This is a genomic window from Paramagnetospirillum sp., from assembly GCF_058402745.1.
Genome location: NZ_JBZVFI010000003.1, coordinates 112,454 through 167,669, shown reverse-complemented (window position 1 = coordinate 167,669; position 55,216 = coordinate 112,454). Strand labels below are relative to the sequence as shown.

The 55,216-nt window shown below is 67.0% G+C and carries 51 protein-coding genes and 1 tRNA gene (1 of these 52 only partly in view); 26 read left to right on the top strand and 26 right to left on the bottom strand.

The window, feature by feature from the left end; translation table 11 throughout:
- Positions 1-49: 49 nt before the first annotated feature.
- The gene (locus tag ACV4UZ_RS01685; protein ID WP_491599217.1) at positions 50-637 is read right to left on the bottom strand and encodes a GNAT family N-acetyltransferase; all 588 of its coding nucleotides are present in this window, start codon (positions 635-637) and stop codon (positions 50-52) included.
- Positions 634-1,524 carry an N-formylglutamate amidohydrolase gene (locus tag ACV4UZ_RS01680; protein WP_491599216.1) on the bottom strand — a complete coding sequence of 297 codons (891 nt, stop codon included), beginning with the start codon at positions 1,522-1,524 and terminating at the stop codon, positions 634-636. The genes ACV4UZ_RS01685 and ACV4UZ_RS01680 overlap by 4 nt, the downstream gene beginning before the upstream one ends.
- 184 nt (positions 1,525-1,708) lie before the next feature.
- Here ACV4UZ_RS01680 and ACV4UZ_RS01675 point away from each other — a divergent pair.
- From ACV4UZ_RS01675 to ACV4UZ_RS01660, 4 genes are all read left to right on the top strand, one after another.
- Positions 1,709-1,783: transfer RNA gene (locus tag ACV4UZ_RS01675), tRNA-Val, on the top strand.
- A gap of 151 nt (positions 1,784-1,934) precedes the next feature.
- Positions 1,935-3,617, top strand: coding sequence for a methyl-accepting chemotaxis protein (locus ACV4UZ_RS01670; RefSeq protein ID WP_491599215.1), 1,683 nt, complete (start codon positions 1,935-1,937; stop codon positions 3,615-3,617).
- A 78-nt stretch (positions 3,618-3,695) separates the two neighbouring features.
- The gene (locus ACV4UZ_RS01665; protein ID WP_491599214.1) at positions 3,696-4,181 is read left to right on the top strand and encodes a hypothetical protein; all 486 of its coding nucleotides are present in this window, start codon (positions 3,696-3,698) and stop codon (positions 4,179-4,181) included.
- Positions 4,182-4,261: 80 nt separating this feature from the next.
- Entirely contained in the window at positions 4,262-4,492 is a 231-nt protein-coding gene (locus ACV4UZ_RS01660; protein WP_491599213.1) for a TraR/DksA C4-type zinc finger protein, read from the top strand.
- A 55-nt stretch (positions 4,493-4,547) separates the two neighbouring features.
- On the opposite strand, the gene ACV4UZ_RS01655 is transcribed toward ACV4UZ_RS01660, so the two are convergent.
- The 4 genes from ACV4UZ_RS01655 to ACV4UZ_RS01640 form a co-directional block, all read right to left on the bottom strand.
- Positions 4,548-4,721, bottom strand: coding sequence for a hypothetical protein (locus ACV4UZ_RS01655; RefSeq protein WP_491599212.1), 174 nt, complete (start codon positions 4,719-4,721; stop codon positions 4,548-4,550).
- A 217-nt stretch (positions 4,722-4,938) separates the two neighbouring features.
- Positions 4,939-6,213 carry an NAD(P)/FAD-dependent oxidoreductase gene (locus tag ACV4UZ_RS01650; RefSeq protein ID WP_491599211.1) on the bottom strand — a complete coding sequence of 425 codons (1,275 nt, stop codon included), beginning with the start codon at positions 6,211-6,213 and terminating at the stop codon, positions 4,939-4,941.
- The gene (locus ACV4UZ_RS01645) at positions 6,210-6,503 is read right to left on the bottom strand and encodes a c-type cytochrome (protein ID WP_491599210.1); all 294 of its coding nucleotides are present in this window, start codon (positions 6,501-6,503) and stop codon (positions 6,210-6,212) included. The genes ACV4UZ_RS01650 and ACV4UZ_RS01645 overlap by 4 nt, the downstream gene beginning before the upstream one ends.
- 107 nt (positions 6,504-6,610) lie before the next feature.
- The gene (locus ACV4UZ_RS01640; RefSeq protein ID WP_491599209.1) at positions 6,611-6,979 is read right to left on the bottom strand and encodes a rhodanese-like domain-containing protein; all 369 of its coding nucleotides are present in this window, start codon (positions 6,977-6,979) and stop codon (positions 6,611-6,613) included.
- A gap of 202 nt (positions 6,980-7,181) precedes the next feature.
- On the opposite strand from ACV4UZ_RS01640, the gene coxB reads away from it, so the two are divergent.
- The 4 genes from coxB to ACV4UZ_RS01620 are packed head-to-tail and all read left to right on the top strand — an operon-like array spanning position 7,182 to position 10,988.
- Positions 7,182-8,024 (top strand): cytochrome c oxidase subunit II, encoded by an 843-nt coding sequence (gene coxB, locus ACV4UZ_RS01635; RefSeq protein ID WP_491599208.1) that lies wholly within the window; start codon positions 7,182-7,184, stop codon positions 8,022-8,024.
- Entirely contained in the window at positions 8,021-9,619 is a 1,599-nt protein-coding gene (ctaD, locus tag ACV4UZ_RS01630) for a cytochrome c oxidase subunit I (RefSeq protein WP_491599207.1), read from the top strand. Before coxB ends, ctaD begins: the two co-directional genes overlap by 4 nt.
- A gap of 5 nt (positions 9,620-9,624) precedes the next feature.
- Positions 9,625-10,176 (top strand): cytochrome c oxidase assembly protein, encoded by a 552-nt coding sequence (locus ACV4UZ_RS01625; protein ID WP_491599206.1) that lies wholly within the window; start codon positions 9,625-9,627, stop codon positions 10,174-10,176.
- A complete protein-coding gene (locus tag ACV4UZ_RS01620) occupies positions 10,173-10,988 on the top strand; it encodes a cytochrome c oxidase subunit 3 (protein WP_491599205.1) in 816 nt (271 codons plus the stop codon). Before ACV4UZ_RS01625 ends, ACV4UZ_RS01620 begins: the two co-directional genes overlap by 4 nt.
- 108 nt (positions 10,989-11,096) lie before the next feature.
- Here ACV4UZ_RS01620 and ACV4UZ_RS01615 read toward each other — a convergent pair whose 3' ends face one another.
- The 4 genes from ACV4UZ_RS01615 to ACV4UZ_RS01600 all read right to left on the bottom strand — a co-directional run bounded on the left by ACV4UZ_RS01615 (position 11,097) and on the right by ACV4UZ_RS01600 (position 16,029).
- On the bottom strand, positions 11,097-12,290 hold the full coding sequence (locus ACV4UZ_RS01615) for an EAL domain-containing response regulator (RefSeq protein WP_491599204.1): 1,194 nt from the start codon (positions 12,288-12,290) through the stop codon (positions 11,097-11,099).
- Positions 12,287-14,881 carry a PAS domain S-box protein gene (locus ACV4UZ_RS01610; RefSeq protein WP_491599203.1) on the bottom strand — a complete coding sequence of 865 codons (2,595 nt, stop codon included), beginning with the start codon at positions 14,879-14,881 and terminating at the stop codon, positions 12,287-12,289. Before ACV4UZ_RS01610 ends, ACV4UZ_RS01615 begins: the two co-directional genes overlap by 4 nt.
- Before the next feature lie 108 nt (positions 14,882-14,989).
- Entirely contained in the window at positions 14,990-15,229 is a 240-nt protein-coding gene (locus ACV4UZ_RS01605; protein ID WP_491599202.1) for a hypothetical protein, read from the bottom strand.
- Positions 15,229-16,029 (bottom strand): tRNA1(Val) (adenine(37)-N6)-methyltransferase, encoded by an 801-nt coding sequence (locus tag ACV4UZ_RS01600; protein ID WP_491599201.1) that lies wholly within the window; start codon positions 16,027-16,029, stop codon positions 15,229-15,231. The genes ACV4UZ_RS01605 and ACV4UZ_RS01600 overlap by 1 nt, the downstream gene beginning before the upstream one ends.
- 95 nt (positions 16,030-16,124) lie before the next feature.
- On the opposite strand from ACV4UZ_RS01600, the gene ACV4UZ_RS01595 reads away from it, so the two are divergent.
- Positions 16,125-17,144 (top strand): polyprenyl synthetase family protein, encoded by a 1,020-nt coding sequence (locus ACV4UZ_RS01595; protein ID WP_491599200.1) that lies wholly within the window; start codon positions 16,125-16,127, stop codon positions 17,142-17,144.
- A 5-nt stretch (positions 17,145-17,149) separates the two neighbouring features.
- On the opposite strand, the gene ACV4UZ_RS01590 is transcribed toward ACV4UZ_RS01595, so the two are convergent.
- Complete coding sequence (locus ACV4UZ_RS01590) at positions 17,150-18,673, bottom strand: hypothetical protein (protein ID WP_491599199.1); 1,524 nt, start codon at positions 18,671-18,673, stop codon at positions 17,150-17,152.
- Positions 18,674-18,905: 232 nt separating this feature from the next.
- Positions 18,906-19,886 carry an NAD-dependent epimerase/dehydratase family protein gene (locus ACV4UZ_RS01585; RefSeq protein ID WP_491599198.1) on the bottom strand — a complete coding sequence of 327 codons (981 nt, stop codon included), beginning with the start codon at positions 19,884-19,886 and terminating at the stop codon, positions 18,906-18,908.
- A 202-nt stretch (positions 19,887-20,088) separates the two neighbouring features.
- Between ACV4UZ_RS01585 and ACV4UZ_RS01580 the strand changes: the two genes are divergently transcribed.
- Entirely contained in the window at positions 20,089-23,532 is a 3,444-nt protein-coding gene (locus ACV4UZ_RS01580) for an indolepyruvate ferredoxin oxidoreductase family protein (protein WP_491599197.1), read from the top strand.
- A gap of 38 nt (positions 23,533-23,570) precedes the next feature.
- Positions 23,571-27,173, top strand: coding sequence for a tetratricopeptide repeat protein (locus ACV4UZ_RS01575; RefSeq protein WP_491599196.1), 3,603 nt, complete (start codon positions 23,571-23,573; stop codon positions 27,171-27,173).
- Here the strand turns inward: ACV4UZ_RS01575 and ACV4UZ_RS01570 are convergent.
- The 3 genes from ACV4UZ_RS01570 to ACV4UZ_RS01560 all read right to left on the bottom strand — a co-directional run bounded on the left by ACV4UZ_RS01570 (position 27,168) and on the right by ACV4UZ_RS01560 (position 32,052).
- The gene (locus ACV4UZ_RS01570) at positions 27,168-28,697 is read right to left on the bottom strand and encodes a SpoVR family protein (RefSeq protein ID WP_491599195.1); all 1,530 of its coding nucleotides are present in this window, start codon (positions 28,695-28,697) and stop codon (positions 27,168-27,170) included. The genes ACV4UZ_RS01575 and ACV4UZ_RS01570 overlap by 6 nt on opposite strands.
- On the bottom strand, positions 28,694-30,010 hold the full coding sequence (locus ACV4UZ_RS01565) for a YeaH/YhbH family protein (protein ID WP_491599194.1): 1,317 nt from the start codon (positions 30,008-30,010) through the stop codon (positions 28,694-28,696). The genes ACV4UZ_RS01570 and ACV4UZ_RS01565 overlap by 4 nt, the downstream gene beginning before the upstream one ends.
- A 95-nt stretch (positions 30,011-30,105) precedes the next feature.
- Entirely contained in the window at positions 30,106-32,052 is a 1,947-nt protein-coding gene (locus ACV4UZ_RS01560) for a PrkA family serine protein kinase (protein ID WP_491599193.1), read from the bottom strand.
- Positions 32,053-32,408: 356 nt separating this feature from the next.
- On the opposite strand from ACV4UZ_RS01560, the gene ACV4UZ_RS01555 reads away from it, so the two are divergent.
- Positions 32,409-33,719: a hemolysin family protein gene (locus ACV4UZ_RS01555; protein WP_491599532.1), complete on the top strand. Its 1,311-nt coding sequence runs from the start codon at positions 32,409-32,411 to the stop codon at positions 33,717-33,719.
- 98 nt (positions 33,720-33,817) lie between these two features.
- Here ACV4UZ_RS01555 and ACV4UZ_RS01550 read toward each other — a convergent pair whose 3' ends face one another.
- Positions 33,818-34,525 carry an SDR family oxidoreductase gene (locus ACV4UZ_RS01550; protein WP_491599192.1) on the bottom strand — a complete coding sequence of 236 codons (708 nt, stop codon included), beginning with the start codon at positions 34,523-34,525 and terminating at the stop codon, positions 33,818-33,820.
- Positions 34,526-34,676: 151 nt separating this feature from the next.
- Between ACV4UZ_RS01550 and ACV4UZ_RS01545 the strand changes: the two genes are divergently transcribed.
- Positions 34,677-35,657: a GNAT family N-acetyltransferase gene (locus ACV4UZ_RS01545; RefSeq protein ID WP_491599191.1), complete on the top strand. Its 981-nt coding sequence runs from the start codon at positions 34,677-34,679 to the stop codon at positions 35,655-35,657.
- 171 nt (positions 35,658-35,828) lie between these two features.
- Here the strand turns inward: ACV4UZ_RS01545 and ACV4UZ_RS01540 are convergent, their stop codons facing one another.
- The gene (locus ACV4UZ_RS01540) at positions 35,829-37,745 is read right to left on the bottom strand and encodes a propionyl-CoA synthetase (RefSeq protein WP_491599190.1); all 1,917 of its coding nucleotides are present in this window, start codon (positions 37,743-37,745) and stop codon (positions 35,829-35,831) included.
- 306 nt (positions 37,746-38,051) lie between these two features.
- A complete protein-coding gene (locus ACV4UZ_RS01535) occupies positions 38,052-38,225 on the bottom strand; it encodes a YdcH family protein (protein ID WP_491599189.1) in 174 nt (57 codons plus the stop codon).
- Positions 38,226-38,364: 139 nt separating this feature from the next.
- Between ACV4UZ_RS01535 and ACV4UZ_RS01530 the strand changes: the two genes are divergently transcribed.
- Positions 38,365-38,940 carry a UbiX family flavin prenyltransferase gene (locus ACV4UZ_RS01530; RefSeq protein WP_491599188.1) on the top strand — a complete coding sequence of 192 codons (576 nt, stop codon included), beginning with the start codon at positions 38,365-38,367 and terminating at the stop codon, positions 38,938-38,940.
- 106 nt (positions 38,941-39,046) lie between these two features.
- On the opposite strand, the gene ACV4UZ_RS01525 is transcribed toward ACV4UZ_RS01530, so the two are convergent.
- Positions 39,047-40,132 (bottom strand): ATP-dependent 6-phosphofructokinase, encoded by a 1,086-nt coding sequence (locus tag ACV4UZ_RS01525; RefSeq protein WP_491599187.1) that lies wholly within the window; start codon positions 40,130-40,132, stop codon positions 39,047-39,049.
- A gap of 91 nt (positions 40,133-40,223) precedes the next feature.
- Here ACV4UZ_RS01525 and ACV4UZ_RS01520 point away from each other — a divergent pair, with 91 nt between their 5' ends.
- The 4 genes from ACV4UZ_RS01520 to ACV4UZ_RS01505 all read left to right on the top strand — a co-directional run bounded on the left by ACV4UZ_RS01520 (position 40,224) and on the right by ACV4UZ_RS01505 (position 42,018).
- A complete protein-coding gene (locus tag ACV4UZ_RS01520) occupies positions 40,224-40,430 on the top strand; it encodes a YdcH family protein (protein WP_491599186.1) in 207 nt (68 codons plus the stop codon).
- Positions 40,431-40,439: 9 nt separating this feature from the next.
- On the top strand, positions 40,440-40,940 hold the full coding sequence (gene folK, locus ACV4UZ_RS01515; RefSeq protein ID WP_491599185.1) for a 2-amino-4-hydroxy-6-hydroxymethyldihydropteridine diphosphokinase: 501 nt from the start codon (positions 40,440-40,442) through the stop codon (positions 40,938-40,940).
- Between the two features lie 60 nt (positions 40,941-41,000).
- Positions 41,001-41,543: a hypothetical protein gene (locus ACV4UZ_RS01510; protein ID WP_491599184.1), complete on the top strand. Its 543-nt coding sequence runs from the start codon at positions 41,001-41,003 to the stop codon at positions 41,541-41,543.
- Positions 41,544-41,613: 70 nt separating this feature from the next.
- The gene (locus ACV4UZ_RS01505; RefSeq protein WP_491599183.1) at positions 41,614-42,018 is read left to right on the top strand and encodes a dihydroneopterin aldolase; all 405 of its coding nucleotides are present in this window, start codon (positions 41,614-41,616) and stop codon (positions 42,016-42,018) included.
- A 95-nt stretch (positions 42,019-42,113) separates the two neighbouring features.
- Here ACV4UZ_RS01505 and ACV4UZ_RS01500 read toward each other — a convergent pair whose 3' ends face one another.
- The 4 genes from ACV4UZ_RS01500 to ACV4UZ_RS01485 all read right to left on the bottom strand — a co-directional run bounded on the left by ACV4UZ_RS01500 (position 42,114) and on the right by ACV4UZ_RS01485 (position 45,603).
- Positions 42,114-42,377, bottom strand: a complete 264-nt coding sequence (locus ACV4UZ_RS01500) for a hypothetical protein (RefSeq protein WP_491599182.1) — start codon at positions 42,375-42,377, stop codon at positions 42,114-42,116.
- 4 nt (positions 42,378-42,381) lie between these two features.
- Entirely contained in the window at positions 42,382-42,759 is a 378-nt protein-coding gene (locus ACV4UZ_RS01495; RefSeq protein ID WP_491599181.1) for a cyclophilin-like fold protein, read from the bottom strand.
- Between the two features lie 222 nt (positions 42,760-42,981).
- Entirely contained in the window at positions 42,982-44,178 is a 1,197-nt protein-coding gene (locus ACV4UZ_RS01490) for an acetate/propionate family kinase (protein WP_491599180.1), read from the bottom strand.
- Positions 44,179-44,193: 15 nt separating this feature from the next.
- Positions 44,194-45,603, bottom strand: a complete 1,410-nt coding sequence (locus tag ACV4UZ_RS01485) for a bifunctional enoyl-CoA hydratase/phosphate acetyltransferase (RefSeq protein WP_491599179.1) — start codon at positions 45,601-45,603, stop codon at positions 44,194-44,196.
- Positions 45,604-45,820: 217 nt separating this feature from the next.
- On the opposite strand from ACV4UZ_RS01485, the gene ACV4UZ_RS01480 reads away from it, so the two are divergent.
- The 3 genes from ACV4UZ_RS01480 to ACV4UZ_RS01470 all read left to right on the top strand — a co-directional run bounded on the left by ACV4UZ_RS01480 (position 45,821) and on the right by ACV4UZ_RS01470 (position 50,271).
- Entirely contained in the window at positions 45,821-48,532 is a 2,712-nt protein-coding gene (locus ACV4UZ_RS01480; protein WP_491599178.1) for a bifunctional acetate--CoA ligase family protein/GNAT family N-acetyltransferase, read from the top strand.
- A 265-nt stretch (positions 48,533-48,797) separates the two neighbouring features.
- Positions 48,798-49,592: a motility protein A gene (locus tag ACV4UZ_RS01475; protein ID WP_491599176.1), complete on the top strand. Its 795-nt coding sequence runs from the start codon at positions 48,798-48,800 to the stop codon at positions 49,590-49,592.
- 16 nt (positions 49,593-49,608) lie between these two features.
- Positions 49,609-50,271 carry an OmpA/MotB family protein gene (locus ACV4UZ_RS01470; RefSeq protein WP_491599175.1) on the top strand — a complete coding sequence of 221 codons (663 nt, stop codon included), beginning with the start codon at positions 49,609-49,611 and terminating at the stop codon, positions 50,269-50,271.
- Between the two features lie 167 nt (positions 50,272-50,438).
- Here ACV4UZ_RS01470 and ACV4UZ_RS01465 read toward each other — a convergent pair whose 3' ends face one another.
- The gene (locus ACV4UZ_RS01465) at positions 50,439-50,639 is read right to left on the bottom strand and encodes a DUF6898 family protein (protein WP_491599174.1); all 201 of its coding nucleotides are present in this window, start codon (positions 50,637-50,639) and stop codon (positions 50,439-50,441) included.
- A gap of 14 nt (positions 50,640-50,653) precedes the next feature.
- Positions 50,654-51,712 (bottom strand): enoyl-CoA hydratase/isomerase family protein, encoded by a 1,059-nt coding sequence (locus ACV4UZ_RS01460; RefSeq protein ID WP_491599173.1) that lies wholly within the window; start codon positions 51,710-51,712, stop codon positions 50,654-50,656.
- A 115-nt stretch (positions 51,713-51,827) separates the two neighbouring features.
- Between ACV4UZ_RS01460 and ACV4UZ_RS01455 the strand changes: the two genes are divergently transcribed.
- From ACV4UZ_RS01455 to ACV4UZ_RS01435, 5 genes are all read left to right on the top strand, one after another.
- On the top strand, positions 51,828-52,649 hold the full coding sequence (locus tag ACV4UZ_RS01455) for an enoyl-CoA hydratase/isomerase family protein (RefSeq protein WP_491599177.1): 822 nt from the start codon (positions 51,828-51,830) through the stop codon (positions 52,647-52,649).
- Positions 52,550-52,885 (top strand): enoyl-CoA hydratase/isomerase family protein, encoded by a 336-nt coding sequence (locus ACV4UZ_RS01450; RefSeq protein ID WP_491599531.1) that lies wholly within the window; start codon positions 52,550-52,552, stop codon positions 52,883-52,885. The genes ACV4UZ_RS01455 and ACV4UZ_RS01450 overlap by 100 nt, the downstream gene beginning before the upstream one ends.
- Positions 52,886-52,899: 14 nt before the next feature.
- Complete coding sequence (locus ACV4UZ_RS01445; RefSeq protein ID WP_491599174.1) at positions 52,900-53,100, top strand: DUF6898 family protein; 201 nt, start codon at positions 52,900-52,902, stop codon at positions 53,098-53,100.
- Positions 53,101-53,439: 339 nt separating this feature from the next.
- A complete protein-coding gene (locus ACV4UZ_RS01440; RefSeq protein WP_491599176.1) occupies positions 53,440-54,234 on the top strand; it encodes a motility protein A in 795 nt (264 codons plus the stop codon).
- Between the two features lie 16 nt (positions 54,235-54,250).
- On the top strand, positions 54,251-54,913 hold the full coding sequence (locus tag ACV4UZ_RS01435) for an OmpA/MotB family protein (protein ID WP_491599175.1): 663 nt from the start codon (positions 54,251-54,253) through the stop codon (positions 54,911-54,913).
- Between the two features lie 167 nt (positions 54,914-55,080).
- Here ACV4UZ_RS01435 and ACV4UZ_RS01430 read toward each other — a convergent pair whose 3' ends face one another.
- Positions 55,081-55,216 carry the 3' portion of a DUF6898 family protein gene (locus ACV4UZ_RS01430; RefSeq protein ID WP_491599174.1) on the bottom strand. Its footprint extends 65 nt past the window's final position, so only the last 136 of its 201 coding nucleotides appear in the window; the start codon falls outside the window, past its right edge; it ends in the stop codon at positions 55,081-55,083.

Genomic DNA, 55,216 nt, shown 5'->3' with positions numbered 1-55,216 from the left:
GCCGCTGGTGCAAACCAGCGGCTTTTTTTTCGTGGTCCGGTTCCGGGGATCAGGGCAGGTCGGATCCGCCCAGCAGCGGCGGCGCCTTGGCGCCATCGGGCAGCGGCCGGTCGTCGCCACCCAGCGTCCGGTGCATGATCACCACGTCCACCCAGCGGCCGAACTTCAGCCCGACGCCGCGCAGCACCCCTTCCTGGCCGAAGCCCAGGGCCCGGTGGACGGCGATGGAGCCCTGGTTGGCGGAATCGCCGATCACCGCGATCATCTGGCGGTAGCCCAAGGCGGCGCAGCGGTCGATCAGGGCGGCCAGCAGCACCCGGCCGATGCCGCGCCGCACCACGAAGGGCGCCACGTAGATGGAATCCTCCACCGTGTAGCGATAGGCCGAGCGCTGGCGGAACGGCCCGGCATAGGTGTAGCCCAGCACCTCGCCCTCCTCCACCGCCACCAGGAACGGCAGGCCGCGCGCCGCCACGGCGGCACGGCGCGCCTTCATCTCCTCGACGGACGGCACCTCCTCCTCGAACGAGGCGGCGGTGCGCGAAACGTAGAAGGCGTAGATGGCCTGCACCGCCGCCATGTCGTCGTCGGTGGCGTCGCGGATCTCGACGGAAAGCGGCGTGCCGGGTCCCCTCATGGGCGGCCGAACTCCCGCGCCGCCGCCGCCAGGGCGGCCGCCACCCTCTGGATATCGGCCCGCACCGCCTCGAAATCGGGTCCGTGGCAATGGCGGCCCTCGTCCATGTAGAGCGCCCGGTTGATCTCGATCTGCAGCGCGTGGCTGCCCTGGCGCGGCTGGCCGTAATGACGGGTGGTGAAGCCGCCGGCATAGGGCGCGTTGCGCACCACGCGATAGCCCAGCTGGGTGAAGGTATCCTCGGCCACCTGGGTGAACAGCGGGGAACAGGCGGCGGCGAAGCAATCGCCCAGCACCACGTCCACCCGGCTGAGGCCCGAATCCCGGTCCATGGGGCCGCCCACCGAGGGCATGGAATGGCAGTCCACCAGCAGCGACCAGCCGAAGGCGGCGCGGGTGGCGTCCACCAGGCCCCGCAGCCTCTGGTGATAGGGACGGTAGCAGCGGGCGATGCGGCTTTCGGCCTCGGCCACCGGCAGGCGCCCGGCATAGATCTCGGCACCGCTGGCCACCACCCGGGCGATGGTCCCCAGCCCGGCCAGGACGCGGGGGCTGCGGGTGTTGGCGTGCTCGGGCAGGGCGTCCGAGAACATGGCCGGGTCCAACTCGTAGGGCTCGCGGTTGGGGTCGCAATAGGCGCGGGGAAACAGCGCCGTGATCAGCGGCGCCCCAAGCTCCACCACGCCGGCGTAAAGCTCGTCCACGAAGCTGTCCTCGGAGCGGCGCAGCATGCGGGCGTCCAGCCGCGACTGCGCCACGAACTCGGCCGGGTAGTCGCGCCCGGAATGGGGCGAGGCGAAGACCAGCGGCACCAATTGCCGGGGCGGCTCGACCACCCTCAACACGGCGGTATCGTCGTTTGTCATCTCAGCGGGCATGGCTTCCATGGTCTGCCCGTCCTTCTTAGCAAATCCCCCGGCCCGTGTCATACCCCGCTCCAGGAAATCGGCGAGATTCCACTCCGTTCATTTTCCATTGTGCAGGCATTCCGGAAGGGCTTGCAATGGCCGAAGAACGACGCTAAAAGAACGTCCCTCGGCCGGACCCAACCAGCGGGACGGACCAAGACAAGGGCGGTTAGCTCAGCGGGAGAGCACTACGTTGACATCGTAGGGGTCACTGGTTCAATCCCAGTACCGCCCACCATCGAAGGCCCCAGGGAAACCTGGGGCCTTCGTCCGTTCTGGGCGCCGCCATCTCTAACCATGGGTAGAATTACCTAGCTGATGATCATGGAATGCCCATGACCTTGGGTGTAGCATAGGCACTCTGTCATAACCATTTTGGGAGGAGCAAAATGGTTACTCATTGGCGGGTTGCCGCGAAGATGCGGCTGGTGGTCGGGCTGATGAGCCTGATCGCCGTGGTGATCGGCGTGGTCGGCATCACCGGCATGGACGCCATGGATCGGCAGAACGACGAAATTCAGAAGGCCGCCGCGCGCGCCGTCATCGGCGAGCGCACCAACGCCCTGATCCTGTCCATCGTGATGGATTCCCGGGGAATCTACATGTCCACCTCCGCCGCCGACGTGGAGAAATTCGCCAAGCCCATGCTCGAGGGCATCGCGCAGTTCGAGAAGCGGATCGAGGAATGGGGCCGGATGGTCCCCGCCGACCAGCAGCAGGAATTCGATCAGGTCCGGGCCGCCGCCCGGCAATTCGCCGAGTTCCGGCGCGAGACCGTCCGCCTGGGGCAGGTCGAGGGTGGCCCCGCCGCCCGCGTCTACGGCGACAACGACGCCAACCGCAAGTCCCGGCAGGCGCTCAACAAGGCGGTCCAGGCCTTCGCCGACCGCAACAACCAGGACATCGTCACCACCGCCCAGCGCATGGACGAGGTGCGCAAGACCCGCGAGACCCTGGCCATGGTCATCACCGTCGCCGGCGTGCTGGTGGTGGGAATCCTGGCCTCCCTGATCGGCAGCCGCACCATCGCCGCCCCCATCCGCGCCATGGCCCAGGCCATGGACGACCTGCGCAACCGCCACTACGACCGCCCCATTCCGGGCGTCGGAACCGACAATGAAATCGGCGAGATGGCGGCCTCGGTGGCCGTCTTCCGCGACGCCATGATGGAAAGCGACCGTCTGGCCGCCCAGCGCGATGCCGAGCATGCGGCGCGGGAGAAACGGGCCCGGACCATGGACGACCTGATTCAGGGCTTCGACCGGACGGTGTCGGGCAATCTCGAGGTGGTGTCGGGGGCGGCGACGGAACTGAACGCCACCGCCCAGACCATGCGCCATACCGCCGACGAGACGGACGACAAGGCTTCGGCCGTGGCCGCCGCCGCCGAACAGGCCTCGGCCGCCGTCCAGACGGTGGCCACCGCGGCCGAGGAACTGGCCGCCTCCATCTCGGAAATCTCGCGCCAGGTGGCCCAGTCCAGCGACGTGGCCCGCGCCGCCTCGGACGAGGCGTCCCAGACCAACACCATCGTCCAGGGTCTGGCGGAAAGCTCGGCGCGCATCGGCGACGTGGTCAGCCTGATCAACGACATCGCCAGCCAGACCAACCTGCTGGCGCTCAACGCCACCATCGAGGCCGCCCGGGCCGGCGAGGCGGGAAAAGGCTTCGCCGTGGTGGCGGGCGAGGTCAAGGCCCTGGCCACCCAGACCGGCAAGGCCACCGACGAGATCTCGCAACAGATCGGCGCCGTGCAGACCGCCACCCAGGCGGCGGTCACCGCCATCGCCAGCATCGTCGGACGGATCAGCGAGATCAACCAGATCGCCGCCGCCATTTCCGCCGCCGTGGAGGAACAGTCCGCCGCCACCGCCGAGATCGCCCGCAACGTCGATCAGGCGGCCAAGGGCACGCAGGAGGTCACCGCCAACGTGGGCGGCGTCTCCAGTGCCGCCGGCGAGACGGGCGCGGCAGCCGGCGAGGTGCTCTCCGCCGCCCAGTCGCTCGCCCGGCAATCGGAGGAACTGAAGGCAGTGATCGGCACCTTCCTGCAGGGAATCCGAGCGCTGTAGCCCGTTCGTCAACCTTGCCTTAAGCAATCCGTGACATGATGTGATTCTCATTATCACCGCAGAAAGCGGGGACATGTCATGGCCACCACGTCGGCGCCCCACTCCAAGCCGTTCATTCACGCCCCCGCCCCGCGCAAGCCGGCGGGAAAGTCGGGTGGCGTCCTGACGAAGCCGCTGGCCCTGGCCGGCATCATCCTGGTGGTGGCCGCCCTGGGAACGGCGGCAATGCTGCTGCAGCCCAGGTTCAAGGGCGGCGGCACGACGGCGACGCCGGAGGCCTTCGCCGATCAGATGGAAGCGGCCGCCCGCGCCGGCGGCGGGACGGTCCCCCACGTGTTCGGCGGCACCATCCGCACCGAGCGCAACGGCAGCATGCTGGCCCTGGTGGCCGACAACGTGCCGCCCTCGGTCTGCGTCTCGGTGGGCTGGAAGCTGGTGCGCAAGGGCATCCTGTCCATCAACGGCACCATGCCGCTCCGCGTCTCGGCCGCCAAGCTGGCGGATCTGTGCAATCAGGAAGACGGCGGCGCCGTGCTCACCTGGATTCCCAAGGCGGCGGATTAGGCATCCATCATAGATATTGATTCATCCCTGACCTCCTGCCACCATATGGCGGGTTGGGCAACTCTTATGGAGTGTGGGGAATGGACGATATCGATCTGGCGGCCGAGCGCACCGACATGCTGAACGCCGCCGCCATTCAGGCGGTTCTCGGGCGGACGGAAGCGGTGCTGTCCACCGGCATCTGCCGCGCCTGCAACGAGGAGATCGAGCCCGAGCGCCTTGCCGCCAATCCCTACGCCAAGCATTGCCGCGATTGCGCCGACGAGGCCGAGACCCGCGCCCGCCTGGCCCGGCGCTGCGGGCCGCGCTGATCCGGCCCACGGAAATAGGCCCGCCCCATCTTTCGAGGGGGCGGGCCGGTATGGATCACAGGACCTGAAGGGCGCCACCGCCTTCCTTCTCGATCTCCCACAGGTATCCGAGGGAATCGAGAGCCCTCTCCCGCGACATCAGGGAGTGGACCTCGGGCGCGGCGATGATCGCCCAGACCCGGTCCCGGATTGCCGCCAGTTTCTCGCGGCGCGCGGCCTTCTGGCCCATGGTCGGTCCTCCTTCACTGGAAGCGACATCATGGACAGAATATCCAGCTTATCCTTAACGGAACGTATCATGGCGGCCGTCATTTGAACCGACTTGTCATCCTGACAACCGCGGGGAGGAAGGATCTTTCAGCCTGAAACGGTTACCGCCATGGCGTGAAAGATCCCTCGCCAAGGCTCGGGATGACAGGAAGAGTCAGTTCTATGGGCGGACGGTATCACGCCCCCCAGGCATCGGCGCAGATGCCGGCGTACCAGCCGGCGGCGTATTCGGCCTCGGCCTTGCGGGTGTGGGCATCGGCGCCCGGCGGGCTGACGCCGCCCGCCCCCGCCACCCCCACCCGGCGCCCGCCCGCCACCTCGTAGACTCCCGCCACCGAGATGGCGTAATCGGGCGACAGCAGCGAGTAGCAGACGTTGATGGCCTTGGGGGAATTGAATTCCTGCCCGGCCAGGGAGGCCGCCACCGCCGCCGCCGCGATCTTGGCCTGGTTGTTGGCCGAGGAGGCGGATTTGGGCATCTCCCAGGCCATGCAGGCATCGCCGATCACATGAATGCCCGCTATCCGGCGGGATTCGAAGGTGGCCGGGTCAACCGGACAGAAGCCGCCGGCATCGGCCAGCCCCGCCGCGATGGCGACGGCTCCCGCCTCCTGGGGGGGAATGATGTTGGCCAAGGCGGGGGTGAAGCGGTCGAAATCGGTCTCCACCCAGCCCTCGGCGGCGTTGACCCGCACCACCCGGCCGTTGGCCGCCCCCGACACCCATTCGACCATGTCGCCGTAAAGGGCCTTCCAGCCCTCCTGGAACAGCGCCTGCTTCGAGAACGAATCCTTGGCGTCGAGGATCAGCACCTTGCAGCCCTTGCGGTGCCGCGACAGGTGCCAGGCGATCAGACCGGCCCGCTCGTAGGGGCCGGGCGGACAACGGAAGGGGTTGCCCGGACTGGCGATGACCACCACGCCGCCATCCTCCACCGCCTCGAGCCGGCGACGCAGCAGGGCGGTCTGCGCACCGGCCTTCCAGGCATGCGGCATGAGGGAGGACGCCGCCTCGCCGTAGCCCTCGATCTCGTTCCAGCGCAAGGCGATGCCCGGCGAGACGATGAGGCGGTCGCAGGCCAGCCGTCCGCCCCCCGCCAGGCGCAGCGAGCGCCCCTCCGCCTCGATGGCGACAACCGAATCGTGGACGACCTCGATGCCGAACCGCGAACGTAGTTGATCGTAGCCATGCTCCAGCCGCGACGGCGGCGCCAGCCCGCCGATCACCCCGTTGGAGCCCGGACAGGTCACGTGGACAGGATCGGGCTCGATCAGCGTGACGCGCAGGCCAGGAGCCGCGCGGCGCAGGGCGCGGGCCGCCGTCGCTCCCCCGAACCCGCCGCCGATGATCGCCACCCTGGCCGCGCCCTCGCCCTTGGCCAGGGCGGGCGCCGCCAGCAGCGCGGCGGAACCGCCCGCCAGCACGGAACGCCGGGACAGGAAAAGGCTCATGGCCCGCCCCTCCCGCCCAGTTCCCCGGCGATGGCGCCCAATTCCCCGCGCGTGTACCCCTTGGCGATGCGGTCCATGATGGTGGCGGCGCGGCTTCCGTCACGGAAGGCCAGCAGCGCGCGCAGCAAGTCCCCGGCCGAGCGCCCGGCCAGGGAGGGAATGGTGGAATGGGCTTCGGGGGAATGACAGGCGGCGCAGGTATCGGCCATCACCGGGGCGACACCGTCGGCCCGCGCATGCGGCGCGGCGGTGATCGCCATCAGGGCCATGGATACGGCAAGACTGCGCACGGCGCCCCCTCCTGGAGGCGCATTCTAGTGCCCTGCCCCCGAAATTCATATCATGGATTTCGGGGACAAGCAGGCCACTACATCATTGAATTGTGAGGTGATTCCTGTCAGCGTCCGGGAACGGTGGGACCGCCGGCGGCCTTCCAGCCGAGAATGCCGCCCTGCATGCGATGGATCTCGCCATCCCAGCCGGCGGCCAGCAATTTCCCGGTGGCGGTGCCGCAGCGCACGCCGCTGCGGCAATGGATCACCAGGCGCTTGCCCTCCTCCGGCCGGGGCATGCGGGCCGGGTCGAAGCTGGACAGCGGCAGGTTGATCGAGCCGGCGATGGCCTCGGCGGCATATTCGTCAGGCTCGCGCACATCCACCAGGACGATGGAGCCCGCCTCCCACCAAAGGCGGATCTGCGACGGATCCACCACGTGGACCTTGTCGCTGGCGGGAGAAGAGGAAAGACCGAAAAGCCGCGAAAGCATGCCGCACACCCCAGTTTCATCAGATATCGCGAATGTAAGTTTTTCCCCGGCGCTTTCAAGCCAATTCCACCTTTTTTGTCGGGGGGTCTTGGAAATGGGATGCGGCACCCCCACTAATTAGAATGACTTTCAGGCGCAGTATTTCATCCGCGAGTGGGAATATTTTCTGCGGATGATACGACGGCAGGGAGGGACATTCGACATGAACAGGTCCATTCAGGCCCTATTGGCGGCGGCCGTTTTCATCGGTTCCATACCGGTGGCCATGGCCGGGGAGCCGCAACCCTGGGCCCTTTCGTTCCAGCACGCGGTCACCCCCACCATGGAACGCATCGCCTCGCTGGCCACCTTCATCAACGGCGTAATCGTCGGCATCACCCTTCTGGTCTCGGGGCTGCTGCTCTATGCCTGCACCCGCTTCCGGGCCGACCGCAATCCCAAGCCGGCCACCTGGTCGCACAACACGCCGCTGGAGATCGTCTGGACCGCCATACCGGCGGTGATCCTCCTGCTGATCGCCATTCCGTCGTTCCGGCTGCTCTACTTCATGGACAAGGTCCAGGACGCCGACATGACGCTGAAGATCGTCGGCCACCAGTGGTACTGGACCTACGAATATCCGGACCACGACTTCAAGTTCGACAGCAACATGGTGCAGACCGAGGACCTGAAGCCCGGCCAGCCCCGGCTGCTGACCGCCGACAACACCATGGTGGTGCCGGTGGGCGTGCCCATCCGGCTGCAGATGACCGCCGACGACGTCATCCATTCCTGGTCGGTCCCCGCTTTCGGGGTCAAGACCGACACGATTCCCGGCCGCCTCAACGAGACCTGGGTCCAGGTGGACAAGCCCGGCGAGTATCACGGCCAGTGCTCGCAGCTGTGCGGGGTCAACCACGGCTTCATGCCCATCCACGTTCGTGCCGTGCCCAAGGAGGAGTTCCTCGCCTGGGTCGCCGAGGCCAAGACCAAGTTCGCCCGTATCGACGGCACCCGTCCCGAGACGACCGTCGCGCTTGCCGAAACCGGGGGGAAACGTCCATGAGCACCGCCGCCACACACGACCATGGCCACGCCCAGCCTCACGGCTGGCGCCGCTGGCTCTATTCCACCAACCACAAGGACATCGGCACGCTGTACCTGATCTTCTCGGTGATCGCCGGGCTGATCGGCGGCGCCATGAGCGTGGTCATCCGCATGCAGCTGGCCCAGCCCGGCGGAACACTGTTCGGCGGCGACTGGCACATGTACAACGTGTTCGTCACCGCCCACGCGCTGACCATGGTGTTCTTCACGGTGATGCCCGCCCTGATCGGCGGCTTCGGCAACTGGTTCGTGCCGCTGATGATCGGCGCGCCGGACATGGCCTTCCCCAGGCTGAACAACATCAGCTTCTGGCTGCTGCCCCCCGCCTTCATCATGATGCTGCTGTCCATGTACGAAGGGGCGGGCGCCGGCACCGGCTGGACGCTGTATCCGCCGCTTTCGACCACCTATCACCCCGACGCGTCGGTGGACTTCGCCATCCTGGGCCTGCATCTGGCGGGCATCAGCTCGGTGCTGGGCGCCATCAACTTCATCTGCACCATCCTCAACATGCGCGCGCCCGGCATGACCATGCACCGCATGCCGCTGTTCGTCTGGGCCATGCTGGTGACGGCCTTCCTGCTGCTCTTGTCCATTCCGGTGCTGGCCGGCGCGCTGACCATGCTGCTCACCGACCGCAATTTCGGCACCACCTTCTTCGCGCCGGCCGGCGGCGGCGATCCCCTGCTCTACCAGCATCTGTTCTGGTTCTTCGGGCACCCCGAAGTCTACATCATGATCCTGCCGGCCTTCGGCATCATCAGCCACATCATCTCCACCTTCTCGAAGAAGCCGGTGTTCGGCTATCTCGGCATGGCCTACGCCATGGTGGCCATCGGCTTCGTCGGCTTCGTGGTGTGGGCGCATCACATGTTCACCACCGGCCTCAACGTCGACACCAGGGCCTACTTCACCGCCGCCACCCTGGTGATCGCGGTGCCCACCGGCATCAAGGTGTTCAGCTGGATCGCCACCATGTGGGGCGGCTCCATCACCTTCCGCGTGCCCATGATGTGGGCGGTGGGTTTCGTCTTCCTGTTCACCATGGGCGGCGTCACCGGCGTGGTGCTGGCCAACAATCCCGTCGACGTGACCCTGCACGACACCTACTACGTGGTGGCCCATTTCCACTACGTGCTGAGCCTGGGCGCGGTGTTCGCCATCTTCGCCGGCTTCTACTACTGGATCGGCAAGATGAGCGGCCGCCAGTATCCCGAGACCCTGGGCAAGATCCACTTCTGGCTGACCTTCGTGGGCGTCAACATCGCCTTCTTCCCGCAGCATTTCCTGGGCGCCCAGGGCATGCCGCGCCGCATTCCCGATTACCCCGACGCCTTCGCCGGGTGGAATTACGTGTCGTCCATCGGCGCCTACATCGCCTTTGCCGGCACGCTGTTCTTCCTGGTGGTGGTGTGGCGGACCTTCACCGCCGGCAAGGCGGTGGCCGCCAATCCCTGGGGATCGGGCGCCACCACGCTCGAATGGTCGGTCAGCTCGCCGCCGCCGCTGCACAGCTTCGACGAGCTGCCCCACATCGGCACTCCGGCGGAGTAAGGGACATGACCCGCGAACGCCGGACCAAGGCGACCCTGGCGGGGCTGGTGGTGATCATCGCCGCCATGGTCGGGCTGGTGATCGGCAGCGTGCCGCTCTACCGGGCGTTCTGCCAGTTCGCCGGCATCGGCGGCCCGCCCCGGCAGGTGGCGGCGGAGTCCTCCGCCCCCGCCGGGAAGATGGTGACGGTGCGGTTCGACGCCTCGGTGGCCAAGGGCCTGCAATGGCGCTTCGCCCCCCAGCAGCGCGAGATGAAGGTGCGGCTGGGCGAGGACAATCTGGCGGTGTTCACCGCCACCAACCTGTCGGACCACCCCATCACCGGCAACGCGGTGTTCAACGCCACGCCCGACAAGATCGGCAAGTACGTGGCCAAGGTCCAGTGCTTCTGCTTCACCGAGCAGACCCTGGAGCCCGGCCAGAGCGTGGACATGGTGGTCAGCTTCGTGCTCGACCCGGCCATGGAAACCGACGTCCACACCAGCGAGGTCGGCACGGTCACCCTGTCCTACACCTTCTTCAATGCCAACGTTTCTGACGAAAGAGGACGGTCATGAGCCACGCCCACGCCACTCCCCGCGCTTCGTCGCCCCCCCATCCCTTCCATCTGGTCGATCCCAGCCCCTGGCCGCTGGTGGGGTCCATCTCGGCCCTGGTGCTGGTTTACGGCGCCGTGGACTGGTTCCGCGACCATGGCCGCACCACGGTGATGCTGATCGGCCTCGCCATGGTGGCCTTCACCATGTTCGGCTGGTGGCGGGACATCTTCCGCGAGGCCCGCTCCGGCACCGCCCATTCCGAGGAGGTCTGCCACGGCCTGCGCATGGGCATGAGCCTGTTCATCGCCTCGGAGGTGATGTTCTTCGTCGCCTTCTTCTGGGCCTACTTCCACTCGGCGCTGGGCCTGACCCCCGGGCTGACCCAATGGCCGCCCGCCGGCATCCAGACCCTGGATACCTGGCACATTCCCTTCGTCAACACCCTGATCCTGATGAGTTCGGGCGTGACGCTGACCAAGGCCCATCACGCCCTGCGCCACGAGGACCGGGGCGCCACCAAGGCGTGGCTGGCGGTGACCATCGCCCTGGGGGTCCTGTTTCTGTCGCTGCAGGTCTACGAATACGGCCAGGCCATGTTCGCCTTCACCGACGGCATCTATCCGTCGGTGTTCTACATGGCCACCGGCTTCCACGGCTTCCACGTCTTCGTCGGCGTGTGCTTCCTCGCCGTCTGCCTGCACCGGGTGCGGGTGGGCGACTTCACTCCCGCCCGGCATGTGGGCTTCGAGGCGGCGGCGTGGTACTGGCACTTCGTGGACGTGGTCTGGGTGTTCCTGTTCATCTGGGTCTACTGGTGGGGCAACGGCTGAGGTTATATGTGTCCCTCAATCGCCGGGCGCGCGCCCTCAGCGCGCTTGGCTCCCGCGCCACAAGGCGCGCGGCCTCTTGGGCCTATGGGTCGTGATGCGCCAGGCTCATCACGACCCGGGCCAAATGAACGATCCGGCGGCGCAGGGCCGTCCCAGCAGATAGCCCTGCACCTCCTCGCAGCCGAGCTTTTCCACCAGATCCATCTGCTCCTCGGTCTCGATGCCCTCGGCCACCACCTTGAGGCCGAGGCGATGCCCCAGCTGGACCGAGCTTTCGACGATGGCCCTGGCCCCCTCCTCGGTCAGGGCCTTGGCGATGAAGGACTGGTCGACCTTGAGCTCGGTGAAGGGGCCTTGCTGCAGCTGCTTCAGCGAGGAGTAGCCGGTGCCGAAATCATCGATGGACAGGCCGAAGCGGCGCATGCGCAGCCGGGTCAGGATGTCCAGCTGGGCGGTGAAATCCCCGGCGAGCGCGGTTTCGGTGATCTCGATGGTGATCGAGTCCGGCGGAACGTCGTAATCGCGGGCGATGTCCACCAGGGCGTCGGGCAGGTCGAGATTGTGCAGCATGTGGGGCGACAGGTTGAGCGCCACCCGGGGCGACAGCCCGGCCTTGCGCCAGTCGCGGCAATGGGCCAGGGCCTGGCGCACCACGGAATCGGTCAGCCGGTCGATCAGCCCCTCGCGTTCGGCCAGCCCGATGAAGCGGTCCGGCCCCACCAGGCCGTGATCGGGATGAATCCAGCGGGCCAGCACCTCCGCCCCCAGGACCTTCCGCGTCCTGGCGCAGAATTTGGCCTGGAACCAGGGGACCACCTGCCCGTCGTCGAGAGCGCAGCCCAGGGCGTCGTTGTCGGGGCGATAGCGATCCGGGGCCCGCTCCACCGCGCGGGGACGGCAAGGAGCCCGGGCAGCGGCCAGAATGTCGTAGACCGCCGACAGCTCGCCCACTCCGAAGGGCTTGTGCAGGGCGCCCGCCACCTTGAGGCCGCGCGATTCCGCCAGCCGCCGCGCCGCCTCGATCACATCGGCGTCGTAGCCGCTCATCAGCACCAGATGGGCGCCGGAATTGTTGTCGGCCAGGAAGCGGATGATCTCGACGCCGTCCATCCCCGGCATGGCGAGGTCGAGGAAGATGCCGCGCAGATCCACCGAGTAGCGGCAGGCGAAATCCTCGAAATTGTCGCACCAGGTGGTCTTGAAGCCCAGGTCGGCCCCGACATCGGCGACGAACTCGCACATGTCGCGCTCGTCGTCGAGAATGAGCACCGGCGGCGGCGCAAGGGCGGAATCAGCGGTCATCTCTTCCTCTCCCGGTCGTCGAGGACCTTGCGCACGGCCCTGGCGATGTCTGCCTTGCCATAGGGCTTGGGCAGAATCTCGGCGTGGTCGTTCCTGTGTTCGATGGCATAGCCGGTAAAGCCCGAGGTGAGCAGCACGGCGCAGCCGTGGCCCATCTCGCGGGTCTTGCGCTCCAGGGTGTAGCCGTCCAGGCCGTGCGGCATCACCACGTCGGTGAACAGCAGATCGATGCCGGGATCGTCTCGCAGCAGGGCCAGCGCCTCGGCGCCATCGGTGCCGAGGGTGACGCGGTAGCCCAGTTCCGAGAGGAACGCGCCGGCGATTTCGGCCAGATGGGGTTCGTCGTCCACCACCAGCACGTGCTCGGAGCCGGTGGGCAACGGGGCGGCCGAGGGTTCGGCCCCCGCCTCGGCCGGGTCGCCGGACGATGCCTTCGGAAGGTACAGACGGAAGGTGGTGCCGCTCCCCGGCTCGGAATAGACCCGGATATGGCCGCCCGAGCGCTTGGCGAAGCCATAGGCCATGGCCAGGCCCAGGCCGGTCCCCTTGCCGCGTTCCTTGGTGGTGAAGAACGGCTCGAAGATGCGGTCGAGGATTTCCTTGGGGATTCCCGTGCCGGTGTCGCTCACCGATACCACCACGTAGCGCCCCGGCGTCATGTTGGGATCGGCGCGGCGGAACTCCGCGTCGATCTCCATATTGGCGGTCTCGATGATCAGCGTGCCGCCGTCGGGCATGGCGTCGCGGGCGTTGAGGCAGAGATTGAGCAGGCAATCCTCGAACTCGCTGCGGTTGATGTCGGCGGCCCAGGCTTCGGACGCCAGCCGGGTGCGCACCTCGATCATCCTGGTCAGCGAGCGCTGGACCATCTCCTGCATGCCGGAAATGGCCTCGTTGACGTCCGTCAGGCTCTTGCCCTGGGCCTTGGGGTCCTGGCGGGAGAAGGACAGCAGCCGCCGGGTGAGGTCGGCGCCGCGCCGGGCGCTGCGCAGAGCCGTCGCCACCCGCTTCATGCCGGTCTCGTTGCCCTGGACGGTGCGCTCCAGCAATTCCAGGTTGCCGGTGATGATGCCGAGCAGATTGTTGAAGTCGTGGGCGATGCCGCCGGTCAGCTGGCCGACCGCCTCCATCTTCTGCGAGCGGCGCAGCGCCGCCTCGGTCTGCTTCTGCTCGCTGATGTCGCGGATGAAGGCGGTGAACAGGCCATGGTCGGGCAGATGGGTGATGGTCAGTTCCAGCGGAATCTCGTGGCCATCGGCATGCAGGCCGTTCATTTCCAGGCGCTTGCCGAGAATGCCCGGCGCCTGCCCCGCCGCCACCCGCTCCAGCCCCCGCCGGTGCGCCTCGCGATGGGCTTCGGGAATGATCAGGTCGGCGATCTCCACCCCCAGGGCGTCGGCGGCCCGCCGGCCGAAGATGCGTTCGGCGGCCGGGTTGAACTCCACCACCATCCCCGTGCGGTCGATGGTGATGATGGCGTCCAGCGCCGCGTCGAGGATGCTGCTCTTGATCTGCTCGCTGGCCTCCAGGGCGCGGCGGGTGGCGGTGACGTCGCTGATGTCGCGGAAGGTGACCACGGCGCCGATCAGATCCCCGTCCTTGACGATGGCGGTCGAGCCGTAATGCACCGGAAAGCTCGATCCGTCCCGGCGCCAGAACCATTCGCCCTCGATGGCGCAATCCTCGCCGGTGGACAGGGTATGGGCCAGGGGGCATTCGCTGCTGGGATATTCACCTCCGTCGGGACGGGTGTGATGGATCAGCGGATGCAGGCTCCGGCCCAGCATCTCCCACGGGGCATATCCCAGCATGGTTGATGCCGCCGGGTTGACGAAGGTGACCGCTCCCGCCCGATCCAGGCCGATGATGCCCTCGCCCATGGAGTCCAGGATCAGATGGTTGTGCTCAACCGCCGCCTGATGGGCGTCGAATTCCTCGCGCAGGCGCCGCGCCATGGGCCGGAACACCCCGAACCACGACAGGATCAGCACGGCGATGACCAGGGACAGGCCGATGGTGAAGCCCTGGCGCAGCCGCGCCACGTTCTGGCGGCTCTCGTCCTGGTATTGCACCACCAGGCGCTCCAGCCCGGGCAGCAGGGAAAGACGCGACTTGTCGGCCAGCGCCTTCAATCGGGGCGAGGCCTGCCCCACCTCCACCCCGTCCGCACCGGCCAGGCGCCGCACATCGGCGACGAAGGCCGCCACCTCGGCATCCAGCGACGGCGTCCCGCCGAAATAGAGCCGCTCCATCTCGGCGGTCATGCCGCGCGCCTTGCCCTCGCCCAGCAGGCGGGCATGGCCCGCCCCCATCTCCGACCCCGCCTGGGCCAGCAGGTCGGCGAACATGGAGCGCTCGTCGGACGTCGAGGCCGCCGCCATCTGGTAGGCGAGAGCCACCGAACGCTGCGACAGCATGCGCTGGCGCCCCGCCACGTTGATCAGGGCTCCGTCCTCGGACAGATGGGAGATCACCCAGTCCTGCGACTGGTAGCCCGCCAGGGTCAACAGCAGCAACGCACCGATCACCGCGGCCTGGCGACGGTAGAGGCCTATCAGCAGAGCCTGCGCGCGATACCGCTTCTCCGGCACCCCATATCCTCCCCGATGGAGCGGCAAGGCCCCGTCGAGATGCCGGACCACCACTCCACACTATTCCAAATGGGATATTGAGGATGCCGGATTATAATTCAATAAGTATTAGTACGGGCAGTCTGACCGGCCGCATGACCGGGCCGTCCGCCCCGGCTGCCAGGTGCCGCAGACCCGGCACTCCACCATGGTTTCCGCCTCGGCGGCGGTGTCTCGCCCGGGAGAGCGGGGCGGAGCGACCCTGTCGGCCTGATCACGGCGGCGCAACTCGGCCTGCCGGCTGAGATAGCGGAACCCGAACCAGATGAAGGCGATGACCGCGACGGTGAGCAGGATCTTTCCGAACATCAGGTTTTATCCTCCACCCCACCCAAGGGGTCAAGGGCCTGCCCGCCGCGCAGGATGGCCTGGGCCGCGGGGGTGAACGCCCCGTCCCCGCCATGAAGCACGAGGCCGGGCAGCAGCCGCAGCGGCGAACGCACCCCCTTGCGGGCCGCGACGACCACCCGTCCGGCGGCCCGCTCCGCCTTGGGCCACAGGGGCAGGACGGTGATGTCGCCCACCCCCCTGCCCCGCAAGGCCGCCAGGATGTCGCCCAGGCGCTCGGCCCGGTGGATGAGGGTGAGCCGCCCCTTGGGCCGCAGCAGCTTGACCGCCGCCTTGATCCAGCCGGCGAGGTCCAGCCCGCCTTCCTGATGGGCCATGGCGCGCGAGGCATTGGCGGCCGGCGTGCCGCTGCCGCACTCGAAGAATGGCGGATTGCTCAGGACGTGGTCGTAGCCACCCAGCCCGGCCGGCGGCGCCGCCGCGTCGCCGCGATGGGGAATGAAGCGACCCTCCATGCCGTTGAGGACCGCGTTGCGCTCCGCCAGTCCGGCCAGATCCTCCTGCACTTCCAGTCCGTCCACCCTGGCCTCGGGGCAGCGGACCAGCAGGCACAGAGCCGCCGCGCCGACGCCGCAGCCCAGATCGAGAACCCGTTCCCCCGGCCGCGCCGGCACCGCCGCCGCCAGCATCACCGGATCGATGGCGGCGCGGTAGCCATCGCGGGGCTGAATCAGGCGCAGACGGCCGTCCAGCAGGCGGTCCTCGGTCGGCGTCTCGATGGATTCCATGGCGTCGGGGCTCTTGATCGGGGTGAAAGACATACGCAAAAGGCGATGTAAGCTTGACCGCCTTTCCCGGGCAACACTATGTTCGTCGCGCGGGTAGGCATGCCCCGCACGGGAGGAGTTTCGGCATCGTGGCGATCGTGGTCAATTTCGAGGACGAACGCGGTAGGAAGGCGAAGAGCTTCGACGCCCTTGTCGCCCTGGTCAAGGACGACCTGGAAAAGGTCAACCGCACCATCGTCGACCGCATGCACAGCCCGGTGGAGCTGATCCCCCAACTGGCCGGCCACATCATCGCGGCGGGCGGCAAGCGCCTGCGCCCGGTGCTGACGCTGGCCTCGGCCAAGCTGGCCGGCCATAGCGGCGACCGCCACATCAAGCTGGCCGCCTGCGTCGAGTTCATCCACACCGCCACCCTGCTGCACGACGACGTGGTCGATGAATCCGATCTGCGCCGCGGCCAGGCCTCGGCCAATGCCCTGTTCGGCAACAAGCCCAGCGTGCTGGTGGGCGATTTCCTGTTCTCCCGCTCGTTCGAGCTGATGGTCGAGGACGGATCGCTGTCGGTGCTGGCCATCCTGTCGCGCGCCTCCTCGGTCATCGCCGAGGGCGAGGTGCTGCAGCTGATCACCGCCAACGACACCGACACCAGCGAGGATTCCTATCTCGAGGTCATCCGCTCCAAGACCGCCGCCCTGTTCGCCGCCGCCTGCCGCATCGGCGCGGTGGTGGCCGACCGCCCCAAGGTGGAGGAGGAGGCGCTGGAATCCTATGGTCTCAACTTAGGGATCGCCTTCCAGCTCATCGACGACGTCCTGGACTATTCCGCCAAGCAGGCGGTGCTGGGCAAGACGGTGGGCGACGACTTCCGCGAGGGCAAGATCACCCTCCCGGTCATCCTGGCCTTCCGCCGGGGCGATGACGAGGAACGCGCCTTCTGGCGCCGCTGCCTCGAGGACCTGGAGCAGACCGACGACGATCTGGGCCGCGCCATCAAGCTGATGGAAAAGCACGGCAGCCTGGCCGCCACCATCGCCCGGGCCCGCCATTACGGCGAGATCGCCCGCGACGCCCTGGGCATCTTCCCCGACAGCCCGGTGAAGCAGGCGATGATCGACGTCATCGACTTCTGCATCGACCGGGCTTATTAGAAGCCTTATACGGCGGCGGCAAACCGCGTCTTGGGCGCCGGCAGCACGATGGCCGGGCGCGGAATGTCCTTCATCAGGCCGGGGCCGTTGACCATGTCGAAGCCGCCCTGCACCACGCCGCCGACCACCCGCCGGCGCCGGGCGCTCCACAGATAGCAGCCGATACCGTCGCGCGCCGTCTCTTCCTGGATGCGGGCCAGCACGGCGAGCAATTGCTCGTCGTCCATCTTCTCCTCGGGGCGCAGTTCCGACAGGTCGAGACCGACCTTGGACACCCCGATCTCGGCGGCCACCGACGTCCGATGGGACGACAGCCGGGTCCGCACCAGGACCTCGCGGCACAGCCCGCCGACGAAGGACACCACCGATTCCAGCTCGGGCGTGGTGGTGCCGTCGGGAATGTGGAAGATCTCGATCACCAGCCGGGTGTTGCGCGTGTCCTGGGTCAGGTCCGAGAGGGCGAAGACCACTCCCTGGCGCTGGTCCGAGGCCAAGGATTGCCACGACAGCGGCAGGATCACCGAGGGCTGCGGCACGCCGTCCTGGGCATTGCGGGCGGCGTTGCGGATGTCGCGCACCGCCGAGTTGACCACGAAGCGGTCGAGCGTGATGGCCGTCGCCACGTCGCCTTCGGGATAGGCCCAGCACCCCTCGATGGGATCCGCCTTGTCGTGGTCGCGGCGAACCACCCGGGCGCTGTAAGCCGAAATGGCCTCGCCCACCGCCACCCAGGTCGGGCGCCAGACCAGGGCCAGGGCCGCGCCGGGCGGAATGGGGCCGACGATGCTGGGATCGAGATAGGCCGCCGGCTTCTTCACGCCGGTGGCCTCGATGGTCTCCCACTGCATGTCCTCCTTGCGGAGTTCGGGGCCGCGATCCAGCGTCGCCCAGCCCTGAAGCGGGTCGTTGGCGGCCGGGCCGCCCTTCGCCACCTGGGTGGGCAGATAAGGCAGCCCGGTGGTGGAGACGCTGGCCCGCACCTCGGCCACCGCCGAATGGATGCGCCCGTGGATCAGCTCTCCGTCGGCGCCGATCGCCTCGGAAACGGGGATCTCCGCCGCCAGGGCCACCGGCCGCTCCTGGCCGCTCCCCTGCTGCTGGCCATAGAGAAAGCGCCCAAGCTCCTCGACCACCGCGATGGTGCGGCGCCGCGCCTCGTCGGGTGTCAGTTCGGGAAAGGCCAGGATCCAGCAATCCTCGCCATCGCGGCAGAAGGTGCTCCCCCGCCCGATGTGCCGTCGCACCACCTGATCGACGATGATCGCCACCTTGTCGGACAGTCGCGGCCATTTGTCGCCCACCGAATCGCGGTATTCGACCAGTGAAACCACATGCAGCCTGGCCTTGATGGAAGGATCGCGGGCGAGCATCTGCTCGAGCCATTCGGCGGCAGAATCCACGGAAGAGCGCGCGGTCGGCCGGGGAACCTTGCCCGCCGAGACATTGACCGGGGCAGGCTTGTCTTCATCCCAAAGGGTTTTCAGCGACTGAGCCAGACGAACCCATACATTTCCCATGGTGGCCGACATTCTGCCCTCCCGCCCATAGTCACATCCCATTTTGAATATACCTAAAAATACCTATAGCGCCAAGAAACAAACTTTGCCGACTATTGCCGCCATATTTAAGGAACGTCTTTCAACAGACATGAATGAATGCGGCGCCCGTGACGAATACCTGTCACAGGCGCAACCGCTGCCGAATTGCATATAGATTGGGATTGGGGGGCGGCTTGACCAGCCCCGCCCGGCGGGAAACCGCCTAAAGCCCGTGATACTGCTTGTACCACGCGATGAAGTTGGGAACTCCGACGCTGATGGGCGTGGTCGGCGCGAAACCGACGTCACGCTGAATGGCCGAAATGTCGGCGTAGGTTTCCTTGACGTCGCCCGGCTGCATGGGCTGGAAGTCGTAGGTGGCCTTCCTCCCCAGCGAGTTTTCCACCAGGCCGATGAAATCCATCAGCCGTTCGGAATTGTTGTTGCCGATGTTGTAGAGGCGATAGGGCGGCGTCTTGCCGTCATCGGCCGGCGGGTTGTCCAGCACGCCCACCACGCCCGAGACGATGTCGTCGATATAGGTGAAGTCGCGGCGCATGTCGCCGTTGTTGAACACCTTGATGGGCTGGCCGGCGACGATGGCGTCGGCGAACAGATAGGCCGCCATGTCGGGCCGCCCCCAGGGGCCGTAGACGGTGAAGAACCGCAGGCCGGTGGTGGGAACGCGGAACAGGTGGCTGTAGGAGTGGCTCATCAGCTCGCCCGAGCGCTTGGAGGCGGCATAGAGCGAGATGGGGGTGTCCACCCGGTCCTCCACCGAGAACGGCAGCTTGGTGTTGGCGCCGTAGACCGAGGACGAGCTGGCATAGACGAAATGGCGGCACTTGGGATTGGCGCGCGCCATCTCCAGCATCACCAGATGGCCTTCGATGTTGGAATGGGTGTAGTCGAAAGGAGCGGTGAGCGAATGGCGCACCCCGGCCTGGGCGGCGAGATTGATGTAGGCGGTCACGTCGGGATGGGACCGGGCCACCTCTCCCATGGCGCTCCGGTCGGCGATGTCGGCCTGGACGAACGAGAAGCCCTCGTGCCGGCGCAGATGCTCCAGACGGGTCTGCTTCAGCCTGACGTCGTAATAGGGGCTGAGGCAATCGACGCCGAGCACCCGCTCGCCGCGCGCCAGCAGGCGCAGCGAGGTGTGGTAGCCGATAAATCCGGCGGCGCCGGTAACAAGGATGGTCATCCCGGGAACCCTTCAGAGTCAGGCGCTTTCATATAGCTTGATCGGTGGCGGAAATCATCCCCCGTATTTCGTCATCGAACCGCAATTTCCTTGCCGTCCACGCGATCCGGCGTTGCGTTCATTGCTATTTTCGCCCGGGCTCTTTCCACCACGGGGCGCGGTCCTTACCTTCAAGGCATAGGGTCGCTTCGAGGCCGCCGCCATGACCGTCACCACCACCGTCACCTTGGACGACAAGTACCTGCAGCAGCAGGGCCGGGTCTATCTGTCGGGCATCCAGGCCCTGGTCAGGCTGCCCATGCTGCAGCATCTGCGCGATAGGGCCGCCGGGCTCAATACCGGCGGGTTCGTCTCCGGCTATCGCGGCTCGCCGCTGGGCGGCCTCGACAAGGAATTGTGGCGGGCGGCGGCCCATCTGGAACGCCACGCCGTGCGCTTCCAGCCCGGCCTCAACGAGGACCTGGCCGCCACCGCCATCTGGGGCACCCAGCAGATCGGCCTGTTCAAGGGACCCACCCATGACGGCGTCTTCGCCATGTGGTACGGCAAGGGCCCTGGCCTCGACCGCAGCGTCGACGTGTTCAAGCACGCCAATTCCGCCGGCGCCGCCCCCCATGGTGGCGTATTGGTGCTGGCCGGCGACGACCACGGCGCCAAGTCCTCCACCCTGGCGCACCAGAGCGAGCACGTCTTCATGGCCGCCCAGATGCCGGTGCTCAATCCCGCCGGGGTGCAGGAGGTGCTGGATTTCGGCCTGTTCGGCTGGGCGCTGTCGCGCTTTTCCGGCCTGTGGGTCGGCATGAAGGCCATTTCCGAGACGGTGGAGAGCTCGGCCTCGGTGACCATCGACCCCTGGCGCCAGCTGTTCGTCGCGCCGGAAGACTTCAAGATGCCACCCGGTGGCCTCAACATCCGTTGGCCCGACAAGTTCCTGGAGCAGGAACACCGGCTGATGGCGCAGCGCATTCCGGCGGCGCTGGCCTTCGCCAAGGCCAACCGCATCGACCGCACCATCATCGATTCGCCCCAGCCCCGCTTCGGCATCGTCACCACCGGCAAGTCGTATCTGGACGTGATGCAGGCCCTGGCCGACCTGGGCATCGACGAGCGTCATGCCGCCGAGATCGGCATCCGCCTCTACAAGGTGGGCATGAGCTGGCCGCTGGAGCCTTCGGGAATCCGCGCCTTCGCCGAGGGTCTGGACGAGATCCTGGTGGTGGAGGAGAAGCGGGCCTTCATCGAGGAGCAGCTCAAGGCCCAGCTCTACAACTGGCGCGAAGACGTCCGCCCCCGTGTGGTGGGCGAACACGACGAGAGCGGCGCCTGGGTCCTGCCCCCCTATGGCGAGCTGACGCCGGCCATGATCGCCCGCGTCATCGCCGCGCGCATCGGCCGCTTCTACACCTCGCTCCGGGTCAAGGAGCGCCTGGACTTCCTGGCCGACAAGGAGCGGCGGCTGGCCGCCATTCCCCAGGGCTTCACCCGCATTCCCTATTTCTGCGCCGGCTGTCCCCACAACACGTCCACCAACATCCCGGAGGGCAGCCAGGCCATGGCCGGCATCGGCTGCCACTTCATGGCCACCTGGATGGACCGCGAGACGCTGACCTACACCCATATGGGCGGCGAGGGCGCCACCTGGATCGGCCAGGCCCCCTTCACCTCGCGCACCCACATGTTCCAGAACCTGGGGGACGGCACCTACACCCATTCCGGCTCCCTGGCCATCCGCGCCGCCCTGGCCGCCAAGGTCGATATCACCTACAAGATCCTCTACAACGACGCGGTGGCCATGACCGGCGGCCAGCCGGCCGAATCCGCCTTCTCGGTGGCCGCCATGGCCGCCCAGGTCCGCGCCGAGGGCGTGAAGCGCATCGCCGTGGTCTCCGACGATCCCGAGAAGTACCCGGCGGGCAGCTTCCCCACCGGCACCACCATCCACCACCGCGACACCCTGGATGCCTTGCAGCGGACCTTGCGCGAGGAAAAGGGCGTCAGCGTCCTGATCTACGACCAGACCTGCGCCGCCGAGAAGCGCCGACGGAGGAAGCGCGGCCTGATGCCCGACCCGGACGAGCGCATCTTCATCAACGAGAAGGTCTGCGAGGGCTGCGGCGATTGCGGCGTGCAAAGCAATTGCGTCGCGGTGATCCCGGTGGAGACCGAATGGGGCAGGAAGCGCGCCATCGACCAGTCGTCGTGCAACAAGGACTTTTCCTGCGTCAAGGGCTTCTGCCCCAGCTTCGTCTCGGTCAAGGGCGGCCACATCCGCCGGCTGACCGGCCGGGGCGAGGCCGATACCGCCGCCCTGCCCGCCCCCATTCTTCCCGGCGCGGCCGAACCCTACGGCATCATCGTCACCGGCATCGGCGGCACCGGCGTGGTGACGGTGGCCGAGGTGCTGGGCATGGCCGCCCACCTGGAGGGCAAGGGCGTCACCTCGCTGGACCAGACCGGGCTGGCCCAGAAGAACGGCGCGGTGATGAGCCATGTGCGCATCTGCGACGATCCCGCCCGCCTGCACGCCGTGCGCATCGCCGCCGGACAGGCCCGGCTGCTGCTGGCCTGCGACATGGTGGTGGCCGCCGGCTTCGACACCCTGGCCAAGCTGAAGCCCGGCCAGTCCTCGGCCGTGGTCAACCGCCACGAATCCATGCCCGCCACCTTCACCCACGCCCCCGACCTGGACTTCCCGGCGCGCGGCATGGAGGACACGATACGGGACCAGGTGGGCGGCGACGCCGATTTCGTCGAGGCGACCCGTCTTGCCACCACGCTGTTGGGCGACGCGCTGGCCACCAACATGTTCCTGGTGGGCTATGCCTGGCAGAAGGGGCTGGTTCCGCTCACCGAGGCCTCCATCCTGCGGGCCGTGGAACTCAACGGCGCCATGGTGGACTTCAACGTCCAGGCCTTCCGCTGGGGCCGCCTCGCCGCCCATGACCTGGGCGCGGTCGAGCGCGTGGCCGCGCCGCCGGCGGGCGGCAACGACCATCGCCGCCTGTCGCAAAGCCTGGACGAGCTGATCGAACGCCGCGTCGCCCACCTGACCGGCTGGCAGAACGCCGCCTGGGCCGCCCGCTACCGCGCCCGGGTGGACCGGGTCAGGGCGGCGGAAAACGCCGTCCTGCCCGGGGCGGAGACTCTCACCGAAGCCGTGGCGCGCTCGCTCGCCAAGCTGATGAGCTACAAGGACGAGTACGAAGTGGCCCGGCTCTATTCCGACCCGGCCTTCACCGCATCGCTCAAGGAACAGTTCGAGGACTGGAAGCGGCTGGAAATCCATCTGGCGCCCCCCTTCATGGGGGCGGAAAAGCGCAGGTTCGGCCCCTGGATGCTGCGCCTGATGCCGCTGCTCGCCCGCCTCAAGGGCCTGCGCGGCACCGCCCTCGACCCGTTCGGCCGCAGCGAGGAACGCCGGCTGGAGCGCCATCTGATCGCCGAGTTCGAGGCCGCCGTCGAGACCATCCTCGCCCACCTCTCCCCCGACACCCACGCCCTGGCGGTGGAGATCGCCTCGGCGCCGCGGCGCATCCGGGGCTTCGGCCCCATCAAGCTGAAGGCCGCCGCCGAGGTCCGGGGGGAGATGACGCAGATGCTGGAGCGTCTCCGCGTGCCGCAAGACGATAGGCGGGCGGCGGAATAGCCCTTGATTCGCGCTCCGGGCCGGGTTTGACTTGGCCCATGAGCGAAATCGAAGACCTCGATCTGGAATTCGCCGACCTCTCCGAGCACGCGGCGGTCATCGAGACCCTGTGGCAGGACGCCGCCCAGGCGCGGCGCTATGGTGACATGGAGGCGGCGCTGGAGTCCTATCGCCGCATCCTGGCCCTCGATTCCTGCCATTCCGAGGCGCGCCTTGCCGCCGCCGAGACCAGCCGGCTGGCCGGACGCCCGCGCGACGCCCTGCGCTTCTGCCTGGAATTGCTGGAGATGGACCGCCAGCACCTGGGTTGCCGCCTGGAACTGGCGGAAACCCTGCGCCTGGTCGGCCAGCCCGACGATTCCCACGCCATCATCGACATCCTGCTGATGGAGCGCCCGGATTCCGTCGCCGTATGGTGCGGCCTGGCCCGCCTGCTGGCCGACGAGGGCCGCCTGGCCGGGGCCGAGGCCACCTTGCGCCGGGCGCTCCGCCTCAATCCGGGTCACGGCCCGGCCTGGGCGACGCTGGGCCGGGTGCTGGCCCGCAGGGGCGCGGGCGAAGCGGCGCTCGACGCCTTTCACGCCGCCGTCACCCTGGAGCCGGGGCAACCGGCCCATCACGTCGGACTGGCCGAAACCCTGATGGACCTGGGGCGCGTCGACGAGGCCGCCGCCCCCATCGCCCACGCCCTGGTGCTGGACGACGAGGACGCGCCGGCCCGCCTCGCCCATGCCCGCCGGCTGATGCTGGACGGCCGCATGGCGGAATCCTGGGAAAACGCCCAATGGCGCCACCGCCTGCCCGGCGCCCCCCGCCCGCCCCTGGGCGCCGTGCCGTGGGAGGGCCAGGACCTCGACGGGGCGACGCTGCTGCTTTATGCCGAGGCGGGACTGTCCGATACCCTGATGATGGCCAGATTCATTCCCGTCCTGGCCGGACGGGGGGCCGACATCACCCTGCTGGCCCAGATGGAACTGGTTCCGCTGCTGGAAAGGCTGGCCGGCGTGGCCCGCGTCCTTCCCCTGGGCCAAGCCCTGCCCGGCGAGCCGGACGCCCAATACGCCGCCGCCCTGGACGATCTGCCCCGGCTGCTGGGTGTCGAGCCGTCCTCCATTCCCGCCACGCCCTATCTGGCGGTGCCGCCTCGCCGCGTCCGCCGCATCCGGGTACCCGCCTCCACCCTGGTCAAGGTGGGCATCGCCTGGGCCGGCGAGCGTCCGGCGGATGGTCTGGATTTCGGGCGGGTGCTGGATCTGGCCACCGTGCCGGGAACCCTGCTGTTCTCGCTCGAGACGGGAAAGCGGGCGGCCGAGGCCCGTGATCTGGCCGATCCCGGCCTGATCACCGATCTGGCCCCCACCATCGCCGATTTCGGCGATCTGGCCGGGCGCATCGCCGAGATGGATCTGGTGGTGGCCGCCGACGGTCCCGCCGCCCATCTGGCCGCCGCCATGGGCAAGCCAGTCCTTCTGCTGCTGCCCCACGCCGCCCATCCCCGCTGGATGCGCGACCGGGACGATTCCCCCTGGTATCCCGGCATGTCCCTGCTGCGCCAGCCGGCGCCTGGACGCTGGGAGGCGCCGCTGGCCGAGGCGCGGCGGCGCATGGAGATGCTGGCCCAGCTGACCGCCGAGCGGCACGAACTGCTGCGCCGCCGCGCCACGGGCACCGACGCGGCCGTGACCGCCTTCCTGGCCGCCCACCTCGCCCCCGGCGACCTGCTGCTGGAGGTGGGAGCCGGCAGCGGCGATCATGTCTTCCGGTCCGTGGATCAGTGTCCCGATCTGCTGGTCATCGCGCTCGAACCGTCGCCGGCCGAGGCCGACATCCTGCGCGACAGCCTTGCCATCGCCGGGCTGGAGGAGCAGGTGGAGGTGATCGCCGCCGCCGCCGGAGCCGGGGAGAGCCATGCCCTGGCGGCGCGCCGGCCCCATGGCGGAGCGCGGGTCTTCGCCCTGCCGGCCTGGGTTCCCGCCGCCACGCCGGTGCGTCCGCTGGCCGCCCTGCTGGATGAACGGCCGCATCTGGGACGGTGCCGGGTGGTGGCCCGCATCGACCAGCGGGGATGGGAGGACGCCATCGTCGCCGGACTGGCGGGACGCGCCGCCATCCTGATCCTGGAACACCACGAGGGATCGGACGCGACCGACCGTCTGGCCGGGGCGGGATACACGCTGTGGCGCTTCCTCGAGGAGGTGGCCTGCGGCCGGCTGGTTCCCTTCGACGGAGCGACCGGCCCGGTCCTCGCCCTGGACGCGGATACCGCCCCCGCCGCCCATTACGGGCCGCCCGCCCTGCCGCCCTCGCCCGCCCTGGTCGAGGCCGAGGCGGCGCGGGCCGCGCGAACCGCCGCCCCCGGCCCCGCCCTGCAGGCGGCGGGACGGGTGGGCGAGGCCGCCCGCCTGTATGGCGAGGCTCTTGCCATCGATCCGTTCTCCCCCATGGCCAACGCCAATCTGGCGGTGCTGCAGCACATGGCCGGCAAGCACGAGGCGGCCATCGCCGGCTTTGTCCGCGCCCTCGGCCGCCCCGGCCACATGGCGATCCTCGCCAATCTGGCCGGGGCGCTGCGGCAGATGGGCAGGCTGGACGAAGCCGAGGCCCTGCTGGGCGAAGCCATCGCCGCCGGCCGGGAAAGCCCCGACCTGCTCTACAACCTCGCCAAGCTGCGCCGCGACCAGGGCCGCCTGTCCGAGGCCGAAGCCCTGATCCGGCGGCTGCTCTCCCGGTCGCCCGGTCTTCCCGGCCTGGAATGGACACTCGGCCAGATTCTGCTGGGCGCCGGCAAGCTGGCCGAGGGCCTGCCCCTGCTGGCCCGCCGGCCGGAACCGCCCGGACGGGCGCCCCACCTGCCGCCATGGGATGGCGGCGAGGTGATCGCCACCTCCCTGCTGGTGGAGGTGACGGGCGGCGTGGCCGATACCCTGCTGCTGGCCCGCTATCTCCCCCTGCTGGCGGCGAAGGGAGCGCTGGTCACCCTGGCCTGCCCCGACGAGCTGACGGCCCTGCTGGCCGAGTTGCCGGGAATCGAGCAGACGATGGGCGATGACGACCCCCTGCCGCCCTGCGCCTTACGCACCAGCCTCGCCGCCCTGCCCGGTCTGCTGGGGGTGACCGATGCCGCGCCCGGCTCCGGCGGCTATCTGGTGGCCGGACGCGGCCGCCGGGCCGTGCGCGACACGCGTCTGCGGGTCGGGCTGACCTGGAGCGAACGCAAGGGGGGCCGAAGCTGCCCGCTGGGAGAATTGCTGGTCCTGGGAGCCGATCCGGCCGTCGCCCTGCTGGGACTGGCCGAGGACGGCGACCTGGAGCGCATCGCCGCCGACGGGGCCGACGCCCTGGTGGAGCGCCCCATGCCCCAGCCCGCCGACCTGGCGGAGATGGCGGCGCTGATCTCGGGCCTCGACGTGGTGGTGGGCGGCGACACCGTCCAGCTTCATCTGGCCGCCGCGCTGGGCAAGCCGGTCATCGCCCTGTTGCCGGACGGCTTCAACTGGCCCTGGCCCGTGGGGCGCGAGGACAGCCCCTGGTATCCCACCGCCCGCGTCCTTCGCGCCGACGCGTCGGGGGACTGGCGCCCCGCCCTGCGCCGGGTCGCCGAGTTTCTGGCGGTGATGGCCGAGAAGAAGAAGCAGCTATAGCTCGGCCTGCGGCGCCACGTCCTCGTAGGTCTTCAGAACCACGTCGGTGCCGGTTTCGATCTCCAGCAGCCGCACCTCGTAGCCCCACAGATTGGCGATGTGGCGCAGCACCCGGATGGTCTCGGCCTCGTCCAGCATCAGGCCGTTCTCGACGAAATGATGGAGGATCAGGCGGCGGTCGCCGGCCAGGTCCACGTCGACGATCTGAATGTCGGGTTCCAGGTGGGCGATGTCGTAATTGCGGGCCAGGGCCTTCCTGACCTCGCGGTAGCCGCGCTCGTTGTGAATGGCCGCCACCTCCATGTGGGGGCTGTCCGACTGGTCGTGAATCTTGAACAGCCGCAGCTTGCGGATCAGGGCGGGCGACAGGTATTGCAGGATGAAGCTCTCGTCGCGGTAATCGGCCCAGGCCTGGCGCAGCGTGCCGTAAGTGTCCTTGTTGCCGGCGAAGTCGGGGAACCAGATCCGGTCCTCCTCGGTGGGCTCCTCGCACATGCGCTTGATGTCGTTCATCATGGCGAAGCCCAGCGCGTAGGGATTGATTCCGGAATAGCGCCGGTCGTCGAAATCGGGCTGGAACACCACCGAGGTGTGGGAATGCAGGATTTCCAGCATGGCCCCGTCCGACAGCATGCCCATCTCGTGCAGCCGGTTGACGATGGTGTAATGGGTGAAGGTGGCGCAGCCCTCGTTCATCATCTTGGTCTGCTTCTGGGGATAGAAGTACTGGCTGATCTTGCGCACGATGCGGATGATCTCGCGCTGCCAGTCGGCCAGCCTGGGCGCCAGCTTTTCCAGGAAATAAAGGATGTTCTCCTCGGGCAGGCCCAGGCGCCGCTTGCGCTCGGCCAGTTCCTGCGAGCCCATCTTGGCCGCCGCCTTCTTCGGCACGGTGCGCCACAGATCGTTGAACATCTGTTCCTGATAGGCGCGGCGTTCGGCGGCCCTTTTCTCCTCGTCGCGCAGGTCGGGGGTGCGCTTCCTGGGATATTTGTGCACGCCGTGGCTCATCAGGGCGTGGGCGGCGTCCAGCACGCGCTCCACCGCCCCGTGGCCGTGGCGCTCCTCGCACTTGGCGATGTAGCTCTTGGCGAATTCCATGTAGTCGAGGATGCCGCGCGCGTCGGTCCACTGCTTGAACAGGGTGTTGTTGGCGAAGAAGTGGTTGTGGCCGAAGGCGGCGTGGGCGATGACCAGGGTCTGCATGGCCATGGAATTCTCTTCCATGATGTAGCTGATGCAGGGGCTGGAATTGATGACGATCTCGTAGGCCAGGCCGCGCATGCCCTTGCGGTACAGGGTCTCGTCGCGGGCGAAATGCTTGCCGAACGACCAGTGCTTGTACATCAGCGGCATGCCGATGGAGGAATAGGCGTCGAGCATCTGCTCGGCGGTGATCACCTCGATCTGGTTGGGATAGGTGACCAGACCCATCTCGCCCTTGGCGATCTTCTCGATGGCGTCATAGGCGCGGCTCACCTTCTCGAAGTCCCAATCGGCGCCGGTGAAGAGAAGTTCGCTCATGCCCCCTCCTCCCCGCCCGACCAGGCGGCGTTGTCGCCCCGTTCCTTGGCGAACAGGTCGCGGAACACCGGAAAGATCTGGCTTCTGACCCGCACCCGGCGCATGGCGAAGTTGTCGGCGCTCTTGGCCACCTCCTTGTAGGTGCGCCACAGGTCGGAATCCCGGCCCAGCCAGTCCTTGTACTCGGCGCCCACCTCGATATAGGCGAAATACTGGGTGACGGGCAGGATCACCTCCTCCAGCAGCCCGGCGGTCTTGGCGTTGTCCGACGAGGTGTTGTCGCCGTCGGAAGCCTGGGCGCAATAGATGTTCCAGTCGGCCGGCGAATAGCGCTTGGCGATGACGTCCTTCATTTCCTCCAGCGCGGTGGACACCACGGTGCCGCCGGTCTCGGTGGAATAGAAGAAGGTGTCCTCGTCCACCTCCTCGGCCTCGTGGGTGTGGCGGATGAACACCACGTCCACGTTGCGGTAGCGCCGGGTCAGGAACAGGTAGAGCAGCATGAAGAAGCGCTTGGCCAGGTCCTTCATGTGCTCGGTCATGGAGCCCGACACGTCCATCAGGCAGAACATCACCGCCTGGGTCACCGGCTTGGGGACGTGCTCGAAGCGGGAGTAGCGCACGTCCAGCGGATCGATATAGGGAATGCGCCGCGACCGGGCCACCAGCCGGTCGAACTCCACGCGGAGCTGGGAGAGCCGTTCGGGGTCGGCGCCCGAGTCCTCCAGCGCCCTGATCTCGTCCTCCAGTTCCTTCAGTTCGGCAGGCTTGGGACGGTTGAGCGCGATGCGGCGCGACAGCGAGTTGCGCATGGTGCGCACCACGTTGAGATTGGCCGGCGAGCCGGTGACCGAATAGCCCGCCCGGGTCGGCGTGGTGGATTCGGTCTGCTTCAGCTTCTTCTTGACCAGATCGGGCAGTTCCAGGTCGTCGAGAAAGATGTCGAGGAACTCGTCGCGCGACAGCACGAAGGCGAAATCGTCCTGGCCCTCGCCATCGGGGCTGCCTTCCGAGCCGCCCCCCTCGCCGCCGTCCTGTTCCGGCTTCTTGATGCGGTCGCCCTCGACGAAATCCTTGTTGCCGGGCACCACGTAATCGCGCACCCCTCCCTCGCCCGCCCGGCGGAAGCTGGGTTCGCGCAGGCCGTCGGCGGGAATGCTGATCTTCTCGCCGTTGGCGATGTCCTGAATGGAGCGCGAGCCCGAGGCGTCGCGCACCGCCTTGACGATCTGGGCGCGGGCGCGGCGCAGGAACCTCTGCCGGTTGGCGAGGCTCTTGCCCTTGGGATTAAGGCGTCTGTCGATGATGTTCATCGGCCGCTTCCCTTGCCCTTTTTCCGTCACCCCCGGACTTGATCCGGGGGTCCATGGATGGCCGGGTCAAGCCCGGCCATGACGATTTCGCGGTATCACCCCGCCTGCTTCACCCGCATGTACCATTCCACCAGCCGGCGGACCTGGCGCTCGGTGTAGCCGCGGCTCATCATGCGCTCGACGAATTCCGAGTGCTTCTTCTCGGAATCGGAGTCCTTCTTGGACCCGAAGCTGATCACCGGCAGCAATTCCTCCACCTGGCTGAACATGCGGCGCTCGATCACTTCCCTGATCTTCTCGTAGGAGGTCCAGGACGGCGACTTGCCGCCGTTGGCGGCGCGCGACCTGAGCGCGAACTTGACCACCTCGTTGCGGAAGTCCTTGGGGTTGGCGATGCCGGCCGGCTTCTCGATCTTGGACAGTTCCTGGTTCAGCAGGTCGCGGTTCAAGAGCTGGCCGGTGTCGGGGTCCTTGAAGTCCTGATCCTCGATCCAGGCATCGGCGTAATCCACGTAGCGGTCGAACAGGTTCTGGCCGTAATCGTGGTAGCTCTCCAGATAGGCCTTCTGGATCTCGTTGCCGATGAACTCGGCGTAGCGCGGCGCCAGTTCACCCTTGATGAACTCCAGGTACTTCTTCTCGGTCTCCTCGGGAAACTGCTCGCGCCGGATGGATTGCTCCAGCACGTACATCAGGTGCACCGGATCGGCGGAAACCTCGTGGGTGTCGTAATTGTAGGTGGACGACAGCACCTTGAAGGCGAAGCGGGTGGAGATACCGTCCATGCCCTCGTCCACGCCGGCCGCGTCCTTGTACTCCTGCATGGGCTTGGCCTTGGGGTCGGTCTCCTTGACGTTCTCGCCGTCATAGACCCGCATCTTGGAATAAAGGTTGGAGTTCTCGTGCTCCTTGAGGCGCGACAGCACCGAGAAGCGCGACAGCATCTCCAGGGTGCCCGGCGCGCAAGGGGCGCTGGCCAGTTCCGAGGAATCGATCAGCTTGTCGTAGATCTTCTGCTCCTCGGCGACGCGCAGGCAGTAGGGCACCTTGATGACGCAGATGCGGTCGATGAACGCCTCGTTGTTGCGGTTGTTCTTGAAGGTCTGCCACTCGGCCTCGTTGGAATGGGCCAGCACCGTGCCGAGGAACGGCATGGCGCCGATGTTCTCGGAGCCGATGTAGTTGCTCTCCTGCGTCGCGGTGAGCAGGGGGTGCAGCATCTTGATGGGGGCCTTGAACATCTCGACGAATTCCAGGAGCCCCTGGGTGCAGCGGTTGAGGCCGCCCGAGAAGGAATAGGCGTCGGGGTCGTTCTGGCTGAACATCTCCAGCTTGCGGATGTCCACCTTGCCCACCAGGGTCGAGATGTCCTGGTTGTTCTCGTCGCCCGGCTCGGCCTTGGACACGGCGATCTGCTTCAGGCGCGAGGGATAGATCTTGGCGACCTTGAACTTGGAGATGTCGCCGCCGAATTCCTCGAGGCGCTTCACCGCCCACGGGCTCATCAGCCCGGGCAGCCGGCGGCGCGGAATGCCGTACTTGTCCAGCAGGACCGGCCCCATCCCTTCGGGGTCGAACAGGCCCAGGGGGCTTTCGAACAGCGGGCTGACCTCCTTGCCGGCCTTCAGCACGTAGATGGGATGGACCTCCATCAGCGCCTTCAGCTTCTCGGCCAGGGACGACTTGCCGCCGCCCACCGGGCCCAGCAGGTAAAGAATCTGCTTCCTTTCCTCCAGCCCCTGGGCGGCATGGCGGAAATAGCCGACGATGCGCTCGATGGTCTCCTCCATCCCGTAGAATTCCGAGAAGGCGGGGTAGACCTTGATGGTGCGGTTCATGAACACCCGGGACAGCCGCGCGTCCTTGGCGGTGTCGATCACCTCGGGCTCGCCGATGGCGGCGATCATCCGTTCGGCGGCGGAAGCGTACATCATGGGATCGTCACGGCAGCCTTCCAGGTATTCCAGGAGGCTGAGTTCCACGTCCTTGCGACCCTCGTAGGCTCGCGAGTACCGGGTGAAGATATCGTCTTGGCCGGGCATATCGTCACTCCATGGAAGAGGGTCTAACGCATCAATTCCTTATGTTTGGATCGCTTCGGCGGAATTCATCAGGGGAGCGCGAGAATTTCCGCAAACCAGTCATGCGCGCCTCAGAAATCGGCGCGCATAGCGGAGCCCTCTGGCCCGACAAGGTTGTAGCGGAGACGGAAGACCACATGGCGTCATCCTTTCGCCTGCTTCCCATCAACACCATCCTAGCGAATGGTTCTTAACAAAATCCTTTGCTTCCCCTTGCCCCTCGAAGCAACAGGGGCATTGCGGTCAAGATCATGGTCGGCCGGCATTGTGTCGAATCCATGGTTGCCGAACGGAGCGAATCGGGCATGATCCTCTTCATGCATATCGCCTTCGAAATCGCCGTGATCGTCGCCCTGGTCTGCCTCAACGGCTGCTTCGCCATGTCCGAGCTGGCCATCGTCTCGGCACGGCGCGCCCGCCTCGCCGCCCGTGCCGCCGAAGGGTCCAGGGGAGCCGCCACCGCCCTGGAACTGGCCGACAACCCCACCCGCTTCCTGTCCTCGGTGCAGATCGGCATCACCCTGGTGGGGGTGCTGGCCGGCGCCTATTCCGGCGCCACCCTGGCCGAGCAGCTGAGCGCCTGGATCGTCGAGCAATACCCCGCCGCCGCGCCGGCGGCGGCGGGCATCGCCATCGCCCTGGTGGTGGGAGCCATCACCTACGCCTCGCTGATCGTCGGCGAGCTGGTGCCCAAGCACATCGCGCTGGCCAATCCCGAGAACATCGCCGAGAAGGTGGCGCGGCCCATGGCCCTGGTGGCCCGCCTGACCTCGCCGCTGGTCTGGCTGCTGGAAGGCTCCAGCCATGCCGTGATCCGCGTGCTGGGCGTCCGCCGCGCCGACGACCAGACGGTCACCGAGGAGGAGGTGCGGGCGATGATCGCCGAGGGCACCGAAAGCGGCGTCTTCGAGCCCGAGGAAAAGGAGATGATCTCCGGCGTCATGCGCTTCGGCGACCGCCGGGTCCGCGGCATCATGACGCCCAGGGCCGACATGGTGTGGATCGACCTCGACTGGGAGGCGGCCGAGATCATCAGGACGCTCCGCGATTGCCGCCATTCGCGGCTGCCGGTGTGCCGGGGCGGCATCGACGAGACCCTGGGCGTGGTCCAGGCCAAGGACCTGCTGGACGTTGCCCTGGACGGCCGCCCCCTCGACGTGGCGGCGGCGGTCAAGCCCCTGGCGGTGGTCCACGACAACGCCCCGGCGCTGCACGTGCTCGACGTGCTGAAGCAGTCGGACATCCACATGGCGCTGGTGGTGGACGAGTACGGCAGCGTCGAGGGCATCGTCACCGCCGCCGACATCCTGGGCTCCATCCTCGGCAACCTGTCGGAGCACGGCGAGGAGTACCAGGGCACCATCACCGAACGGGAAGACGGCTCGTGGCTGGTGGACGGCGACATGGCGGTGGACCTGGCCGCCGAGAAGCTGGGCTGCCGGGCCATGACCGAGGGCGGCGGCGACTACACCACCGCCGCCGGCTTCATGCTGTCCCAGTTCCGCGCCATCCCCGAGGCCGGCGACCACTTCGTCAAGGACGGCTGGCGCTTCGAGGTGATGGACATGGACGGGCGGCGCATCGACAAGATCCTGGTGTCGCGGGATACCGAGACCCTGGGAATGTAGCTACTATTTAGCCGTCATGGCCGGGCTTGACCCGGCCATCCAAGACCCTCGGGTCAAGCCCGAGGGTGACGGCGGAAGAATCGCTTGTTTAACAAGCCTTAGATATACTGCCCCGAATCCACCTTGATGACCTCGCCGGTGATGCAGCGCGCCGCGTCGGACAGCAGGAACAGCACCGCGTTGGCGATGTCCGAGGTGTCGGGCAGGATGGAAAGCGCCGCCTCGGCCAGGGCCTTGTCGCGGAACTGCTGGTCCAGCTTCAGCGTCATCTCGGTCAGCACCATGCCCGGCGCCACGGCGTTGCAGGTGACGCCCTTGGGACCCAGTTCCTTGGCCGCCGTCTTGGTCAGGCCCACCATGCCGGCCTTGGAGGCGGCGTAGTTGCCCTGCCCCATCTTGCCGCGCAGGCCGTTGATGGAGATCATGTTGACGATGCGGCCGACGCCGGCCTGCACCATGCCCGGCCCGGCGGCGCGGATGGTGTTGAAGGCGCTGGTCAGGTTGACGTTGATCACCGCCCCCCATTCCTCGTCGCTCATCTTCAGAAGCGTGCGGTCACGGGTGATGCCGGCGTTGTTGACCAGAAGGTGAACCGGCTTGCCGATGGCGGCAAAGGCGGCGTTGACCGATTCGGAGTTGGAGACGTCCACCGCGTGCGCCGTCATGCCCTGGGGCAGGTCCCCGGTCTCGCGGTCGAAGACATGCACCTCGGCCCCTCCGGCCAGCAGACCGTCGGCGATGGTGCGGCCGATGCCGCGCATTCCGCCGGTGACCACCGCCACCCGTCCAGGAAACTCCCACTTCATGACACGCTCCTCTTGACCGCCGGTTTGATTTCGGTATTATAGTACCGAATTATTCATTTAACAGGGTACCGCCCGCCGAGGGAAGCCGTCAAGTGCCGGCTCCCGCCCCAACCAGACCGGTGGACCCACGAGAGGGGAGGTTCGCGAGTTCATGAGCACCACCATCCGCGACATCGCTGCCGCCGACCTGGAGCGCGTTATCGAACTGGATCGCCGTCTGACCGGCAAGCCGCGTCGTAACTACCACGAAAAGCGCATGGCGGCCGTCACCGCCGAGCCGGCGAGCTTCGTCACCCTGGCCGCCGCCGACGGCCCGGTGCTGAAGGGCTATGCCTATGCCCACATCCTGGACGGCGAATTCGGCGGCTCCGGCCCCGTGGGCGTCGTCGATACCATCGGCGTCGATCCCGACCAGCGCAACCAGGGCCTGGGCCGCAAGCTGATGGCCGCGGTCGAGGACAGCCTGAAGGCGCGGGGCATCAAGGAAGTGGTCAGCCAGGCCGACTGGACCGAGCACGGCATCACCCGATTCTTCCAGTCCGCCGGATTCGAGCTGGCTCCCCGTCTGGTTCTCGAGCGCACCACCGACAATGTCTCCGATTTCGAGGCTCCCCTGGCCACTCAGGTCCGCGACAGCGACGAAGTCGATCTGTCCGACCCCTCCGGCGACGACTACGCCGCCCTGTCGCGCGACCGCATTCCGGTGCGTTCGCTGACCGAGGCCGATTATCCCTTCATCGTCTCGGTGGACCGCAAGGTCTCGCGCCGTGACCGCTCCACCTACTACAAGCGCAAGATCGCCGAGGTGACCAAGGAATCCGGCATCCGCGTCTCGCTGGTCGCCGAGATCGACGGCCAGTTCGCCGGCTTCGTCATGGCGCGTACCGAGTACGGCGAGTTCGGCCGCGCCCAGTCCACCGCCGTGCTCGACACCATCGGCGTCGATCCGGCCTACGCCCGCCACAGCGTCGGCCGCGCCCTGATGAGCCAGCTGCTCACCAACCTGGCCTCGCTGGGTGTGGAGAAGGTGCAGACCCAGCTGGCCTGGGACAGCTTCAGCCTGCTGGGCTTCCTCGCCCGCTGCGGCTTCAAGCCCTCCCAGCGCCTGATCTTCCAGCGTCGGCTCGGGTAGACCCTCCCCTGCCGTCATCGGCGGGTCGCCCTTCCCGTTCCCGACCCGCCCGAAAGGGGCCGGAGATTGCCCGATCTCCGGCCCCGCTTCCGTTTGAGGTCCGCAGCCCCCGAAACGGCAACGGCCCCCGGATCGCTCCGGGGGCCGCCGCGTCTTGGTGCACCGGGACGGTTAATCCGCGGCTTCGGTACGGGCCTTGGAATAGCCGACGGTCCGCAGCGATTCGTCGATCTCGTCCAGAATGGCGGGATCGTCGATGGTCGCCGGCATCTTGAAGTCCTGGTTGTCGGCGATCTTCTGCATGGTGCCGCGCAGGATCTTGCCCGAGCGGGTCTTGGGCAGGCGGTTGACCACGGTGCAGGTCTTGAAGGCGGCCACGGGGCCGATCTTCTCGCGCACCAGCTTGACCACCTCGGCGACCACCTGGTCGTGCGGCTTGGTGACGCCGGCCTTCAGGCAGATGAAGCCCAGCGGCAGCTGGCCCTTCAGCTGGTCGGCGACGCCGATCACGGCGCATTCGGCCACGTCGGGATGGCTGGCCAGCACTTCCTCCATGCCGCCGGTGGACAGGCGGTGACCGGCGACGTTAATGATGTCGTCGGTGCGCGCCATGACGTAGGCGTAGCCGTCCTCGTCGATCATGCCGGCATCGGCGGTCTTGTAGCAGCCCGGGAATTCCGAGTAGTAGCTGTCGATGCAGCGCTGGTCGGCATTCCACAGGGTGAGCAGGGCGCCGGGGGGCAGCGGCAGGCGGACCACCAGCGAGCCGACCTTGCCGGCCTCGCAGGGCTGATGGCCTTCATCCAGCACTTCCAGGCCCCAGCCGGGAACCGGCTTGGTGGGCGAGCCGGGCTTGATGGGGAATTCATGCAGGCCCAGGCAGTTGGCGGCGATGGCCCAGCCGGTCTCGGTCTGCCACCAGTGATCGACCACCGGGACCTTCAGGTTGTCGCGGGCCCAGTTGATGGTGTCGGGGTCCGAACGCTCGCCGGCCAGGAACAGGGCGCGGAAGCTGCTGAGGTCGTACTTCTTGATCAGCTCGCCGTTGGGGTCCTCGCGCTTGATGGCGCGGAAGGCGGTGGGGGCGGTGAACAGCGAGGCCATCTTGTACTCGCTGATCATGCGCCAGAAGGCGCCGGCGTCGGGGGTGCCGACCGGCTTGCCCTCGTAGACCACGGTGGTCGAGCCGTTCAAGAGCGGGCCGTAGCAGATGTAGGAGTGACCGACCACCCAACCCACGTCGGAGGCCGACCAGAACACCTCGCCCGGCTTGATGTTGTAGACGTACTTCATGGACCACATCAGGGCGACCATGTGGCCGCCGTTGTCGCGGACCACGCCCTTGGGCTGGCCGGTGGTGCCGGAGGTGTAGAGGATGTAGAGCGGGTCGGTGGCCTTGACCGGGGTGCAGCCGGCCGGCTTGGCCTTGGCGCAGACCTCGACCCAGTCCAGGTCGCCGGGCTTGTCCATCAGGGCGGCGGCCTGCGGGCGCTGCAGCATGATGGTGTGGCCGGGCTTGTGCTCGGAGATGGCGATGGCCTCGTCCAGCATGGGCTTGTAGGCCAGCACCTTGGAGCCCTCGATGCCGCAGGAGGCCGACAGGATCACCTTGGGCTTGGCGTCGTTGATGCGGGTGGCCAGCTCGGTGGGGGCGAAGCCGCCGAACACCACCGAGTGGATGGCGCCCAGGCGGGCCACCGCCAGCATGCCGACCACCGCCTCGGGAACCATGGGCATGTAGAGCAGGACGCGGTCGCCCTTCTCCACGCCCAGCTCGGCCAGGGCGCCGGCCAGGCGCGACACCTGGTCCTTCAGCTCGTTGTAGCTGATCTTGCGCTTGGTCTGGGTGACCGGGCTGTCATAGATGATGGCGGTCTGCTCGCCGCGGCCCTGCTCGACGTGGCGATCGACGGCGTTGTAGCAGGTGTTGGTCTCGGCACCGACGAACCAGCGATAGAACGGCTTGTTGGAATCGTCCAGGACCTTGTCCCAGGTCTTGTACCAATGGATTTCCTTGGCCGCTTCCCCCCAGAACCCCTCCGGGTCCTTCAGCGACTTGTCGTAGGCTTGCTGGTATGCGTTCGTCATGTCGGACAGGTCCTCTGCTTTGCCACTCCCATGGGGGGCTTTCCGCCCCTCCGTCTGAGCGGGGAGAATGCCGCAATCAGGCAAATTTTGCAAAGGTGCATTGCAAGGACGCGAAACCATTTTCGCGCGGCACCGCCAAAACGGCTTTTCTGATTATTAATCATGATATTACGCGACGATCCTCGCCCATTCGCAAGGTTCGCATATTTTCGCCGTCCGGAGGGCTGAATTGCAATTTGCGAATTCAGCAACGGGGGGATGCAATGAAAAAGGGGCCGGAATGACCCGGCCCCTTGATCGCCTTCCTCAGTGAGGTCCGGAGCCGATGCGGCTCAGCTCGTCCTTGATCAGCAGTTTCTTGCGCTTGAGATCATGGATCTGGGTATTGTCCGGCAGCGGGCGTCTGGCTTCCATCTCGATGGCACTTTCCAGAGCGGCATGCTTGGCTTTCAAGGACTCGACACGGTCATGAAGGCTCATTACGGTCCTCCCTATGGGGTGGGTGACTTGGGAATCTTATTCCTCCTGTCACGGAATTGTCAGCAGGGAAATTGCCCTGCCCGCCCCCCTGGACTAAGGTTCTTACCCCAATCCGCCCCAACCCCGAGGACTAACCGCCTTGAACACCCCGCCACCCCGCCTGATCGTAGGAATTAGTGGAGCCTCGGGCGTGGTCTACGGCATCCGGGCGCTCGAGATGCTGGGGCGCCTCGGCGTCGAGACCCATCTGGTCATGAGCCGGGCCGCCGAGGTGACGCTGTCCCACGAAAGCGAGCTGAAGGTGGCCCAGGTGCGCGCCCTGGCCAGCAAGTGGTACAAGGCCGAGGACATCGGCGGCGCGCCTGCCTCGGGCTCGTTCCGCTCGCTGGGCATGATCGTGGCGCCGTGCTCCATCCGCACCATGAGCGAGATCGCCACCGGGGTGACGACCTCGCTCTTGACCCGGGCCGCCGACGTGGCGCTGAAGGAGCGCCGCCGGCTGGTGCTGATGGTGCGCGAGACGCCGCTGCACACCGGCCACCTGCGTTCCATGCTGCAGCTGTCGGAAATGGGCGCGGTGATCGCGCCACCGGTTCCCGGCTTCTACGCCAGACCGGAAAGCCTGGACGACATGATCGAGCACAGCGTGGGCCGCGTGCTCGACCTGTTCGGGCTCGATTGCGGGACGATCCGGCGCTGGGGGGAACCGATTTGACGGCTTGTCACCCTGAGGCGCAGCCGAAGGGCCTTTCAGGCAAGGGCGGCAACCGCCTCGGGCTGAAAGATCCTTCGCTTGTGCTCAGGATGACAGGGAGAGCTTCCTACATCTCGCCGATATAGATACCCAGGCCGCGCGCCGTCTGGGCCAGGGTGCCGTAGGGATCGATGGCGCGGGTGATGCCGGCCACGTCGGTGATGGGCACGTCGACCACCTGGCCGTGCTGCCACGCCACCATGCGCCCCAGCTTGCCCTGGGCGATCAGATCGACGGCATGGACGCCGAAGGCCGAGGCGATGATGCGGTCGCGCATGGCCGGCATGCCGCCGCGCTGGACATGGCCCAGCACGGTGACGCGGGTCTCGGCCTCCACCGTTTCCGCAAGGCGGGCCGCCAGATACTGGCCGATGCCGCCATAGCGGGCCTGACCGCCGCTCTGCAGCTGGGTGACCGCCTGGCCGGTCTCGGTCTTGCAGCCCTCGGCCACCACCATCAGGGCGTGGTTGCGGCCCTCTTCCCGCACCTCGGCGATCTTCCTGGCGATGCCGTCCAGGGTATAGGGAATCTCGGGGATCAGCACCACGTCGGCGCCGCCGGCGATGCCGGCATTGATGGCGATGTGGCCCACGTCGCGGCCCATGACCTCCAGGATCATCACCCGGTGATGGCTGGCCGCCGTGGGGGCCAGACGGTCCATGGCCTCGCCCGCCACGTTGAGCGCCGTGGCGAAGCCGATGGCGTAGTCGGTGCAGGCGACATCGTTGTCGATGGTCTTGGGGATGCCCACCATGGGAATGCCGCCCTGGCGGCACAGCTGGTTGAGGATGCGCATGGAGCCGTCGCCGCCGATCACCACCAGCGCCTGGATGCCCAACTCCTTGTAGCCGTCGACGAAATCCTGCGAGCGGTCCTTCCTGGACCCGTCGGGCATGGGATAGGCGAAGGGATCGCCCTTGTTGATGGTCCCCAGGATGGTGCCGCCCAGGCGCAGCATCCCGTCGCCCACCGACTTCAGGTCGAATTCCACGTAATTGAGCGGCCGGTCCATCAGTCCCAGGCTGCCGTCCCGGATACCGAAGACCTGCCAGCCGTAATTGCGGATGGCGCGATGAACGACGGCACGCAAGGCCGCGTTCAATCCGGCGCAGTCGCCGCCGCTGGTCAGAATTCCGATACGCTTGGCCGCCATTCCCCAACCTCCTCTTTATCCTACCTTACCCATACCGTTTCCGGACGAGTTCTGCTACCCTCCACCCACCTTGTCCCAGTTTCGTCCAGCCATGATCGATGACAATCTTGAAGACGTCCGCCGTCAACTGGCGGAATTGAAGACCGAGCACCGCGATCTGGACGACGTGATCTCCCGCGTTTCCGACGAGGCGCCGTTCGATCAGCTGCGCCTGCAGCGGCTGAAGAAACGCAAGCTGCACCTCAAGGACGAGATCGCCCGGCTGGAAAACCTGCTGATTCCCGACATCATCGCCTGACGCTCCATCATGACACTGGTTCACCTCGGCCTGGGCACCAACCTGGGCGACCGGCCCGCCAACCTGCGCGCCGCCATCGGCGCCCTGGGCATGCTCGGCACCGTCGCCGCGCGTTCCCAGGTGTGGGAGACGGCCCCGCTCTACGTCACCGACCAGCCCGCTTTCCTCAACATGGCCGTGGCGCTGGCCACCACCTTGCCGCCGCGCGACTTGCTGGCCCGCCTCAAGGAGCTGGAGGACCAGCTGGGCCGGGTGGCCTCGGTGCGCTACGGACCGCGCCTGATCGACCTCGACATTCTGCTCTATGGGGATATGGTGATGGAGGAGGAGGTTCTCACCCTCCCCCATCCCCGGCTGCAGGAGCGCCACTTCGCCCTCGCCCCCCTGGCCGAGATCGCCGGGCCGGCCCTGCACCCGGTCCTGGCCGCCAGCATCTCCACCCTGCTCGGCCGCCTGCCCCCGGCCGACGATGTTCGCCCCGTCGGTTCCCTCGACACTATGACCTTGTAGCCACCCGCCATCACAACCACATCCCTATGGCATATGCCGATGGAATTGGTGGGTATGGCGATGGGTGAAGTTGTCAAGCATTCGAAATCCCAGGAGCGGGACGCCCAGGTCCTGACCTACGAAATCTGCGGCCAGGACCGCATCATCGCCATGAGCCCGGGCTGGATGAACGGCGGCAAGCGGCATCCCGCCCTTGGCCGCAGCCTGTGGGACCTGCTGGGCGACGGCAACATCGCCGACGTCTACCGCGCCCTGGTCACCCAGATCCGGCGGACGGGAACCGGCCAGTGCTTCACCTTCCGCTGCGACGATTTTCATACCCGGCGGGTGATGTCCATGGCCATGATGCCGACCGGCGGCGGCGGCATCCGCTTCTCCAGCCGGCCCATCATCGAGGAAAGCCAGGACACCGCCGATTTCATCCGGCGCCACCAGGCCAAGCCGGTCTACGTCGATTTCTGCCCCACCTGCGGCGGCATCCGGGTGATGAATCGCTGGCAGCCGGCGGGAGCGGCGGTGGAGGAACTGGGCATCTTCGCCCAGGACCTTCCGTTCCGCACCTGGCCGGTTCATTGCCCCCCCTGCGAGCCTGGCGGTCATTGACCACTTGCGTGGCGCGCTCGGGAAGCGCTATGACCCTGCTTTCCCAGCCTTAGGAAAGAGCCAAGTGTTCGTGAGCCGCAGTGAAGACGAGACCAAGCCGCAGGAAGCGCCGGTCCGCCGCCTCTATCGCATCCTGGTCCGCGATCTGGTGCTGAAATGCTCCATCGGCATCCATGCCCATGAATTGCTGGCGCCCCAGAGGGTGCGGATCAACGTCGACATGAGCGTGCTGGAGCAGGCCGGTCCGTTGAGCGACGACATCGCCAACGTGGTGTCCTACGAGGACGTGATCGACGGCATCAAGGCCATGCTGGCCGAGGGCCACATCAACCTGGTGGAGACCCTGGCGGAAAAGATCGCCGAACTGTGCCTCAGCGACGAACGGGTGGAGACCGCCCGTATCCGGGTGGAAAAGCTGGATGTCTACGCCGAGGCCGCCTCGGTCGGCATCGAGATCGAACGCGGACGGAAATAGCCGCCCGAACCATCAGTGCCGGTTCGGATAAGCCGCGCCAGGACGAGATCCCTCCGCCCCGCCGGGCGTCGGGACGACAGGTCGGCTCGCCGACCTTACCGGGCCGGCAATTCCTCGACGGTCACCGACGAGCGGCCCGAGGGCGACGCCGGAGCGCGGGCCGGCGGCGGCGGTTCCTCCTCGGTCCGGGCCTGAGACTGGGACTGGGGCGCCGGCTGCGAGGCGTTCTGCTGCCCGCCCTGATTGCGCTTGTCCCATTCCTTGACGCCATGGGCGGCCAGTTCGGCCACGGCGCAGCCCGACAGGCCAGCCATCAGCGACAGAACGGCGACCGCCCGCGGCATGGATCGTAGCGGCATGGTCCTACTCCGCGGCCGCCTCGACCCGGACCAGTTCACCCGCCTCGACCTTGGCCAGGAAGGCCAGCGAATCTCCGGTACGGCCGAAGATGTTGGCGGGCACCGCCAGACGGATCTCGTCGCCTTCGGAACAGGGCGTCGGGCCATAGCCGATGACGATGGACTCGCCTTCGTGACGGAAGGCCAGTTCGCCGGCCTCGACCACGTCGCGGGCATGGTCCTCGCGGTCGGCATGCACCGGGGCCTGGAAATAGACCTCGCCCTGCCAGATGGCGGCACGGGCCTCGAACGGCAGCGCCGCCAGCACCGCATCCGCCGTTGCCGTGTCGTAGAGATCGACGTGCAGGACATGGTGTCCGATGGAAATCTTCAGCTTACGCATGCCTTAGCGGTCCCGCCTGGTTCCTGTCATGGCTCCAATGTGCCATTTCCCAAGGGAATTGACCAGAAGCACAATAGCCATACCAGATATGGTGTCTTCAGCCTAGAGCCGGATGCTTCGAGGTTAAAACCTCGAAGCTGAATCCGTCTCTAATCACTAAATTAGAGGGCGATTCAGACGACAGACCGGCACGATGTCGTGCCGGTCTGTCGTCATCGCACTCTAGTCGCGCAAGCTCCGCAGGACCTCGCGGGTATGCTCGGCGATCATCATTTCCTCGTCGGTGGGAATCACCCAGACCGCCACCTTGCTGTCCATGGCGCTGATCAGCTCGGCCTCGCCCTCTTCGTTGGCTTCGGAATCGAGGCGGATGCCAAGCCATTCGGACAGATGGCAGACCTTGGCCCGCACCGGGGGCGAATGCTCGCCGATGCCGGCGGTGAACACCAGGGCGTCGAGCCCGCCCATGGCGGCGGCCAGCGAGCCCAGTTCGCGGGCGATGCGGTAGGTGAACAGCTCCACCGCCTCGGCGGCGTGGGGCTCGGAGCTTTCCAGCAGCACCCGCATGTCGTTGTTGAGGCCCGAGACCCCCAACAGGCCAGACTGCTTGTACAGCAGGTTCTCGATGTCCTTGGCGGTCATGCCCTTCTGCTGCAGCAGATAAAGCACCACGCCGGCGTCCAGCGTGCCGGTCCGCGTCCCCATGGGCAGGCCGTCCAGGGCGGTGAAGCCCATGGTGGAGGCGACGCTCTTGCCGCCCTTGATGGCGCACATGGACGCGCCCGAGCCCAGATGGGCCACCGCCACCCGGCCACGGGCCTGGGCGGGAGCCAGCCTGGCCAGCCGGCGCGAGATGTACTCGTAGGACAGGCCGTGGAAGCCGTAGCGCTTCACCCCCTCGCCGGTGAGGGCGCGCGGCAGGGCGAAGGTCTGGGCCACCCAGGGATTGGAGCGGTGGAAGGCGGTGTCGAAGCACGCCACCTGCGGCAGACCGGGATGGACCTTGGCCAGGGCGCGGATGGGCGCCAGGTTGTGCGGCTGGTGGAGCGGCGCCAGCGGCACCAGCTGCTCCAGCTCGGCCATCAGGTCGTCGTTGATCAGCAGCGGATGGGAGTATTGCGAGCCGCCATGCACCACGCGATGCCCGGCCACCTTCAGCTCGGCCCCGTCCAGATGGGCCTCGATCCAGCCGATCATGTGCTTGAACAGCGCCTCGTGGCTGAGATCGGGCTGGTCCGGCCAGCGGTCCTCGGCCAGCACCGTCCCGTCGGGCGACTTGGCGATGAAATGGGGGGCGACGTTGATGCCCTCCACCTGCCCCTTGGAGGACAGCAACGGCTCGTCGTCGCCCTCGGAGATGTACAGCGAGAACTTGATGCTGGACGAGCCGGCGTTGATGACCAGGATGCCTTCACGCATTTGACGATCGATCCCTTACTGCGCGGCAACCGCGCCCTTGGCGCGGCGGGCGTGGGCGAACAGGACGGCGACGGCGCAGGACGCCAGGCGGGCCTTGGCGCTGTCGGCGCGGCTGGTCAGCACGATGGGCACCCGGGCGCCCAGCACGATGCCGGCGGCGTCGGCGTCGGCCAGGTAGGACAGCTGCTTGGCCAGCATGTTGCCGGCCTCGAGGTCGGGGACCAGCAGGATGTCGGCGCGCCCCGCCACCGGCGAGGTGATCTTCTTGATCTTGGCCGCCTCTTCGCTGATGGCGTTGTCGAAGGCCAGCGGGCCGTCCAGCTGGGCGCCGGTGATCTGGCCGCGATCGGCCATCTTGCACAGCGCCGCCGCCTCGATGGTCGAGTTGATCTTGGGGTACACCGTCTCCACCGCCGAGAGGATGGCCACCTTGGGCAGCTCGACGCCCAGGACGTGGGCCAGCTCGATGCAGTTCTGCAGGATGTCGGCCTTGTCCTCCAGCGTCGGGTAGATGTTGATGGCGGCGTCGGTGATCAACAGGGTGCGCGGATAGGTGGGCACGTCCATGACGAAGACGTGGCTGATGCGCCGCGCGGTGCGCAGGCCCTTATCCCTGGACGCCACCTCGTGCATCATCTCGTCGGTGTGGAGCGAGCCCTTCATCAGGGCCTCGGCCTCGCCAGAGCGGCACATGGCCACCGCCTTCTCGGCGGATTCGTGGGAATGCTGGGTATCGACGATGCGAAGGCCCGAGATGTCCAGGTTGAACTCCTTGGCCACCGAGCGGATCTTGGCTTCCGGCCCGATCAGGATGGGGTCGATCAGGCCAAGCTTCGCCGCCTCGACGGGACCTTCCAGCGACACCTGGTCGCAGGGATGGCACACCGCCACCGAGATGGGCGCCAGGGGCGCGCAGCGGGCGATGATGTCCTCGAACACGTGATGGCGGCGGCGCAGCGCCACCTCGGACAGCTCCATGCGCGGCTGCACCACCTTTTCGGCGGGGGCGGAGACGCGGGCCTGGCCGGCGAACACCGTCTCGCCCCGCTGGTTGCTTCCCCTGCAGTCGAGCACGATGTCGAGCGGCGCGATCTTTTCGGTCACCGTCACGGTGACGGTCAGGGTGTCCCCCACCTCGACCGCGCCGGTGAAGTCCAGCTGCTGGCTGCGGTAGACGGTGCCCGGTCCAGGCAGCTCGTTGCCCAGCAGCGCCGACAGAAGCGAACCGCCCCACATGGAATGGGCCACCACCTTGCGATGGTGGGCGAACTTTTCGGCGCTTTCCACGCTGTAATGGGTGGGATTGAGGTCGCCGGTGGCGACGCCGAACAGTTCCACGTCCTTCATGGTGCAGGTGCGCGTCAGGCTTGCCGTGTCGCCCACCTTGATCTCGGCGAACGTACGGTTCTCCATCATCTCAACCATGCCCGGTCCCCTTCGACACATACCGACGAAATATTGTTGCGGCGCAAACTATAGCCCCGATCCCCCGCACCGCACAATGACCGCTTCGTGACTAAGGTCAACGCCGTATGGATTTGGGGGACATGCGGGATAGCCCTTACAAGATGTTGCGACGCACCATGGAAGAGGACTAATCTCCGTTTCAACGCCGGATTTTGACCGCCAGCACGGGATTCCCATGAGCACCCGCAATCTAAAGTCCCTGTTTCGCCCGCAATCCATCGCCGTGATCGGCGCCTCGACCAAGCCGAAGAGCATCGGATCGGTGGTGATGCGCAATCTTCTGAAGGGCGAGTTCGCCGGGCCGGTGATGCCGGTGACGCCGGAACACGCCTCGGTGAGCGGTGTCCTGGCCTATCCCGACGTGGCGTGCCTGCCCAAGGCCCCCGATCTGGCGCTGATCTGTACCGCGCCGTCCACCATCCCCGGCATCATCCGCACCCTGGGCGAGCGGGGCACCCGGGCGGCCTGCGTCATGACCGGCGGGCTGCACCTGGAGCAGGATGCCGAAGGGTCCACCATGCTGGAACAGGCCCTGGCGGCGGCCAGGCAATACGGCATGCGGCTGCTGGGTCCCAATTCCATGGGCATCCTGGTGCCGGGAATCGGGCTGAACGCCAGTTCGTCCCACGAAAGCGCCCTGCCCGGCAAGCTGGCCTTCGTCTCCCAGTCGGGAGCCCTGTGCACGGCGGTGCTGGACTGGGCCAGGGCGCGCGAGATCGGCTTTTCCCACTTCATCCATCTGGGCGACACCGAGGGCGTGGATTTCGGCGACGTGCTCGACTACCTGGGCAGCGATCCCGGCACGCGCGCCATCCTGCTCTACATGGAATCCATCCACGAGCGGCGCAACTTCATGTCGGCGGCCCGCGCCGCCGCCCGCAACAAGCCGGTGCTGGCGGTCAAGGCCGGACGCTCCAAGGAAGGCGCCCGCGCCGCCGCCTCCCACACCGGGGCGCTGGCGGGATCGGATCTGGTGTTCGACGCCGCCATGCGCCGGGCCGGCATGCTGCGCGTCCAGGACATCGAGGAAATCTTCGGCGCGGTGGAGACCCTGGCCCGCTCCAAGCCCATGAAGGGCCGCCGCCTGGCCATCCTCACCAATGGCGGCGGCATCGGCGTCATCGCCGCCGACGACCTGGCCGAGATGGGCGGCGAGCTGGCCCAGCTTCCCGACGACGTCATCGACAAGCTGAAGGCGGTGCTGCCCCCCGGCTGGTCCCAGGGCAATCCCGTCGACATCTCGGGCGACGCCGACGGCGAGCGCTACGTCAAGACGCTGAACATCCTGTCGGAAAGCAAGGCGGTGGACGCCGTGCTGGTCATGCATGCCCCCTCGGCGGTGTCCGACCCCACCGACGTGGCCGCCGCCATCATCAAGACCGCCAAGGACCGCCCGCGCGCCAACGTCATGACCTGCTGGGTGGGCAACGAGGCGGTGGCCAGGGGCCGCCACCTGTTCAGCGGCGCCGGCATCCCCACCTACGACACGCCGCGCGCCGCCATCCAGGCGTTCATGCACCTGCTGCAATACCGCAAGAACCAGGAATTGCTGATGGAGGTGCCGGCCTCGGCGCCCACCGACTTCGTCCCCGACACCAAGCGGGCCCGCTTCCTGATCGACGAGGCCCTGGCCAAGGGCGGCGGCACCCTGAACGAGCCCGAGGCCAAGGCGGTGCTGGAGGCCTACGGCATTCCCACCGTGGAGACCCACGTGGCCCGCAGCCCGGCCCTGGCCGGCAAGATCGCCATGGCCATGAAGGAGCCGGTGGCGCTGAAGATCCTGTCGCCGGACATCCTGCACAAATCCGACGTGGGCGGCGTCATGCTCAACCTGCAGGGCGCCTTCGAGGTGGAGAAGGCCGCCCATTCCATGCTGGAGCGGGTCAAGTCGGTCTATCCCGACGCCCGCATCGACGGCTTCACCGTCCAGAGCATGGCCCGGCGCCCCGGCGCCCAGGAACTGATCTGCGGCGTGGCCACCGACCCGGTGTTCGGCCCCGTCGTCATGTTCGGACAGGGTGGCATCGCCGTCGAGGTCATCGCCGACCGCGCCATGGCGCTTCCCCCCCTCAACATGAACCTCGCCGCCGAGCTGATCTCGCGCACCCGCGTGTCGCGGCTGCTGGAAGGCTATCGCGGCCGCCCGCCCGCCAACAAGGAAGCCATCCAGCTGGCCCTGGTCCAGCTCTCCCAACTGGTGGTGGACTTCCCCGAGATCGTCGAGCTGGACATCAATCCGCTGTTCGCCGATTCCCACGGCGTGCTGGCGCTGGACGCCCGCATGGTGGTGGCCCCGGCCAAGGCCGGCACCGACCGCCTGGCCATCCGCCCCTACCCCAAGGAGCTGGAGGAAATCTTCACCATGACCGACGGGCGCAAGACCCTGCTGCGCCCCATCCGGCCCGAGGACGAACCCAACCACCACATCCTGGTGTCCAAGCTGACGCCCGAGGACATCCGCTTCCGCTTCTTCGGGCTGGTCCACGAGCTGCCCCACACCGAAATGGCGCGGCTCACCCAGATCGACTACGACCGCGAGATGGCGTTCATCGGCGAGATCGACAAGCCCGAGGGCGGCAAGGAGACGCTGGGCGTGGTGCGCACCGTCACCGATCCCGACAACGACGCCGCCGAATTCGCCATCGTGGTGCGCTCGGACCTCAAGGGCTCGGGCCTGGGCAAGCGCCTGCTGGTCAAGATGATCGAATACTGCCGCTCGCGCGGTACCCGCGTCATCGTCGGCCAGGTGCTGAAGGACAACCCACGCATGCTGGCCTTCGTCCAGCACCTGGGCTTCCTGCCCACCCGCACCATCGACGGCGACATCGTCGAGGTGGAACTGGAGCTGCAGAAGGAACACGAACTGGGGCCGGACCCCACGGCGTGAGGCGGGCCACCCTTTGCCGGGCCTGGGCGGAGCCCATGCTTTCGGCGGGGGCGGGCGGAAGCCTAACTTGTTGCTCAATAAGGCGACTTGCCGCAAGATGAGGCAATTCTCGAAGCCCAGTTCCGCTGGAAGATCAGGGGCGTGGCGGGCTTGTCGGGTTTCGGGATGTCCTGGTGACCTGCGCGTTCACCAAACATAAAGCACTTGTCCGTCACTCTTTCCCATCGGGAGAGTGCGCTCGCGAGCAATTGGGGATCTTGCCGTCATGTCGTTGCCAACGATCATCGGTTTCACGCTGAGCCTGCTGCTGATCATCGTTTCGATCCTCGAGCTGACGACCAACTTCAAGATCTTCCTGCACCTCTCGGGCCTGCTCATGGTGGTGGGCGGCACCCTGGCCGCCGCCAACGTGGGGTTCGAGGCCCGCTACGTGAAGCAGGCGCTGGGCAACATCAAGGCCATCTTCTTCTCGCCCAAGATGGCGCGCGGCATGCTGACCAACGAGGTGGCCCGCGTCATCCGCTGGGGCTACCTGCTGCAGAAGAGCGGCATCCAGGCCCTGGAATCCGACGTGAAGAGCCTGAAGGGCCAGGACGCCTTCCTGGCCTACGGCGTCGGGCTGGTGGTGTCGGGCTATACCGGCGAGGAAGTGCGCCACATGCTGGACAATCAGGTGGAAACCGCCTTCCAGCGCCACACCGTCTCGGTGGAAATCCTCAAATACATGGCCAGCAACGCCCCGGCCTTCGGCATGATGGCCACCCTGGTCGGCCTGGTGGTCATGCTCGACAACATGGACGACCCGGCCAAGCTGGGCCCCGGCATGGCGGTGGGCCTGCTCGGCACCCTCTACGGCGTGCTGTTCGCCCGTCTGGTCCTGATGCCGGCGGCGGAAAAGGCCCACCAGCGCGAATCCATCATCCGCTTCCGCAACATGCTGGTGGCCGAAGGCCTGGTGATGCTGGCCGAGCGGCGTTCGCCCCGCTTCATCCAGGACGCCATGAACTCCTACCTCGACCCCGCCATCCACTTCGACATCGACAAGGCGCCGAAGAAGTAGCCGGGAGCGCACGGACGTGGCCAAGAGCAAGTTCCACAAGGAAAACAAGGAGGCGGCCGAGGACTGGCTGCTGTCCTATGCCGACATGATCACCCTGCTGATGGCGTTCTTCATCGTGCTGGTGTCCATGTCCACCATCGACAAGAACAAGTACGAGCAGGTGTCCCAGGGCATGGCCAAGGACATCGGCTACCGTGAGGTCACCACGCCGCTGCAGGACATGCGCTCGGAACTGCTGGGCCAGGTGGCCGGAGCCGGCGTCGAGGACACGGTGGACGTGGGCAAGGACGACAAGGGCATCGTGCTGAACCTGGCCAGCGGCACCATGTTCAAGCCCGGCTCGGCCGAGGTGCGGCCCGAGATCATGCCGCTTTTGAAGGAGATCAGCGGCACGCTGAAGCAGGAGCGCTTCAAGAACTACCAGATCGACATCCAGGGCCACACCGACGACACGCCGGTCAAGACCCCGCAATTCCCCAGCAATTGGGACCTGTCGGCGGCCCGGGCGCTTTCCACCCTCAAGGTGATGAGCGAGTTGGGCATTCCCACCGCGCGCATGAAGGTCGCCGCCCTGGCCGATACCGCGCCGCGCGTGCCCAACCGCAGCGACACCGGCAAGGCGTACCCCGAGAACCAGGCCATCAACCGCCGGGTCGAGATTCACATCTTCCCGCGGTAATACCAAGATGCACTGATCGGAACCGATCAGTGCATCGCCCTCAATCGCCGGGCGCCGCCTGTGGCGGCTGGGCTCCCGCCGCATAAGCGGCGCGGCCCTTTGGGCCTATCCAAACCGCGATGAGTCACGCTCATCGCGGTTCGGTATAAGTCACCTATCCGCGGTGATCACTGGCCGCCGCGCTGCTTGGCCAGCACGTATTGCAGCCGCTTCACCGCCAGCAGCTTGAGGTGGGCCTCGCTGGCGCCCCGCGCGCCGACGATGGAAATCTCGGTCAGGGTCGGGACGTGAAAGGCCGTCACCTTGACGGCGTTGCCAAGGCGGATGAACTCGAACAGCACCTCGCCCACGTGGATATCGCCCTGCATTCCCATCCCATTCCTCAGGGCAACGGCAACTCGTCGTCGCCCAGCGGCTGGAAATACGCCGCCACCGCCAGTTCATCCACCTCGGCCAGGCTGGAGGGAGTCCAGGCCGGCCGCCTGTCCTTATCTACGACCAGAGCGCGGATTCCCTCAAGGAAATCCTGCCCCATCAGGAAATGCCAGGCGAGGCGGAACTCCCGCCGGATGGCGTCGTCGAACGCCAGCCCCCTGCCGTCGCGCAATTGGCGGCTGGTCACCGCCAGGCTGAAGGGCGCGCGGCCCGACAGCTCCCAGATGGTGTCCCAGGCCCATTGGCCGCCATCTCTGCGCAGCGCCTCGACGACGTCGGCCAGCCGGCGCGGGGCGAAGCAGCGCTCCAGCACCTCCAGATGACGGAGCAGCGGCCCGTCGCCCGGCGAGCGGTGAAAGCGCCCCAGGGTGGCCGCCACCGCGTCGCCGGGATCGGCCGCATCCGCCGCCGCCGCCAGGGCGGCACGCAAGTCGTCCAGATTCTCCGCCGGCACGAAATGGGTGGCGACGCCAGCCCATAAGGAATCGGCCGGCCCCAGCGGCTTGCCGGTCAAGCCGAGATAGAGGCCCACATGGCCGGGACAGCGGTTTAGGAAATGGGTGGCCCCCACGTCGGGAAAGAAGCCGATGCCGGTCTCGGGCATGGCGAAGCGGGTACGCTCGGTGGCGACACGGAAACCGCCATTGACCGACAGCCCGGCCCCGCCGCCCATGCAGATGCCGTCCAGCAGCGAGACATAGGGCTTGGGGTAGCGCTGAATGCGGCGGTTCAGCCGGTATTCGGTGCGAAAGACGTCGCGGTTGAAGGCATGGTCGCCGCGCCTTGCCGCATCCCAGACCATGCGGATGTCGCCGCCGGCGCAAAAGGCCCGCTCGCCTTCGCCCTCGATCAGCACGACCGTTACCTCGGGATCGTCTTCCCAGTCGCTCAGGGTTCGCGTGATGTCGTGGTATTGCGCCGCCGCCAAGGCGTTCAGCACCTTGGGCCGGTTGAGCAGAATCCGCCCCAGCCGCCCGTCGCGGCCGATCACAGTCTCGTCCTTCATCGCCGCCCCTTTTAATCTATCAAATAAGTAGATTTATAATTGACAGCACGCAGAATCTAGATCTGCGTGCTGTCAATTATAAATCTACTTATTTGATAGATTAAAAGGGGCGGCGATGAAGGACGAGACTGTGATCGGCCGCGACGGGCGCGCTGGGCGGATTCTGCTCAACCGGCCCAAGGTGCTGAACGCCTTGGCGGCGGCGCAATACCACGACATCACGCGAACCCTGAGCGACTGGGAAGACGATCCCGAGGTAACGGTCGTGCTGATCGAGGGCGAAGGCGAGCGGGCCTTTTGCGCCGGCGGCGACATCCGCATGGTCTGGGATGCGGCAAGGCGCGGCGACCATGCCTTCAACCGCGACGTCTTTCGCACCGAATACCGGCTGAACCGCCGCATTCAGCGCTACCCCAAGCCCTATGTCTCGCTGCTGGACGGCATCTGCATGGGCGGCGGGGCCGGGCTGTCGGTCAATGGCGGTTTCCGTGTCGCCACCGAGCGTACCCGCTTCGCCATGCCCGAGACCGGCATCGGCTTCTTTCCCGACGTGGGGGCCACCCATTTCCTAAACCGCTGTCCCGGCCATGTGGGCCTCTATCTCGGCTTGACCGGCAAGCCGCTGGGGCCGGCCGATTCCTTATGGGCTGGCGTCGCCACCCATTTCGTGCCGGCGGAGAATCTGGACGACTTGCGTGCCGCCCTGGCGGCGGCGGCGGATGCGGCCGATCCCGGCGACGCGGTGGCGGCCACCCTGGGCGCTTTCACCGCTCGCCGGGCGACGGGCCGCTGCTCCGTCATCTGGAGGTGCTGGAGCGCTGCTTCGCCCCGCGCCGGCTGGCCGACGTCGTCGAGGCGCTGCGCAGAGATGGCGGCCAATGGGCCTGGGACACCATCTGGGAGCTGTCGGGCCGCGCGCCCTTCAGCCTGGCGGTGACCAGCCGCCAATTGCGCGACGGCAGGGGGCTGGCGTTCGACGACGCCATCCGGCGGGAGTTCCGCCTCGCCTGGCATTTCCTGATGGGGCAGGATTTCCTTGAGGGAATCCGCGCTCTGGTCGTAGATAAGGACAGGCGGCCGGCCTGGACTCCCTCCAGCCTGGCCGAGGTGGATGAACTGGCGGTGGCGGCGTATTTCCAGCCGCTGGGCGACGACGAGTTGCCGTTGCCCTGAGGAATGGGATGGGAATGCAGGGCGATATCCACGTGGGCGAGGTGCTGTTCGAGTTCATCCGCCTTGGCAACGCCGTCAAGGTGACGGCCTTTCACGTCCCGACCCTGACCGAGATTTCCATCGTCGGCGCGCGGGGCGCCAGCGAGGCCCACCTCAAGCTGCTGGCGGTGAAGCGGCTGCAATACGTGCTGGCCAAGCAGCGCGGCGGCCAGTGATCACCGCGGATAGGTGACTTATACCGAACCGCGATGAGCGTGACTCATCGCGGTTTGGATAGGCCCGAAGGGCCGCGCCGCTTATGCGGCGGGAGCCCAGCCGCCACAGGCGGCGCCCGGCGATTGAGGGCGATGCACTGATCGGTTCCGATCAGTGCATCTTGGTATTACCGCGGGAAGATGTGAATCTCGACCCGGCGGTTGATGGCAGGGGCGTGGCGGGCTTGTCGGGTTTCGGGATGTCCTGGTGACCTGCGCGTTCACCAAACATAAAGCACTTGTCCGTCACTCTTTCCCATCGGGAGAGTGCGCTCGCGAGCAATTGGGGATCTTGCCGTCATGTCGTTGCCAACGATCATCGGTTTCACGCTGAGCCTGCTGCTGATCATCGTTTCGATCCTCGAGCTGACGACCAACTTCAAGATCTTCCTGCACCTCTCGGGCCTGCTCATGGTGGTGGGCGGCACCCTGGCCGCCGCCAACGTGGGGTTCGAGGCCCGCTACGTGAAGCAGGCGCTGGGCAACATCAAGGCCATCTTCTTCTCGCCCAAGATGGCGCGCGGCATGCTGACCAACGAGGTGGCCCGCGTCATCCGCTGGGGCTACCTGCTGCAGAAGAGCGGCATCCAGGCCCTGGAATCCGACGTGAAGAGCCTGAAGGGCCAGGACGCCTTCCTGGCCTACGGCGTCGGGCTGGTGGTGTCGGGCTATACCGGCGAGGAAGTGCGCCACATGCTGGACAATCAGGTGGAAACCGCCTTCCAGCGCCACACCGTCTCGGTGGAAATCCTCAAATACATGGCCAGCAACGCCCCGGCCTTCGGCATGATGGCCACCCTGGTCGGCCTGGTGGTCATGCTCGACAACATGGACGACCCGGCCAAGCTGGGCCCCGGCATGGCGGTGGGCCTGCTCGGCACCCTCTACGGCGTGCTGTTCGCCCGTCTGGTCCTGATGCCGGCGGCGGAAAAGGCCCACCAGCGCGAATCCATCATCCGCTTCCGCAACATGCTGGTGGCCGAAGGCCTGGTGATGCTGGCCGAGCGGCGTTCGCCCCGCTTCATCCAGGACGCCATGAACTCCTACCTCGACCCCGCCATCCACTTCGACATCGACAAGGCGCCGAAGAAGTAGCCGGGAGCGCACGGACGTGGCCAAGAGCAAGTTCCACAAGGAAAACAAGGAGGCGGCCGAGGACTGGCTGCTGTCCTATGCCGACATGATCACCCTGCTGATGGCGTTCTTCATCGTGCTGGTGTCCATGTCCACCATCGACAAGAACAAGTACGAGCAGGTGTCCCAGGGCATGGCCAAGGACATCGGCTACCGTGAGGTCACCACGCCGCTGCAGGACATGCGCTCGGAACTGCTGGGCCAGGTGGCCGGAGCCGGCGTCGAGGACACGGTGGACGTGGGCAAGGACGACAAGGGCATCGTGCTGAACCTGGCCAGCGGCACCATGTTCAAGCCCGGCTCGGCCGAGGTGCGGCCCGAGATCATGCCGCTTTTGAAGGAGATCAGCGGCACGCTGAAGCAGGAGCGCTTCAAGAACTACCAGATCGACATCCAGGGCCACACCGACGACACGCCGGTCAAGACCCCGCAATTCCCCAGCAATTGGGACCTGTCGGCGGCCCGGGCGCTTTCCACCCTCAAGGTGATGAGCGAGTTGGGCATTCCCACCGCGCGCATGAAGGTCGCCGCCCTGGCCGATACCGCGCCGCGCGTGCCCAACCGCAGCGACACCGGCAAGGCGTACCCCGAGAACCAGGCCATCAACCGCCGGGTCGAGATTCACATCTTCCCGCGGTAATACCAAGATGCACTGATCGGAACCGATCAGTGCATCGCCCTCAATCGCCGGGCGCCGCCTGTGGCGGCTGGGCTCCCGCCGCATAAGCGGCGCGGCCCTTTGGGCCTATCCAAACCGCGATGAGTCACGCTCATCGCGGTTCGGTATAAGTCACCTATCCGCGGTGATCACTGGCCGCCGCGCTGCTTGGCCAGCACGTATTGCAGCCGCTTCACCGCCAGCAGCTTGAGGTGGGCCTCGCTGGCGCCCCGCGCGCCGACGATGGAAATCTCGGTCAGGGTCGGGACGTGAAAGGCCGTCACC

What these genes read in the sequence shown, in the direction of transcription:
- ACV4UZ_RS01685 (WP_491599217.1), bottom strand. Translation starts at nt 637, where the DNA reads ATGAGGGGACCCGGCACGCCGCTTTCCGTCGAGATCCGCGACGCCACC.
- ACV4UZ_RS01680 (WP_491599216.1), bottom strand. Translation starts at nt 1,524, where the DNA reads ATGGAAGCCATGCCCGCTGAGATGACAAACGACGATACCGCCGTGTTG.
- ACV4UZ_RS01670 (WP_491599215.1), top strand. Translation starts at nt 1,935, where the DNA reads ATGGTTACTCATTGGCGGGTTGCCGCGAAGATGCGGCTGGTGGTCGGG.
- ACV4UZ_RS01665 (WP_491599214.1), top strand. Translation starts at nt 3,696, where the DNA reads ATGGCCACCACGTCGGCGCCCCACTCCAAGCCGTTCATTCACGCCCCC.
- ACV4UZ_RS01660 (WP_491599213.1), top strand. Translation starts at nt 4,262, where the DNA reads ATGGACGATATCGATCTGGCGGCCGAGCGCACCGACATGCTGAACGCC.
- ACV4UZ_RS01655 (WP_491599212.1), bottom strand. Translation starts at nt 4,721, where the DNA reads ATGGGCCAGAAGGCCGCGCGCCGCGAGAAACTGGCGGCAATCCGGGAC.
- ACV4UZ_RS01650 (WP_491599211.1), bottom strand. Translation starts at nt 6,213, where the DNA reads ATGAGCCTTTTCCTGTCCCGGCGTTCCGTGCTGGCGGGCGGTTCCGCC.
- ACV4UZ_RS01640 (WP_491599209.1), bottom strand. Translation starts at nt 6,979, where the DNA reads ATGCTTTCGCGGCTTTTCGGTCTTTCCTCTTCTCCCGCCAGCGACAAG.
- coxB (WP_491599208.1), top strand. Translation starts at nt 7,182, where the DNA reads ATGAACAGGTCCATTCAGGCCCTATTGGCGGCGGCCGTTTTCATCGGT.
- ctaD (WP_491599207.1), top strand. Translation starts at nt 8,021, where the DNA reads ATGAGCACCGCCGCCACACACGACCATGGCCACGCCCAGCCTCACGGC.
- ACV4UZ_RS01625 (WP_491599206.1), top strand. Translation starts at nt 9,625, where the DNA reads ATGACCCGCGAACGCCGGACCAAGGCGACCCTGGCGGGGCTGGTGGTG.
- ACV4UZ_RS01620 (WP_491599205.1), top strand. Translation starts at nt 10,173, where the DNA reads ATGAGCCACGCCCACGCCACTCCCCGCGCTTCGTCGCCCCCCCATCCC.
- ACV4UZ_RS01615 (WP_491599204.1), bottom strand. Translation starts at nt 12,290, where the DNA reads ATGACCGCTGATTCCGCCCTTGCGCCGCCGCCGGTGCTCATTCTCGAC.
- ACV4UZ_RS01605 (WP_491599202.1), bottom strand. Translation starts at nt 15,229, where the DNA reads ATGTTCGGAAAGATCCTGCTCACCGTCGCGGTCATCGCCTTCATCTGG.
- ACV4UZ_RS01600 (WP_491599201.1), bottom strand. Translation starts at nt 16,029, where the DNA reads ATGTCTTTCACCCCGATCAAGAGCCCCGACGCCATGGAATCCATCGAG.
- ACV4UZ_RS01590 (WP_491599199.1), bottom strand. Translation starts at nt 18,673, where the DNA reads ATGTCGGCCACCATGGGAAATGTATGGGTTCGTCTGGCTCAGTCGCTG.
- ACV4UZ_RS01585 (WP_491599198.1), bottom strand. Translation starts at nt 19,886, where the DNA reads ATGACCATCCTTGTTACCGGCGCCGCCGGATTTATCGGCTACCACACC.
- ACV4UZ_RS01580 (WP_491599197.1), top strand. Translation starts at nt 20,089, where the DNA reads ATGACCGTCACCACCACCGTCACCTTGGACGACAAGTACCTGCAGCAG.
- ACV4UZ_RS01575 (WP_491599196.1), top strand. Translation starts at nt 23,571, where the DNA reads ATGAGCGAAATCGAAGACCTCGATCTGGAATTCGCCGACCTCTCCGAG.
- ACV4UZ_RS01570 (WP_491599195.1), bottom strand. Translation starts at nt 28,697, where the DNA reads ATGAGCGAACTTCTCTTCACCGGCGCCGATTGGGACTTCGAGAAGGTG.
- ACV4UZ_RS01565 (WP_491599194.1), bottom strand. Translation starts at nt 30,010, where the DNA reads ATGAACATCATCGACAGACGCCTTAATCCCAAGGGCAAGAGCCTCGCC.
- ACV4UZ_RS01560 (WP_491599193.1), bottom strand. Translation starts at nt 32,052, where the DNA reads ATGCCCGGCCAAGACGATATCTTCACCCGGTACTCGCGAGCCTACGAG.
- ACV4UZ_RS01555 (WP_491599532.1), top strand. Translation starts at nt 32,409, where the DNA reads ATGCATATCGCCTTCGAAATCGCCGTGATCGTCGCCCTGGTCTGCCTC.
- ACV4UZ_RS01550 (WP_491599192.1), bottom strand. Translation starts at nt 34,525, where the DNA reads ATGAAGTGGGAGTTTCCTGGACGGGTGGCGGTGGTCACCGGCGGAATG.
- ACV4UZ_RS01545 (WP_491599191.1), top strand. Translation starts at nt 34,677, where the DNA reads ATGAGCACCACCATCCGCGACATCGCTGCCGCCGACCTGGAGCGCGTT.
- ACV4UZ_RS01540 (WP_491599190.1), bottom strand. Translation starts at nt 37,745, where the DNA reads ATGACGAACGCATACCAGCAAGCCTACGACAAGTCGCTGAAGGACCCG.
- ACV4UZ_RS01535 (WP_491599189.1), bottom strand. Translation starts at nt 38,225, where the DNA reads ATGAGCCTTCATGACCGTGTCGAGTCCTTGAAAGCCAAGCATGCCGCT.
- ACV4UZ_RS01525 (WP_491599187.1), bottom strand. Translation starts at nt 40,132, where the DNA reads ATGGCGGCCAAGCGTATCGGAATTCTGACCAGCGGCGGCGACTGCGCC.
- ACV4UZ_RS01520 (WP_491599186.1), top strand. Translation starts at nt 40,224, where the DNA reads ATGATCGATGACAATCTTGAAGACGTCCGCCGTCAACTGGCGGAATTG.
- folK (WP_491599185.1), top strand. Translation starts at nt 40,440, where the DNA reads ATGACACTGGTTCACCTCGGCCTGGGCACCAACCTGGGCGACCGGCCC.
- ACV4UZ_RS01510 (WP_491599184.1), top strand. Translation starts at nt 41,001, where the DNA reads ATGGGTGAAGTTGTCAAGCATTCGAAATCCCAGGAGCGGGACGCCCAG.
- ACV4UZ_RS01500 (WP_491599182.1), bottom strand. Translation starts at nt 42,377, where the DNA reads ATGCCGCTACGATCCATGCCGCGGGCGGTCGCCGTTCTGTCGCTGATG.
- ACV4UZ_RS01495 (WP_491599181.1), bottom strand. Translation starts at nt 42,759, where the DNA reads ATGCGTAAGCTGAAGATTTCCATCGGACACCATGTCCTGCACGTCGAT.
- ACV4UZ_RS01490 (WP_491599180.1), bottom strand. Translation starts at nt 44,178, where the DNA reads ATGCGTGAAGGCATCCTGGTCATCAACGCCGGCTCGTCCAGCATCAAG.
- ACV4UZ_RS01485 (WP_491599179.1), bottom strand. Translation starts at nt 45,603, where the DNA reads ATGGTTGAGATGATGGAGAACCGTACGTTCGCCGAGATCAAGGTGGGC.
- ACV4UZ_RS01480 (WP_491599178.1), top strand. Translation starts at nt 45,821, where the DNA reads ATGAGCACCCGCAATCTAAAGTCCCTGTTTCGCCCGCAATCCATCGCC.
- ACV4UZ_RS01475 (WP_491599176.1), top strand. Translation starts at nt 48,798, where the DNA reads ATGTCGTTGCCAACGATCATCGGTTTCACGCTGAGCCTGCTGCTGATC.
- ACV4UZ_RS01465 (WP_491599174.1), bottom strand. Translation starts at nt 50,639, where the DNA reads ATGCAGGGCGATATCCACGTGGGCGAGGTGCTGTTCGAGTTCATCCGC.
- ACV4UZ_RS01460 (WP_491599173.1), bottom strand. Translation starts at nt 51,712, where the DNA reads ATGAAGGACGAGACTGTGATCGGCCGCGACGGGCGGCTGGGGCGGATT.
- ACV4UZ_RS01455 (WP_491599177.1), top strand. Translation starts at nt 51,828, where the DNA reads ATGAAGGACGAGACTGTGATCGGCCGCGACGGGCGCGCTGGGCGGATT.
- ACV4UZ_RS01445 (WP_491599174.1), top strand. Translation starts at nt 52,900, where the DNA reads ATGCAGGGCGATATCCACGTGGGCGAGGTGCTGTTCGAGTTCATCCGC.
- ACV4UZ_RS01440 (WP_491599176.1), top strand. Translation starts at nt 53,440, where the DNA reads ATGTCGTTGCCAACGATCATCGGTTTCACGCTGAGCCTGCTGCTGATC.